The sequence below is a fragment of the Mesorhizobium sp. M0698 genome (assembly GCF_040320455.1).
In the GTDB taxonomy this organism is placed as follows: Bacteria; Pseudomonadota; Alphaproteobacteria; order Rhizobiales; family Rhizobiaceae; genus Mesorhizobium.
Genome location: NZ_JAMYPQ010000018.1, coordinates 1 through 56,851, shown reverse-complemented (window position 1 = coordinate 56,851; position 56,851 = coordinate 1). Strand labels below are relative to the sequence as shown.

The 56,851-nt window shown below is 61.6% G+C and carries 53 protein-coding genes, 1 tRNA gene and 1 pseudogene (1 of these 55 cut by a window edge); 24 read left to right on the top strand and 31 right to left on the bottom strand.

The window, feature by feature from the left end:
• On the bottom strand, positions 1-545 hold the 5' portion of the coding sequence (locus NKI16_RS26885; protein ID WP_352783441.1) for an enoyl-CoA hydratase/isomerase family protein. Its footprint begins 499 nt before the window's first position; 545 of the gene's 1,044 nt are visible here — the first part of the coding sequence; the start codon lies at positions 543-545; its stop codon lies beyond the left edge, outside the window.
• A gap of 145 nt (positions 546-690) precedes the next feature.
• On the opposite strand from NKI16_RS26885, the gene NKI16_RS26880 reads away from it, so the two are divergent.
• The 3 genes from NKI16_RS26880 (at position 691) to NKI16_RS26870 (ending at position 3,683) form a co-directional block, all read left to right on the top strand.
• On the top strand, positions 691-1,515 hold the full coding sequence (locus NKI16_RS26880) for a DUF8605 domain-containing protein (RefSeq protein WP_352783440.1): 825 nt from the start codon (positions 691-693) through the stop codon (positions 1,513-1,515).
• A gap of 87 nt (positions 1,516-1,602) precedes the next feature.
• Positions 1,603-2,634 carry a porphobilinogen synthase gene (gene hemB / locus NKI16_RS26875; protein WP_352692515.1) on the top strand — a complete coding sequence of 344 codons (1,032 nt, stop codon included), beginning with the start codon at positions 1,603-1,605 and terminating at the stop codon, positions 2,632-2,634.
• A 401-nt stretch (positions 2,635-3,035) separates the two neighbouring features.
• Positions 3,036-3,683 carry a dihydrofolate reductase family protein gene (locus NKI16_RS26870; protein WP_352571472.1) on the top strand — a complete coding sequence of 216 codons (648 nt, stop codon included), beginning with the start codon at positions 3,036-3,038 and terminating at the stop codon, positions 3,681-3,683.
• 49 nt (positions 3,684-3,732) lie between these two features.
• Here NKI16_RS26870 and ppk2 read toward each other — a convergent pair whose 3' ends face one another.
• The gene (gene ppk2, locus NKI16_RS26865) at positions 3,733-4,653 is read right to left on the bottom strand and encodes a polyphosphate kinase 2 (protein WP_352783439.1); all 921 of its coding nucleotides are present in this window, start codon (positions 4,651-4,653) and stop codon (positions 3,733-3,735) included.
• Positions 4,654-4,933: 280 nt separating this feature from the next.
• On the opposite strand from ppk2, the gene NKI16_RS26860 reads away from it, so the two are divergent.
• Together NKI16_RS26860 and NKI16_RS26855 are read left to right on the top strand one after the other, a co-directional pair.
• A complete protein-coding gene (locus tag NKI16_RS26860; protein WP_023674479.1) occupies positions 4,934-5,977 on the top strand; it encodes an aldo/keto reductase in 1,044 nt (347 codons plus the stop codon).
• Positions 5,978-6,090: 113 nt separating this feature from the next.
• Positions 6,091-6,249: a hypothetical protein gene (locus tag NKI16_RS26855; protein ID WP_023674478.1), complete on the top strand. Its 159-nt coding sequence runs from the start codon at positions 6,091-6,093 to the stop codon at positions 6,247-6,249.
• A 51-nt stretch (positions 6,250-6,300) separates the two neighbouring features.
• On the opposite strand, the gene NKI16_RS26850 is transcribed toward NKI16_RS26855, so the two are convergent.
• Entirely contained in the window at positions 6,301-6,558 is a 258-nt protein-coding gene (locus tag NKI16_RS26850) for a DUF982 domain-containing protein (RefSeq protein WP_023674477.1), read from the bottom strand.
• Positions 6,559-6,654: 96 nt separating this feature from the next.
• Positions 6,655-7,317 carry a GntR family transcriptional regulator gene (locus NKI16_RS26845; protein WP_352783436.1) on the bottom strand — a complete coding sequence of 221 codons (663 nt, stop codon included), beginning with the start codon at positions 7,315-7,317 and terminating at the stop codon, positions 6,655-6,657.
• A gap of 197 nt (positions 7,318-7,514) precedes the next feature.
• Here NKI16_RS26845 and NKI16_RS26840 point away from each other — a divergent pair, with 197 nt between their 5' ends.
• Together NKI16_RS26840 and NKI16_RS26835 are read left to right on the top strand one after the other, a co-directional pair.
• Positions 7,515-8,774, top strand: a complete 1,260-nt coding sequence (locus NKI16_RS26840) for a multidrug efflux MFS transporter (RefSeq protein ID WP_023674475.1) — start codon at positions 7,515-7,517, stop codon at positions 8,772-8,774.
• A 53-nt stretch (positions 8,775-8,827) separates the two neighbouring features.
• On the top strand, positions 8,828-9,199 hold the full coding sequence (locus tag NKI16_RS26835) for a DUF423 domain-containing protein (protein WP_023674474.1): 372 nt from the start codon (positions 8,828-8,830) through the stop codon (positions 9,197-9,199).
• 69 nt (positions 9,200-9,268) lie between these two features.
• On the opposite strand, the gene NKI16_RS26830 is transcribed toward NKI16_RS26835, so the two are convergent.
• The gene (locus NKI16_RS26830; RefSeq protein WP_023674473.1) at positions 9,269-9,412 is read right to left on the bottom strand and encodes a hypothetical protein; all 144 of its coding nucleotides are present in this window, start codon (positions 9,410-9,412) and stop codon (positions 9,269-9,271) included.
• 371 nt (positions 9,413-9,783) lie between these two features.
• Between NKI16_RS26830 and NKI16_RS26825 the strand changes: the two genes are divergently transcribed.
• Complete coding sequence (locus tag NKI16_RS26825) at positions 9,784-10,863, top strand: LacI family DNA-binding transcriptional regulator (protein WP_352636851.1); 1,080 nt, start codon at positions 9,784-9,786, stop codon at positions 10,861-10,863.
• A 22-nt stretch (positions 10,864-10,885) separates the two neighbouring features.
• On the opposite strand, the gene NKI16_RS26820 is transcribed toward NKI16_RS26825, so the two are convergent.
• A complete protein-coding gene (locus tag NKI16_RS26820; protein ID WP_352636850.1) occupies positions 10,886-12,061 on the bottom strand; it encodes an OpgC family protein in 1,176 nt (391 codons plus the stop codon).
• Positions 12,062-12,276: 215 nt separating this feature from the next.
• On the opposite strand from NKI16_RS26820, the gene NKI16_RS26815 reads away from it, so the two are divergent.
• Positions 12,277-12,933 (top strand): alpha/beta hydrolase, encoded by a 657-nt coding sequence (locus tag NKI16_RS26815; protein ID WP_352783435.1) that lies wholly within the window; start codon positions 12,277-12,279, stop codon positions 12,931-12,933.
• A gap of 46 nt (positions 12,934-12,979) precedes the next feature.
• On the opposite strand, the gene NKI16_RS26810 is transcribed toward NKI16_RS26815, so the two are convergent.
• From NKI16_RS26810 to sthA, 3 genes are all read right to left on the bottom strand, one after another.
• On the bottom strand, positions 12,980-13,357 hold the full coding sequence (locus NKI16_RS26810; protein WP_352621051.1) for a VOC family protein: 378 nt from the start codon (positions 13,355-13,357) through the stop codon (positions 12,980-12,982).
• A 72-nt stretch (positions 13,358-13,429) separates the two neighbouring features.
• Complete coding sequence (locus NKI16_RS26805; protein WP_352796296.1) at positions 13,430-14,638, bottom strand: MFS transporter; 1,209 nt, start codon at positions 14,636-14,638, stop codon at positions 13,430-13,432.
• A gap of 148 nt (positions 14,639-14,786) precedes the next feature.
• Complete coding sequence (gene sthA, locus NKI16_RS26800; RefSeq protein WP_352622833.1) at positions 14,787-16,175, bottom strand: Si-specific NAD(P)(+) transhydrogenase; 1,389 nt, start codon at positions 16,173-16,175, stop codon at positions 14,787-14,789.
• Between the two features lie 209 nt (positions 16,176-16,384).
• On the opposite strand from sthA, the gene NKI16_RS26795 reads away from it, so the two are divergent.
• The 3 genes from NKI16_RS26795 (at position 16,385) to NKI16_RS26785 (ending at position 18,776) form a co-directional block, all read left to right on the top strand.
• Positions 16,385-16,855, top strand: a complete 471-nt coding sequence (locus tag NKI16_RS26795) for an RDD family protein (protein WP_352622834.1) — start codon at positions 16,385-16,387, stop codon at positions 16,853-16,855.
• A gap of 138 nt (positions 16,856-16,993) precedes the next feature.
• The gene (locus NKI16_RS26790; RefSeq protein WP_352456566.1) at positions 16,994-17,758 is read left to right on the top strand and encodes an arginyltransferase; all 765 of its coding nucleotides are present in this window, start codon (positions 16,994-16,996) and stop codon (positions 17,756-17,758) included.
• A gap of 121 nt (positions 17,759-17,879) precedes the next feature.
• Entirely contained in the window at positions 17,880-18,776 is an 897-nt protein-coding gene (locus NKI16_RS26785; RefSeq protein WP_352571480.1) for a DMT family transporter, read from the top strand.
• Here NKI16_RS26785 and NKI16_RS26780 read toward each other — a convergent pair.
• Positions 18,764-19,984: an AI-2E family transporter gene (locus NKI16_RS26780; protein WP_352571482.1), complete on the bottom strand. Its 1,221-nt coding sequence runs from the start codon at positions 19,982-19,984 to the stop codon at positions 18,764-18,766. The genes NKI16_RS26785 and NKI16_RS26780 overlap by 13 nt on opposite strands.
• A gap of 248 nt (positions 19,985-20,232) precedes the next feature.
• The gene (gene parC, locus NKI16_RS26775; RefSeq protein ID WP_352590501.1) at positions 20,233-22,485 is read right to left on the bottom strand and encodes a DNA topoisomerase IV subunit A; all 2,253 of its coding nucleotides are present in this window, start codon (positions 22,483-22,485) and stop codon (positions 20,233-20,235) included.
• A 371-nt stretch (positions 22,486-22,856) separates the two neighbouring features.
• Here parC and NKI16_RS26770 point away from each other — a divergent pair, with 371 nt between their 5' ends.
• Positions 22,857-24,050, top strand: coding sequence for an aq_1923 C-terminal domain (locus NKI16_RS26770; protein ID WP_352590498.1), 1,194 nt, complete (start codon positions 22,857-22,859; stop codon positions 24,048-24,050).
• A gap of 80 nt (positions 24,051-24,130) precedes the next feature.
• On the opposite strand, the gene aspS is transcribed toward NKI16_RS26770, so the two are convergent.
• From aspS to NKI16_RS26750, 4 genes are all read right to left on the bottom strand, one after another.
• Complete coding sequence (gene aspS / locus NKI16_RS26765) at positions 24,131-25,921, bottom strand: aspartate--tRNA ligase (RefSeq protein ID WP_352622840.1); 1,791 nt, start codon at positions 25,919-25,921, stop codon at positions 24,131-24,133.
• A 214-nt stretch (positions 25,922-26,135) separates the two neighbouring features.
• A complete protein-coding gene (locus NKI16_RS26760; protein ID WP_352622835.1) occupies positions 26,136-26,960 on the bottom strand; it encodes a carbohydrate ABC transporter permease in 825 nt (274 codons plus the stop codon).
• A 19-nt stretch (positions 26,961-26,979) separates the two neighbouring features.
• Complete coding sequence (locus tag NKI16_RS26755; protein ID WP_352622841.1) at positions 26,980-27,852, bottom strand: carbohydrate ABC transporter permease; 873 nt, start codon at positions 27,850-27,852, stop codon at positions 26,980-26,982.
• Positions 27,853-27,920: 68 nt separating this feature from the next.
• Complete coding sequence (locus NKI16_RS26750; protein ID WP_352622836.1) at positions 27,921-29,189, bottom strand: ABC transporter substrate-binding protein; 1,269 nt, start codon at positions 29,187-29,189, stop codon at positions 27,921-27,923.
• Between the two features lie 256 nt (positions 29,190-29,445).
• Here NKI16_RS26750 and NKI16_RS26745 point away from each other — a divergent pair, with 256 nt between their 5' ends.
• Positions 29,446-30,693, top strand: coding sequence for an MFS transporter (locus NKI16_RS26745; protein ID WP_352621034.1), 1,248 nt, complete (start codon positions 29,446-29,448; stop codon positions 30,691-30,693).
• Positions 30,694-30,765: 72 nt separating this feature from the next.
• On the top strand, positions 30,766-31,923 hold the full coding sequence (gene rnd, locus NKI16_RS26740) for a ribonuclease D (RefSeq protein ID WP_352622837.1): 1,158 nt from the start codon (positions 30,766-30,768) through the stop codon (positions 31,921-31,923).
• A gap of 5 nt (positions 31,924-31,928) precedes the next feature.
• Here rnd and NKI16_RS26735 read toward each other — a convergent pair whose 3' ends face one another.
• The 3 genes from NKI16_RS26735 to guaB are packed head-to-tail and all read right to left on the bottom strand — an operon-like array spanning position 31,929 to position 34,450.
• Positions 31,929-32,348: an MAPEG family protein gene (locus NKI16_RS26735; protein ID WP_352622838.1), complete on the bottom strand. Its 420-nt coding sequence runs from the start codon at positions 32,346-32,348 to the stop codon at positions 31,929-31,931.
• Between the two features lie 28 nt (positions 32,349-32,376).
• Positions 32,377-32,916, bottom strand: coding sequence for a hypothetical protein (locus NKI16_RS26730; protein WP_352622842.1), 540 nt, complete (start codon positions 32,914-32,916; stop codon positions 32,377-32,379).
• A gap of 31 nt (positions 32,917-32,947) precedes the next feature.
• Complete coding sequence (gene guaB, locus NKI16_RS26725) at positions 32,948-34,450, bottom strand: IMP dehydrogenase (protein ID WP_352458563.1); 1,503 nt, start codon at positions 34,448-34,450, stop codon at positions 32,948-32,950.
• A 295-nt stretch (positions 34,451-34,745) separates the two neighbouring features.
• Here guaB and NKI16_RS26720 point away from each other — a divergent pair, with 295 nt between their 5' ends.
• Entirely contained in the window at positions 34,746-36,167 is a 1,422-nt protein-coding gene (locus NKI16_RS26720) for an MFS transporter (RefSeq protein ID WP_352622839.1), read from the top strand.
• A 225-nt stretch (positions 36,168-36,392) separates the two neighbouring features.
• Here the strand turns inward: NKI16_RS26720 and NKI16_RS26715 are convergent.
• From NKI16_RS26715 to NKI16_RS26705, 3 genes and pseudogenes are all read right to left on the bottom strand, one after another.
• Positions 36,393-37,522: pseudogene (locus NKI16_RS26715) on the bottom strand (IS481 family transposase).
• Between the two features lie 99 nt (positions 37,523-37,621).
• Complete coding sequence (locus NKI16_RS26710) at positions 37,622-38,317, bottom strand: RlmE family RNA methyltransferase (protein ID WP_023674449.1); 696 nt, start codon at positions 38,315-38,317, stop codon at positions 37,622-37,624.
• On the bottom strand, positions 38,314-39,744 hold the full coding sequence (locus NKI16_RS26705; protein WP_352625273.1) for a Ppx/GppA phosphatase family protein: 1,431 nt from the start codon (positions 39,742-39,744) through the stop codon (positions 38,314-38,316). The genes NKI16_RS26710 and NKI16_RS26705 overlap by 4 nt, the downstream gene beginning before the upstream one ends.
• A gap of 324 nt (positions 39,745-40,068) precedes the next feature.
• Between NKI16_RS26705 and NKI16_RS26700 the strand changes: the two genes are divergently transcribed.
• Both NKI16_RS26700 and NKI16_RS26695 read left to right on the top strand, forming a co-directional pair.
• Entirely contained in the window at positions 40,069-41,001 is a 933-nt protein-coding gene (locus NKI16_RS26700; protein WP_352625275.1) for a lysylphosphatidylglycerol synthase domain-containing protein, read from the top strand.
• Between the two features lie 119 nt (positions 41,002-41,120).
• Positions 41,121-41,194 (top strand) — tRNA-Gln (locus tag NKI16_RS26695).
• 388 nt (positions 41,195-41,582) lie between these two features.
• On the opposite strand, the gene NKI16_RS26690 is transcribed toward NKI16_RS26695, so the two are convergent.
• The gene (locus NKI16_RS26690; RefSeq protein WP_352625272.1) at positions 41,583-42,557 is read right to left on the bottom strand and encodes a hypothetical protein; all 975 of its coding nucleotides are present in this window, start codon (positions 42,555-42,557) and stop codon (positions 41,583-41,585) included.
• A 765-nt stretch (positions 42,558-43,322) separates the two neighbouring features.
• Here NKI16_RS26690 and NKI16_RS26685 point away from each other — a divergent pair.
• Positions 43,323-43,745 (top strand): CBS domain-containing protein, encoded by a 423-nt coding sequence (locus NKI16_RS26685; RefSeq protein ID WP_023674444.1) that lies wholly within the window; start codon positions 43,323-43,325, stop codon positions 43,743-43,745.
• 155 nt (positions 43,746-43,900) lie between these two features.
• Here NKI16_RS26685 and NKI16_RS26680 read toward each other — a convergent pair whose 3' ends face one another.
• From NKI16_RS26680 to NKI16_RS26650, 7 genes are all read right to left on the bottom strand, one after another.
• Positions 43,901-44,326 carry a hypothetical protein gene (locus tag NKI16_RS26680; protein ID WP_023674443.1) on the bottom strand — a complete coding sequence of 142 codons (426 nt, stop codon included), beginning with the start codon at positions 44,324-44,326 and terminating at the stop codon, positions 43,901-43,903.
• A 733-nt stretch (positions 44,327-45,059) separates the two neighbouring features.
• Positions 45,060-45,491 (bottom strand): YybH family protein, encoded by a 432-nt coding sequence (locus NKI16_RS26675; protein ID WP_023674442.1) that lies wholly within the window; start codon positions 45,489-45,491, stop codon positions 45,060-45,062.
• A gap of 569 nt (positions 45,492-46,060) precedes the next feature.
• On the bottom strand, positions 46,061-46,705 hold the full coding sequence (locus NKI16_RS26670) for a hypothetical protein (protein WP_352625260.1): 645 nt from the start codon (positions 46,703-46,705) through the stop codon (positions 46,061-46,063).
• Positions 46,706-46,823: 118 nt separating this feature from the next.
• The gene (locus NKI16_RS26665) at positions 46,824-46,985 is read right to left on the bottom strand and encodes a hypothetical protein (RefSeq protein WP_352923896.1); all 162 of its coding nucleotides are present in this window, start codon (positions 46,983-46,985) and stop codon (positions 46,824-46,826) included.
• Between the two features lie 423 nt (positions 46,986-47,408).
• On the bottom strand, positions 47,409-48,872 hold the full coding sequence (locus NKI16_RS26660) for a hypothetical protein (protein WP_352625256.1): 1,464 nt from the start codon (positions 48,870-48,872) through the stop codon (positions 47,409-47,411).
• Between the two features lie 83 nt (positions 48,873-48,955).
• Entirely contained in the window at positions 48,956-49,612 is a 657-nt protein-coding gene (locus NKI16_RS26655; protein WP_352625254.1) for an acyl-homoserine-lactone synthase, read from the bottom strand.
• 83 nt (positions 49,613-49,695) lie between these two features.
• Positions 49,696-50,418: a helix-turn-helix transcriptional regulator gene (locus NKI16_RS26650; RefSeq protein ID WP_352625252.1), complete on the bottom strand. Its 723-nt coding sequence runs from the start codon at positions 50,416-50,418 to the stop codon at positions 49,696-49,698.
• Positions 50,419-50,570: 152 nt separating this feature from the next.
• Between NKI16_RS26650 and NKI16_RS26645 the strand changes: the two genes are divergently transcribed.
• From NKI16_RS26645 to NKI16_RS26635, 3 genes are read left to right on the top strand one after another with little or no spacing between them, the layout of a single operon-like run.
• Complete coding sequence (locus tag NKI16_RS26645) at positions 50,571-51,218, top strand: cysteine hydrolase family protein (RefSeq protein WP_352625250.1); 648 nt, start codon at positions 50,571-50,573, stop codon at positions 51,216-51,218.
• The gene (locus tag NKI16_RS26640; RefSeq protein WP_352625249.1) at positions 51,215-52,528 is read left to right on the top strand and encodes a type I glutamate--ammonia ligase; all 1,314 of its coding nucleotides are present in this window, start codon (positions 51,215-51,217) and stop codon (positions 52,526-52,528) included. Before NKI16_RS26645 ends, NKI16_RS26640 begins: the two co-directional genes overlap by 4 nt.
• The gene (locus tag NKI16_RS26635) at positions 52,528-53,307 is read left to right on the top strand and encodes an N-formylglutamate amidohydrolase (protein ID WP_352625247.1); all 780 of its coding nucleotides are present in this window, start codon (positions 52,528-52,530) and stop codon (positions 53,305-53,307) included. Before NKI16_RS26640 ends, NKI16_RS26635 begins: the two co-directional genes overlap by 1 nt.
• A 57-nt stretch (positions 53,308-53,364) precedes the next feature.
• Here NKI16_RS26635 and NKI16_RS26630 read toward each other — a convergent pair whose 3' ends face one another.
• Positions 53,365-54,150: a hypothetical protein gene (locus tag NKI16_RS26630; protein ID WP_352579802.1), complete on the bottom strand. Its 786-nt coding sequence runs from the start codon at positions 54,148-54,150 to the stop codon at positions 53,365-53,367.
• A gap of 154 nt (positions 54,151-54,304) precedes the next feature.
• Positions 54,305-55,087, bottom strand: coding sequence for a hypothetical protein (locus NKI16_RS26625; RefSeq protein ID WP_352516778.1), 783 nt, complete (start codon positions 55,085-55,087; stop codon positions 54,305-54,307).
• A gap of 144 nt (positions 55,088-55,231) precedes the next feature.
• Between NKI16_RS26625 and NKI16_RS26620 the strand changes: the two genes are divergently transcribed.
• Positions 55,232-55,864, top strand: a complete 633-nt coding sequence (locus NKI16_RS26620; RefSeq protein ID WP_352625245.1) for a DUF4129 domain-containing protein — start codon at positions 55,232-55,234, stop codon at positions 55,862-55,864.
• The coding region (locus tag NKI16_RS26615) for a DUF4350 domain-containing protein (RefSeq protein ID WP_352923893.1) at positions 55,861-56,851 on the top strand (991 nt) is incomplete at its 3' end. The genes NKI16_RS26620 and NKI16_RS26615, both read left to right, overlap by 4 nt.

Here is a 56,851-nt window from a genome sequence, read left to right as displayed (position 1 = left end):
GCGAGGCCCGACCACAAAGCATCGCCATAGCGGATGCGGTTGCCGGTCAGCGCCAGATACATGCCGAAGCTGCCGCCGAGATCCGGCAACAGATGGCTGGCGCCGACATCCGGGAAAAAGCCGATGCCGACCTCGGGCATGGCAAACTGCGCGTTCTCGGTCAGCACTCGCTGCGAGCCATGGAAGGAGATACCTACGCCGCCGCCCATGACGATGCCGTCGATCACCGCGACATAGGGTTTCTTGAAGCGGGCGATGCGGGCATTCAGCCGGTATTCATCGGCGAAGAAATCGACCGGAGGCCTTCCTGCGCGGCCGGCTTCGTAGATGTGGAGGATGTCGCCGCCCGCCGAAAATGCCCTGCCCTCGGCCTTGACGACGACAACGTCGACGCCGTCGTCGCGCTCCCAACTGCGCAGCGCCTTGTCCAGCGCCTTGACCATGCGGTGGGTTACGGCATTGAGCGCCTGCGGCCGCGTCAGCGTGACGACGCCGGCCCTGCCCAATCTTTCGAAGCGAATCTCGTCGCCTCCGCCAAAATCCATCGCCAGAGAATCCCTCCCCGCGCCCGCCGGGAGTGAAGTGCTAAAGCGTGGCGCATGGCCGCGTCAATGGCGGCGGCCAATCCGCTGCATGGTCGTCGGCGTCACCCAGTGCTAATGCTGGCGCTTTGAACCGGAAGGTTGAACCATGCCTTGGTTGCCGCGCCTTGCTGTTGTGGTGGTCGGCCTGATCGCTGCGAACACTCCTCCCGTATCGGCCGAAACCGTCGACGAGCTCTATCAATCGCAGACCATCGTCACCGGCCAGGGCGAGGTCAACAGGCAGATCGGTTTCAAGGCCTGCCTCGATGCGGTGCTGGTTCGTGTGTCCGGCGATCAGCGGCTGCCGAAGAAAACTGAGATGGCGGCGCTGCGCGACAAGGCCGGCAGCTTCGTTGCCGAATTCCGCTATCGCGACCGTCTCGAAGGCATTCCAATCCATGACGAACAAGGCACGCATGACCGGCCGCATGATCTCACTTGTCTGTACAGGCCTGACGTTATCGATCCGGTGCTTGCCACGCTCGGCAGCAAACCATGGCTTGGCGAGCGGCCACGCCTGGCAATTTTCCTGGCGGCGGAGCAAGGCACAAGGCAGTTCGCGCTGACCGCCGACGATGAGCGCGGGGCGGCGATGCGCGAATCCTTCGTCAATGCCACCGGTCCGCTGGTCATGCGGATTGTGTTTCCCGAAGAGTCGCTGCTGTCGGCCTCGAAGCTTGACGACCAGGCCCTGCGCCATGCCGATATCACGACGCTGGACCAGCTTGCCAGGAAGGCCGGAGCCGACCAGGCGCTCGCCGGCAGTATCGTCTGGAGCGACAAGGAACTGGGCTGGATAGCCGACTGGCGGCTTGCCTTGAATGGCAAGAGCTACAATTGGCAAGTGCGCGGCGTCAGCTTCGACGAGGCATTCCGCGTCGCCATGCGGGGTGCTGCGCAGATCCTGTCGGGCAATGGCCAACCAGAATAGCGCCCGACAGGACCGCTGGCACAATCGTGTCGCATTGGTCAGCAGCGCAGGCTCGTGGTAAAAGCCGCCCGATCCGGAGTTTTTGCGATGAACAAATTCACCCCTGCAAAGCCTGCCGGCGCGCGCAGCGTCGACGAGATCACCGGCAGCCGGCGGCTGCGGCGCATGCGCAAGGCCGATTGGTCGCGCCGCCTTGTCCAGGAGAACCGGCTGTCGGTCGACGATCTGATATGGCCGATCTTTGTCGTCGACGGCAGACAATTGCGCGAACCGATCGCCGCCATGCCCGGCGTGTTCCGCCTGTCGCTAGACCTCGCCGTCAAGGAGGCTGAGCGCGCGGCCAAGCTTGGCATTCCGGCGATCGCCACTTTCCCCAATGTGGAGCTCGGCCTGCGCGATCAGACCGGTTCGCACATCCTCGATCCGGAAAACATCATCAACCGCGCCACCCGCGCCATCAAGCACGCAGTGCCGGAGATCGGCATCATCACCGACGCCGCGCTTGACCCGTTCACCTCGCATGGCCATGACGGCATCTTGCGCGAAGGCATTATCGTCAATGATGAAACGGTGGAGCAAGTGACGGCGGCGGCCGTCATCCAGGCGGCGGCGGGGGCCGACATCATTGCCCCCTCGGACATGATGGACGGCCGTATCGGTGCCATCCGCGATGCGCTCGACGCCAATGGGTTTCAGGATGTAGCGATCATGTCCTATGCGACCAAGTTCGCATCCGCTTTTTACGGCCCCTATCGTGAGGCGGTCGGCACCGCCGGCCTGCTCAAGGGCGACAAGAAGACCTATTATATCGATCACGCCAATTCCGACGAAGCGGTGCGCGAGGCCGAGCAGGATCTCGCCGAGGGCGCCGACATGCTGATGGTCAAGCCCGGCCTGCCCTATCTCGACATCATCCGGCGGCTGAAGGACGAGTTGCAGATGCCGACCTTCGCCTATCAGGTCTCGGGCGAATATTCGATGATCAGGGCCGCCGCCGCCAATGGCTGGATCGACGGCGAAAAGGCGATGCTGGAATCGCTGCTCGCCTTCAAGCGCGCCGGCTGCGACGGGATTCTCACCTACTTTGCGCCCGAAGTGGCGGCGATGCTCAAGGGGTGATGCGCCTTTGTAGCGTCTACATCGAGCAGTGTTCGTTCGTTCAAAGCGCGACATGGAACGCCGCAGGACATCGCTTCAAGTTTACGCTGCCCCTCGTTGCCCTGCCGGGCATTTTCTCCCCGTAAAGTGGCAGGGAGAAAGACGCGTTCGTAAAAGATTTCACCAATCTCCAGCGTTGCAAAAACATCGACGTTGCGGCCAGCCCCTTCTCCCCGTCACTATACGGGGAGAAGCTGCCGGCAGGCGGATGACGGGCGGCGCCGACATTGAGATTAGTTATTCCAACATGATTTGGAAGCGATTGCCCCGCCGGCGATTCAAAATACCGCTTGCAAAATGCAATCAGTTAAGCTACCCCGATAACTGCTTGCATCTCACAATTGGTTATCGAGGAGGCTCTCATGTCCAAACTTCGCGTCAGCGCTTTCACCTTGTCGATCGACGGCTTCGGCGCCGGTCCCGACCAAGACCTGAAGAACCCGCTGGGTGTTGGCGGGGAAGCCCTGCACGAATGGATGTTCGGCACCCGCACCTTCCGCAAGATGGTCCTCGGCAAGGATGGCGGGACCACGGACACTGACGAGGCGTTCGCCGCGCGCAGCTTCAAAAATATCGGCGCGTGGATCCTGGGCCGCAACATGTTTGGGCCGATCCGCGGCGAATGGCCGGATGACAGCTGGAAAGGCTGGTGGGGTGACAACCCGCCCTACCATGTGCCGGTCTTCGTGCTCACGCACCATCCACGTGATCCCATTGTCATGGAGGGCGGCACGACCTTCTATTTCGTGACCGACGGCATCCACTCAGCGCTGGAGAAGGCGAAAGCAGTGGTTGACGGCAAGGATGTACGGCTGGGCGGTGGCGTTTCTACGATCCGGCAATATCTCAAGGAAAAGCTCATCGACGAAATGCATCTGGCGATCTCACCGGTCCTGCTAGGCGCCGGCGAGAGCCTTTTTGCCGGCATCGACATGCCCAAGCTCGGCTATCGCTGCAGCGAGCAGGTCGCGACGCCGAAGGCCACGCATGTCATCATCGAGCGCACCTAGCTTGTTGCAGGGCGCCGCCATGGAGGCGCCGCCTTCCTCGCCGCTTTAGTCAGTACTTCTCCGGCACATACAGTTCGCGCGGCAGTACCTGGCGCTCGTATTCGGGATTGAAGACGCGCTCCGGCAGTGTGATCTCTTCGTGCGGCACCTCCTCATAGGGCATCTGCTTGAGGAGATGGTCGATGCAGTTCAGCCGTGCCCGCTTCTTGTCGTTGCCCTCGACGATGAACCACAGGGCTTCCGGGATATTGGTGCGGGCGAACGTTTCTTCCTTGGCCTTGGTGTACTGCTCCCAGCGCACGCGCGACTGGAGGTCCATCGGCGACAGTTTCCATTGCTTCATCGGGTCATGGATGCGCATCAAAAAGCGCATCTGCTGCTCCTCGTCAGTGATCGAAAACCAGTATTTGACAAGCGTAATGCCTGAGCGGACCAGCATGCGTTCGAAATCCGGAACGTCGCGGAAGAACTCCTCGACCTGATCCGGCTGGGCAAAGCCCATTACCCGCTCGACGCCCGAGCGGTTGTACCAGGAGCGGTCGAACAGCACGATCTCGCCGCCGGCCGGCAGATGAGGAACGTAGCGCTGGAAATACCATTGCGACTTCTCGCGCTCGGTCGGCGCCGGAAGTGCTGCGACGCGGCAGATGCGCGGATTAAGCCTCTGGGTGATGCGCTTGATAACACCACCCTTGCCCGCCGAGTCGCGGCCCTCGAAGACCACGACGAGCTTCTTCTTGTGATAGGCGACCCAGGATTGTAGCTTGATCAATTCGGATTGCAGCGTGATGAGATTGCGAAAATACTGCAGGCGGTCGATCGATGGCGGATGCGCATTCTTGTAGATCTTGGCGATCTCCATCGACAGCGCCGGCTCCGAGATTTCCAGCTCATAATCTTCGTCGAGCGTGTCGGCGAGTTCCGCTTCCAGCCAGTCCCTGGCCGGGGAATTCTGTTTTATCTCGGTCATTTGCGCTGCTCCGCTTACAGGCCTTGCCGGCCGCTGTCAGGCGCTCTGCCGCCCGGCCCGGCGGCCGGAAATCGAAGCGCTGGACCGATGTTAGTATAGGCCGGCAATGACGGTTTTATTGCAGCCACTACTGCGCTGGCTATGCGTTCAATCCGCAAGATGTGATCGAGCTTGCCCTGCGGGGCGGGCGACAAGCGGAACGAATTATCCTACAAATGCCCGGTTCACTGAGGGGCTGTCGTTTGCAACGCCCTTTCCCGATAAATCGTGAGGATACGACATGGAATACCGCACTCTCGGCCGTTCCGGGCTGAAGGTTTCGACCCTGACAATGGGCACCATGACATTCGGCGGCGGCGGCGCGTTTTCGGCGGTTGGCAAGACCGACCTCGACGAGGCGCGTCGGATGATCGACCTTTGCATCGATGCCGGCGTCAATGTCATCGACACCGCCAACGTCTATTCGAACGGGGTGTCGGAAGAGATCATCGGCGAGGCGCTCGGCGGCAAGCGCAAGGGCGACGTGTTGATCGCCTCCAAGGCGCGCATGCGGATCGGCAAAGGCCCCAATGATGAAGGCCTGTCGCGCTACCATTTGGTCCGCGAATGCGAAAGGAGCCTTAAGCGGCTCAGGACGGATGTCATCGACATCTATTTCCTGCACGAGTGGGATGGCCTGACACCGCTCGAGGAAACCATCGCCGCGCTCGACACGCTGGTCGCGCAGGGCAAGGTCCGCTATGTCGGCTGTTCCAATTATTCCGGCTGGCAGGTGATGAAGGGGCTTGGCATCAGCGATCATCATCACCAGCCGCGCTTCGTCACCCAGCAGATCCACTACACGCTGGAAGCGCGCGAGGCCGAGTATGAATTGTTGCCGATCTCGGTCGACCAGGGGCTCGGCGTGCTGGTCTGGAGCCCGCTTGCCGGCGGGTTGCTGTCCGGCAAATACCACCGTGACCAGCCGACCGCCCGCCAGCTCAGCGGCTGGTCGGAACCGCCGATCCGCGACGAGGACCGGCTGTGGCGGATCGTCGACGTGCTGATCGATATCGGCAAAAACCACGGCGTGTCGGCAGCGCAGGTGGCGCTTGCCTGGCTACTCGGCCGGCCCGCCGTCAGCTCGTTGGTGATCGGCGGACGAACCGAAGCGCATTTCAAAGACAATATCGCCGCTGCAAGCCTGGTGCTTGGCGATGAGGAGCGCACACGCCTCGATGCGGTCAGCAGGCCGCCCGTGCTCTATCCCTACTGGCACCAGCAGTTCACCGCAAAGGACCGGTTCGGTCCGGCCGATCTCGTCCTCGACCGCGACGGCGCCTGAAAAGCCGGGCTCTCCGGACTGCGCGGAGATATGGAGCCCGATCGTGCCTTGCGCTGTTGTGTTTGCGGTCCAATGCTCCTAGGCAAAGGCCAAGCACAATGAAAGGAAACGATATGGCACGAGCACCGAACTACGGTCAGGAACGCAAGGAACGCGACCGGCAGAAGGCTGCCAAGAAGGCGGAAAAGCAGGCTGCCAAGGTCGCAGCCAAGGAGCGATCGAAGCCCGAGGGCGAGAGAGAGTCCCAAACCAAAACCGAAACGGCCGAGTGATGACGCCCGGCCTGTCAGGCGGTCCGCGCCTCGGTCAAATCCCGCTATGCCTCAGGCGGGCGCCTTGTCGCTGACGAAGACGTTCACTTCACGAGCGGCGGCAATGAAGGCCCGTCTTGCGTTCATGGCCGGCTTGTCGCCGGCCAGCGCATCATGACAGGCTTGCAACGCTTCGCGGTGCTTGGGGCTGCGCTTGCCGGGCCAATTGTTGAGGAGGTAGTCGGAAGCCTCGCGGGCCGTACGCAAGAGCTGATTGCTTCCCGCCGCGCCCTTGACGGTCACGGGTGTGTCAAATCGGTTGTTTTCCATCGCTGCTCTTACGCCATCGGCATTTGCGAAGCGAGACCGAAAGTAGCATTCTTCGCTCATCTGCTCTTTTCGTGATCAATGGCAGCCGATCCTCACTCAAGCGACGACGGCAAATCCCCGGGCGCGCAGGCCGCGCCGGTCGTTGCGCAGCGAGGTCACCAGCCGGTCGCGGCTGCCGATGATATGGGCCGAAAGCAGGCGGGCGGCGCTATCGGCATCGCCGGCCCGCACCGCCGACAGAATGGCATGGTGTTCGGCCCAGGCACGGCCGAGCGCTGCCTCGTCGCGAACCTCGAGCCAGCGGGCGCGCGACAGGCGTGTCATCACGTCGCGAACCGCTCTGAACAGGAACTCGTTGCCGGATAGACGCGCCAACTCGATATGAAAATCCCTGCCGACGCGATGCCATTCCTCGCGCGGCGTCTTGTCGTCGCAAGAATCGAGCATCGCCTCGATGATTTCGACGGCACTTCTGTCCTGCAAGGTGCAAGTTAGTCTGAGTGCCGCGACCTCGACCGCCTCGCGATAGACGGCGATCTGCTCGAGTTCAGCAAGATTGATGGGCGAGACCGTCCAGCCGCGGCCGGCGCGGCAGATCAGGCCTTCAGTCTCGAGCCGCAGCAATGCCGCCCTGACCGGCGTGCGCGATGCACCGAAGCGGCTTTCGACCCAGCGCTCCGTCAGCCGCTCGCCGGGACCGATCTCGAGCCCGAGGATCATCTCGCGAAGCTGCTTTTCGACGTTCTGCATCTGCGACATTGGCGTTCCGTTCAGGTCATTTGTTCCGGCAATCGGGTCACTGGCCGGCGTTGGCCGATCACGCCGGCCTTTGTCGATCATGTTTGAGAGGCCCGCATTGACAGCGACGGGGCTTGCGTTCATGACAGATACCAGTTTGGTATCCCAAATTGGTATCCGTAGCAAGTTTCATGCAAGCTGGCCGGACAGGACATGACATGCCGCAAGACGCCGCCCTCGCCATGCAAGGCACGCACAACGTCCACTGGCGCCGCAATCTCGCCGTGTGTTTTGCCGGCTCGTTCAGCACGCTTGTAGCGATGACGCTGCTGTTGCCCTTCCTGCCGCTTTACGTCGAGCAGCTGGGCGCCGAGGGCCATGCGGCGATCGTGCAGTGGTCGGGCATCGCCTACGGCGCCACCTTCCTTGCTGCCGCGCTGGTCGCGCCCCTGTGGGGGCGGCTAGGCGACCGCTACGGCCGCAAACTGATGCTGGTGCGAGCCAGTTTCGGCATGGCGCTGTGTATGTCGCTGACCGGCATGGTGCAGACCGTCTGGCAATTGGTGCTCTTGCGCCTGCTGATCGGCTTTGCCGGCGGCTATTCTTCGGGCTCGACCATCCTGGTTGCCATGCAGACGCCGAAGGATCGCTCCGGCTGGGCGCTGGGCGTGCTGTCGGCCGGAATCACGGCCGGTGCCCTGGTCGGTCCGCTGCTTGGCGGCGCGCTGCCGCCGCTGATTGGCATCCGCGCCACATTCCTGCTCGCCGGCGGCGTCATTTTCCTGGCTTTTCTGGCAACCACCTTGCTGATCAAGGAGGCCCCTCGCCCGGTTGCCGCCAAGGCCGCGTCAGAAGAAAAAGTGAAAGACGGCTGGTCGCAGATTCCCGACAAGCGCCCCGTCGTCGCCATGCTGGCGACCGGCATGCTGTTGAGTTTCGCCACCATGTCGATCGAGCCGATCATCACCGTCTATGTCCAGCAGCTCATCGAAGATCAGAGCCAGGTCACGCTGGTCTCCGGCATCGTCATGTCCGCGGCAGCGCTAGGCGCCATCCTGTCGGCGTCGCGGCTCGGCAAGCTCGCCGACCGTATCGGCCACTGGAACGTCATCGTTGCCGCACTCGCCGTCTCGGCGCTGCTGCTGATCCCGCAGGCCTTCGTTACCCAGGGCTGGCAGCTCGTCGGCCTGCGTTTCCTGATGGGCCTGGCGCTTGGCGGTCTTTTGCCCTGCATCACCAGCGTCATCCGCCACAATGTGCCCGACGGGGTCGGCGGCAACGTGCTGGGCTTGTCGATCTCGGCGCAATATGTCGGGCAGGTCGCCGGACCGTTGCTCGGCGGCTTCGCCGGCGGCCATTTCGGTATGCGCTCGGTGTTTCTCGGCACATCCATTCTGATGGCGGGCGGAGCGGCCTATAACTGGCTGGTCCAGTCGCGCCGCGAACGCGACATGCTGGCGGAAGCCGGCAAATCCTGACACGGTTCGCGGCACTATCTCAGGCGGTCGCCAGGAATCACGGAGGCGTGGAAATGAGCACGGATGAACACGCGGCAGGCGGCCGCATTCTGGTTCTTGCCGGCGGCCTATGCGGCGCAACCGGCGTGGCGCTTTCGGCGGCGGCGGCACATCTCGGCGGCGCTTTCGTCGGTACGGCCGCATCCTTCCTGCTCTTGCATGCGCCGGTCTTCCTTACCGTCGGGCTGCTCGGTGGCAATAGCATCCTGCGAACCGGAAGCCTCATCCTTCTCGTCGGGCTTCTGCTATTCTCGGGAGATCTTTTGGCCCGCGACTTCCTTGGCTCGCGGCTGTTCCCGATGTCGGCGCCGATCGGCGGCACGTTGCTCATCGGCGGCTGGCTGATGATGGCCGCCTCGGCGCTGGTGCGCCCGCGCCGCCATTGATGCGGCAACCAATGGCCGCCGCTGCTCCTTCGCCAGCCGCCCTCGATCCACGAGCTCTGTCTTGCCAGCTCAGTCTCGCGGACGTTCGGGCCGGACTTGGCCATCGCTGTTGGTCGTCTTGACTACACGCCGCCGCTCCGGCCGTTCGGTGGCCGGCGAGATGCCCCAATAATTGCGATAGATGTCTTCGAACAGATGCTTGATCGGGTGCATGGTTTAATCTCCTCTAGTTTTTTGACTCGATCCAATCAGCGGGCACAAAAATAGGCCACCGATCAGCTCCGCTTGCGTCCTACGAGGAAACCCAGGTCGCGAATCCACGGACCGGTCCTGTCTCGCCGCTTCCGGGCCTCCGCGCTCGAACGGATGCTCCAGTCGTTCCGGTAAATGTCCTCGAACAGATAATTGACGGGGTGCATGGCGCTCTCCTATTGTATCGATCCAATCTGGGGGCGAAAAACGCTCTTGGATCGATTCAAAAAATACGCATCGCACCACAAATGTCAAGCAAAAATTTGAATCGATCCAACGAAGGTGTTAGGTAGTCGGCGATACTGTTGGACCGGAGTCCCGGAGACAAACAAATGGCATCACTCACCGAAGGCAGGAGGCCCATCCGGCTGGCGGACATCGCCAAAGCCGCGGGCGTATCACACGGAACTGCCTCCAATGTCTTCAGCCGTCCCGAAATCGTACGCGAGGAAGTCCGCGAGCGGGTCAAGGCGGCGGCCGACGCGCTGGGCTACGCCGGCCCCGATCCAAAGGGCCGCCTGCTGCGCGCCGGCAAGGTCAATGCGATCGGCGTCGCCACAACCGAGCCGCTGTCCTATTTTTTCGACGACCCCTTTGCGCGCGTGATGATGGCCGGCATCTCGGAGGCATGCGACGCCACCGGCGCGGGAATAGCCCTCGTGTCGGCCGGCAACGAGGAAAAACTTGCCTGGAATATCCAGAGCGCCCTGGTCGACGGCTTCATCCTGTTCTGCATCGAGGGCGGTCCGCGCCTCGTCGAGCTGACGCGCGAACGCAAGCTCCCCTTCGTCGCGCTCGAGCTCGGCTCGCAGGACGCCACGGTCTCCGCGATCGGCGTCGACAATGTTGCCGGCGGCCGGCTCGCGGCGCGCCATCTGGCGGAACTTGGACACCGCCGCTTCGCCGTGCTGTCGCTGGCCTTCGCCGACGACAGCACCGGACTTGTCTCGCCCGAGCAGGTCCGGACCGCAGTCTATACAGGAACCCGTGACCGCCTCCTCGGCTATCTCGAAGAGCTTTCCCGGTTCGGCGTCGATACCGCCAAGGTGCCGGTCTACGAGACTGAAAACGATGAGGCCAGCACAAAGGCTGGTCTCGAAACCCTCTTCGCCTCGGCGGAACCGCCGACCGCCATCCTGGCGATGTCGGACCGGGTCGCGATGGAAGCATTGGAATGGCTCAGCGCGCGGGGCATCGCGGTTCCTCGCGATGTTTCCGTCGTCGGCTTCGACGGCGTGCCTGAAGCCGCAATTTGCGAGCCTCCGCTCACCACCATCGCCCAGCCGATCGCCGAGATCGGCCGCCGGGCAGCGCGAAGAATCCTCGACTTCGACGGCACGGTGCGGCGAGAAACGCTCGATGTCGAACTTATCGTCAGGGCGTCGTCCGGGCCGCCGCCAGGCACAGGTTGACTGGGCAGATCGGCTCCAAATCTTATCGATTGGCCGCCATCGGACCGATGCCAAAGGATGGACGGACCGGTGACGCCTCGTTGCGGACCGGCTTGCCCTTGCCGGACCAGCCGATAGCGGACAGCCATTCCAGATAGAAGGCGAGCGCGAACTGCATGGCGATGCCGGCGGCGAGCAGCAGACTGTCATAGGCAAAGCCGCCCGGGTTGACCAGCTTCATCACCTGCGCCGCCATGGCAATCACCGTGCCGGCAATGAAAACCGGCAGCGAGCGTTTGCCCAATATGGCGAGCGGATTGTCGCGGCCGGTGCGGAACAGGTTCGAGACGAAAGGCAAGGCGACGACCAGATAGCTCATCGCCAGGATGTGCAGCAGCCGCGGCAACGACAGGAACGTCTTGTCGAAACCGGTCAGCACCACCGGCAGGTCGAGCCACGACACATGCCCCCACAGCGGGCTGTGCACCCAGACGAGCGCCGTCAGCACATAGGCGGCGGCCGCGCCGACCAGCCAGCGATTGGCCGGGATGGTGCCGCCGCGCCGCACATGCAACACGCTGGCCATGCCGATATTGAACAGCAATTGCCATGACAGCGGATTGAGGAACCAGAAGCCGGGCTCCGGGTAGTTCGGCGGCGCGATCTGGTAGATTCCGGCAATCAGCCAAAGGGCTGCGGATACTGCGAGCGCCGCCAGTGGCCGGTAGCTGATGAACAGCAGGAAGACCGGAGCCATCAACAGCAGCGCCGCATAGACCGGCAGTATGTTGTTGTAACCGAGCTGATGGCCGAGCGTGACGATGCCGACCAGGACTTGTGGCGGGTTCCTGACGAGCGGCTCGATGTTGATCAGCGTCAGAAGATCCGGCCGTTTCGCAAACACCGCCGCCGCGCAGAAGATAGCCATCACCACCATCGTCGTGACGATGTGGGTGACATAGAGCACACCGGCGCGGCGCCACATTTTCAGCGTTGCAATCAGCCGGTTTCCCGGCTGGAACTTAGTGCCGTAGGCGAGAGCGACGGACATGCCGGAGATCAGCACGAAGGCCTCGGCCGCATCTGAAAACCCGAAATTCTTGTAGGTCAGGGTTTCGAACACGGTGCCCGGCACGTGGTCGACGAATATGGTCAGGAGGGCGAGAGCCCGGAACACATCAATACGCGTATCGCGTTCCGGCGAAACTGGCATGGTCATCGATAAAAGGCCTTAAAGCTGGTTGTTCATGCCCGGCATGCGATCCCTCGGGCGACCACCCGGCGCACACTGCTTCGATCCCCCCGCGGGGATTATATCGGCAAAGAAACGGACTGAAATGCGCCCGGTTCAATCAACTTTCGCGGAGCTTGAAAATATTCCGTTTTGAAGCCGGCAAATTAACGAAAGTAACGCGGAATCAAAAGGATGTGACTATGGCCGAGCAAAGCCTCGAAGACGGTATTTTGCAGGAGAATTCAGGCTTTTTCTACCGGCTCCATCGATCCGCCAATTTACCCGGTGACTGGCTGTTCCTGTTGCATGGATCGGGTGTCGACGAGACGACCTTGCTGCCGCTTGGTCGGCAAATCGCGCCGCATGCGGCGCTGGTTACGGTCCGTGGCCGCATCCCTCAGGAGGACGGTTTCCGCTGGTTCACGCGAATCACCCCGACGCGATTCGAGCAGGCAAGTATCCGCGCGGAGGCAGATGCGTTTGCAGGCTTCGTCGCCGGCGTCGCGAAGCGCCACAGCCCCGATCTCCGCCGCGCGACCTTTCTCGGGTATTCGAACGGCGCCAATCTGGTTTCAAGCGTCATGCTGCTGCATCCGGGCCTCATCGAGCGCGCTGCATTGCTGCGTCCGATGCCGGTGCTCGACGAGGTGCCGCCGGCCGACATGTCGAAGGCGCGGGCTCTGATCGTCGCCGGCGCCGCCGACCTGACCTACGCGCCATTCGCGCCGGTGTTGGCCGCTCTACTGAGCTCGCATGGCGCCAAGGTCGAGACCCACACCATTGCCTCCGGCCATGAAATCGGCGACGCGGATGCTGAAATCGTCAGGCAGTGGCTGGCGGGGTCAGGCAACCGCTGAACGAGCGGATTGAGCGCACGCACAACGCGGGCCCGACCATCGAATGTCAGTGTGCGGCGGGCTGGAATAGCTCGATCACATTGCCGGACGGGTCTTCGAGCAGGGTCTGCGAGCCGCCGACGCCGTTGATGATATCGTTGCGGAAGGCGAGCCCGGCGCCCTTCAGGCGCGCAACCTCTTGCTTCAGATCCGGCACCACCAGCAGGATGCGGTTCCACCCTCCCGGCACCGGCCGGCGGCCATCCGGCATCGCCCGTGCGCCCGAGCTCTCCGGCCCGCTCAGCAGAAGCCGCAGATCGCCGCGCGTGACCGAGCAGAAAGCCGGCCGCGCATCCCGTTCAATGGCAAAGCCCAGATGCTTCACGTAGAAATCGATGGAAGCGGCGACATCGTCGACAATATAGCGAACACTGACGGGCGTCATGACCGGGGACCTTTCAGTTTGAGTAGAACGTTTTATTAAAGGCTGCTCATCATCGGCAACGCCCCGGCAGCACTACGACGCCGCCGACACACTATGACCGTCGGTTCGCCAGGGGATCAGGGCAAGCAGACCAGCACTGCCGACCACGGCGAAGACAGCGCCGTAGATGAACACCGCCTCATGGCTTACACGATCCCAGAGCTGTCCGGCGACAACGCTTGCCGCGAGTTCCAGCAGGCCGACCGTGGTGCTGTACCAGCCGATGCCGCTGGCACGCAGCTCTTGCGGCACGAAGTCCGAGGCGAATGCCTTGCCGACTGAGCGGAAGATGCCTTGATAGAACCCGTAGAAGGCAAAAAGCAGCCCGATCAGATAGATGTTCCGGGTCAAGACGAAGCCGAGATAGGCGATCAGGAAGATGACGAAGGACGACAGTAACACGCCCTTGCGGCCGAAGCGGTCCGATAGAAAGCCGGCCGGGTAGGAAATCAGCGCCGCAACGAGATTGAAGCCTGCGTAGATAAGAATGGTTGCCTCCAAAGAGGCACCGATATCCTGTGTTTGCAGAATCAGAAATGCATTGCTCGAATTGCCGATGCCGAAGAGAGCTGTCACCAAGAGATAGATCCAATAGGCTTTGGGAAACTGCCGCAGATTGACGTCGATCTTGGCCTTTGCGGCTACGGCCAGTGGCTGCTCGTGCACCAACACCACCATGAGGAAGGCGAGGAGACCGGGAATGAGCGCGAGATAGAAGATCCAGCGGATATCGACTTTGAGCGCGATGAGAAGCAGCACCGCGAGCAGTGGCCCCAGAAACGCTCCCAGATTGTCGCCAATGCCTTCTAGGCCGAATGCTTTGCCTCGGTGCTCGTCGGCCACCGACGAAGCAAGGAGCGCGTCGCGCGGAGCGGACCGGAAACCTGCAGCGAGCCGATCCACAAACCGCGCGCCCAGGACCATCGGCCACACTGTGGCCACGCCGATCAGCGGTTTGGCGATAGAGGCCAGAAAATAGCCAATGAGGGCTATCGGTTTCCGCTTCTGAAGCCTGTCCGAGAGCCAGCCCGAAAAACCTTGCACGATGTTCTGCGTCGCCTGGGCGATTCCGTCGACCAGACCGACGACGCTCCCGCTTGCGTGCAGGGTCTGGGTTAGGAAGATCGGCAGGATCGGATAAAGCATCTCGGTCGAAATGTCGGCAAACAGGCTCGCCAGCGCCAGAAGCACCGTGTTTCGGGAAATCCAGGCGAAGGTTTTCCTTGGCGCTGGCCCAGTCATTGCTTTGCCCTGTTCGGCAATCCGTTTGGCTGAAACGCAACGGCTACCATGTCGGTTGCAATGCGCCACTGCTGAGTGTCCTGCCCCATCCCGAAGGTCCGCGCAGCAAAACCGGTGCCCACGCGGTCCTTCGATTCGGGATCATGGTCTACGCCCGCCCCATGCGGTTCCAGGCGTCCAGCCCGGCGATCTTGTAGGCTTCGGCCAGCGTCGGATAGTTGAAGGTGTTGTTGACGAAGAAGTCGACGGTGCCGCCGAGATTGATGACCGCCTGGCCAATGTGGATGAGTTCGGTCGCGCCCTCGCCGACAATATGGGCGCCGAGCAGACGGCGTGTTTCGATCGAGAACAGAAGCTTCAGGAAGCCGGTGTTGACGCCCATGATGTGGCCGCGCGATGTCTCGCGAAACCGCGCCACGCCGACCTCGTAGGCAGCACCGCTCTCGCGCACCTGCTCCTCGGATTGCCCGACGGTGGAGATTTCCGGCACGGCGTAGATGCCGTAGGGAAAGGTTTCGGGCGGCGGCGGCAAGGGCACGCCGAAGGCATGGCAGGCGGCCACCCTGCCCTGCTCCATCGAGGTCGAGGCCAGGCTCGGAAAACCGATGACGTCGCCGGCGGCATAGATGTTGGACGCGCTGGTCTGGAAGGTCTGCGGATCGACCTTGATGCGGCCCCTGGGATCGGCATCAATGCCGACCGTTTCCAAGCCCAGGCTGCCGACATTGCCGGTACGCCCTGCAGCATAAAGCACGATCTCGGAACGTATGGTGCGGCCGTCGGCCAGCATCACCTCGGCATAGTCGGGTTTGGAGGCGATCTCCTTGACGGCGCTGCCCAAGCGGATGGTCATGCCGCGGTCGCGCATCTGATGGATGAAGTCGTCGACGATCTCGCGATCGACGAAATCCAACATCGTATTGCGCGGCTCGACCAGCGTCACCGGCACGTCGAGCGCCGAAAAGATCGTCGCATACTCGACACCGATAACACCGGCGCCGATCACCGTCAGCGTGCGCGGCAGGCGGTCGAGCTCCAGCATCTCATCGCTGTCGAAAATCCGTGTTTTGTCGAACGGCACGTCGTGCGGCCGGTGCGGCCGGGTGCCGACCGCGATCAGCGCATGGGCGAAGCCAACCTCGCTGTAGTCGCCGGTGTCGGTGGTCAGGCTGACCTTGTTGGGGCCGAGGAATTTTACCGCGGCGCGCGCACTCTTGACCGTGTTGCGCATGAACTGGTGCTGCAGCACCTCGACCTCATGGTCGAGCGTCTTGTGCAGGCGCTCGACCAGATCGCCGACCGAAATGTCCTGCTTGACGCGGTAGCCGCGTCCATAAAAGCCGCGCTCACGCCAGCCGGAGAGGTTGAGCACCGTCTCGCGCAACGTCTTCGACGGTATGGTCCCGGTATGCACCGAAACGCCGCCGAGACGCCGGCCTCTGTCGACCACCAGCACCGACTTGCCGAGCTTGGCCGACTGCACCGCGGCGCGGCGCCCGGATGGGCCGCTGCCGATGACCAGCATGTCGTAGTCCATGTCGCCCCGTCCCCTCGGCTCGGCACCTTTTGTTGCGCCGCAGCAAGCTAACGCCATCCGCGCCATGAATTCAACAAGTCAGACGACGCCGGGCACTCCGTCACCATATACGGCGGCGAATGGCTCGATCTTGATTCCGCCGCGAACCTTCACCATTTCATCAACACGCGGCCCGTGCATTAACCCGGGTTCGATTACGAGGAAATGACATGAACGCTCGCGTTCTCGACGGCGATATCATCACCAGCAGGCTCGAAGACGTCCGCGCCTATGAAGGCGTGCGCACGCGGCGCATTCTCGCCTTCGTCATCGATTATTTCATCGTCGCGCTGCTCACCATTCCATTCGCGATCCTGGTGTTCCTGTTCGGGCTGTTGACGCTCGGCCTCGGCTGGATGCTGTTTTCCATTCTCGTGCCGGCCGTCGCCATCCTCTACATCTGGAACACGCTCGGCAGTAAAGACCAGGCCACCACCGGCATGAAGGTGATGGGCATCCGGCTCGACCGGCTCGACGGCAGCCGCATCGACGGGCTGACCGCCGTCGTGCATTCGGTGCTGTTTTGGGCCGGCAATGTCATCCTTTCGCCGCTGGTCCTGCTGGTGAGCCTGTTTTCCGACCGCAAGCGCACGCTGCACGACCTGCTGCTCGGCACCGTCGTCAGCCGCAGCGGCCGCTGAGCAGACTTTTGAAGCGCGGCCGCAGCCTTTGCGCACAAATGTGAAGACGTCCAATCAACCAGGCTTTCACAATCCTGTTGAATTTTTCGGCGTCCGCGCCAAAGGTAGAGCGATTCGCAGGAGTGTTTCCAAGGCTCGATGACGCAGCACCCGACCCAGTCGCCGCAGTTCTTTCTGACCGCGCCCTCGCCATGTCCCTATCTCGAGGGCCAGTTCGAGCGCAAGGTGTTCACACACCTGGTCGGCGACAAGGCCCCCGAGATGAACGATCTGTTGACGCAGGGCGGTTTCAGGCGGTCGCAGAACATCGCCTACAGGCCGGCCTGCGAGACCTGCCGCGCCTGTGTGTCGGTGCGCATCCTGGCGCAGGAATTCACCGCCAGCCGCAACTTGAAACGGGTCATACAGCATAATTCGGATCTGGTCGGCGCCATGCACGACGCCGAACCCTCCACCGAACAGTATTCGCTGTTCCGCAGCTATCTCGACGCCCGCCACCGCCGTGGCGGCATGTCAGACATGACCGTGCTCGACTACGCCATGATGGTCGAGGATACCCATGTCGACACCAAGGTCATCGAATACCGTCGCCGCGGACCTGACAGCTTCATCACCGGCAAGGGCCAGGGCGAGCTGATCGCCGTGGCGCTCACAGACAAGATGGCCGATGGCCTGTCGATGGTCTATTCCTACTTCAACCCGGACTTCGAGGACCGTTCGCTCGGCACCTTCATGATCCTCGACCACATCGCCCGCGCCAGGGCGATGGGCCTGCCCCATGTCTACCTGGGTTACTGGGTCAACGGCTCGCGCAAGATGAATTATAAGATGCGCTTCCAGCCGCAGGAGCATCTCGGCCCGAAAGGCTGGGAACGCTACAATCACGAAGCGGTTTCGCGCTGATCTTCGCTTTCGGTATTCACTCTTAAATTGTTTCGAGGAGGATGCCGCTGGGCTTCCGGCCGATCGGCTGGAAAACCGGGCGGTCAATTTTGCGCCTCCAAGCCTACGCGAGAATTGCCGCATGTCTTCCCACAACGACCACCAGAGAGGCCTTCTGATCACCGCCATCGGCGGGCTGACGCTGACCGTCGACATTCCGCTGATCCGGCTCGCCGACGGCGAGGCGTGGACGATCCTGCTGTTGCGCACCGGCACGACCTTCGTCGCCACGCTTATCATCTGGGCCGCCTGGCGCTCGCTGAGCGCAAAGGCACCGCAGCTTGTGCCGGGCTGGTCAGGGCTCATCGTTGCCGGCCTCTACGGGCTCGGCTCGATCGCCTTCATCACCGGCGTCTACAACACTTCGACCGCCAATCTCGTTTTCATCCTGGCCTTCACCACCATGTTCGCGGCCGTTTTGTCGTGGCTGTTCCTGAAGGAGAGGCCACGGCCGCTGACGCTCGCAGCGCTGGCATTGATGATCGCCGGCGTCGTGATCATCGTCGGCGATTCCGTCGGAACCGGGCATCTCTTCGGCGACCTGATGGCGCTATGCTCGGCTTTCATGATCGCCGCGGCCATCACCATCTCGCGCGCCAGCGGCAAGGATATGGGCTTCACCGCGCTGATCGGAGTCGTCCTGCCGCTGGCCGTCGGCGCCGTGATGGTTTCCAAGGTGGGTTTTCACGTCAACGCACCCTGGTGGATCATCTTCAACGGCGCCGTCATCATGCCGATCTCGTTCTTCTGCCTCGCCAACGGCCCGAAATACATCTCCGGGCCGGAGGTGGCGATGTTCTACCTGCTTGAAACCGTGCTGGCGCCGGTCTGGGTGTGGATGATCTTCGCCGAAACACCGTCGCGCAACAGCCTGATCGGCGGCGCGATCCTAATCATGACCTTGATCGGCCATTCGCTCTGGCAGTTGCACGAGGGGCGCAAGCGCCGCGCCACCTTCGCCGTCAGTCACCCGGCCTGATTCTTTTTCGCGGCGGCGCGTCCGGCGACAATTTCGATCTGCGGCGGTGCGTCATCGTGCTCCGCCGGTTCGGCGGCAGCGAGCTCATCGGTCAGTTCCACTTCGCGCAGCCATTCGCGCCAGATTGCGACCAGCAGCGCCATCAGCACCGGGCCGATGAACAGGCCGAGAAAGCCCATCGTCTTGACGCCGCCAATCAGGCCGAAAAAGGTTGGCAGGAAGGGAAGCTTTATCGGCCCGCCGACCAGCTTCGGGCGCAATGTCTTGTCGACGATGAAGAGTTCGACCGCGCCCCAGATGAACAGTGCCAGCCCGGCCATCGGCGAGCCGCTGGCCGCGAGATAGATCGACACCAGCGTGAAGGACAGCGGTGCGCCGCCGGGGATCAGCGCCATGATGCCGGTCAGCGCGCCGAGCGTCACCGGCGACGGCACGCCGGCCAACCAGTAAGCGATACCCAGCACCAGCCCTTCGCCGATGGCGATAACGGTCATGCCGGTCACCGTCGAGGAGATTGTCGCAGGCACCACGCGTGAGATCCGTTCCCATCTGGCCGGCAGGATGCGTTCGCCGAGGCGATCGACCTGTCCGGCGAAATGCTCGCCGTCGCGATAGGCGAAGAACAGCGCGATCATCATGAATAGCAGCGTCAGCAAAAGGCCGAAGGCGCTGCCGCCGGCGGCAAGCACGCCGCGATAGATGCTGCCGATATTGGCGCCACTGATCAGCTGGATCAGTTCGCCGATACCGCCGGGGTGGCCAACGTTGACCGTCCATTGTTCATTGAGCCATTCGCCCACCACGGGCATGGTGGCGATCCAGTGCGGCGTCGGCGCACCGTAGCGGTTGGTCTCTATCGCCCAGTTGACCCACTCGCGCACCTCATTGATGGCGTAGGTGCCGGCAAGCGCGATCGGCACCACCAGGAAAGTCAGGATGAACAAGATCGCAAGCGTCGCAGCGATGGTGCGGTTGCCGCCGACGCCGGCGAGCAGCCGCCGATAGAGCGGCCAGCTGGCGAAGGCGATAACCAGGGCGGCAAGAACCGGGAACAGGAAGCCGTGGAAGAAATAAACGCCGGCGGCAACGATCAGCACCAGGAGCCAGCGCGCCGCCGACAGCGGCGGAATGACAGCGGCCCTGAGCGGCATCGACAGGCCAAACAGACGCTGCTGCCGCTCCGGCTTCTGGATCCTGACTTCCTTCAAGCGGCTACCTCTCCCTGGCCCATCGTATCGCTTATGCCCTGATATAGTGCAGCAATCGTGACGACATCCCAAATGTTTGGGTGGAGCTGCTAATCTCCCCCCTTGAGGGGGAGATGTCGCCGAAGGCGACAGAGGGGTCGGGACGTCCTGACGCGACCTTACCACGAACAAAGGAGGCTGGCGCTTCATGCGCGGGGACCCCCTCTGGCCTGCCGGCCATCTCCCCCTCAAGGGGGGAGATTACCGCTTCACCCGAACTTGCCAGTCCTCGGGAAACCCTTCGGCACCATGCGGCCGGCCGAGGCGCGGGCGCCAATCCATTCGGCAAGCTCGTCACGCGATTTGGTGAAGGTGCGGTCTGCCGAATCCTGCCAGGACAGGCCGCTTGCGAGCGTGAAGGTCTTGAGGTCGAGGACGCCGCCATCTTTGTATTTCTGCAGGCGCACGCCCTTGCCGCGCCCCATCTCCGGGATCTCGGCCAGCGGGAATACCAGCATCTTGCGATTCTCGCCGACAATGGCGAGATGGTCGCCGGCGACGCTTATGCAGCGCTGGGCTTCGTCGGGCGCCTTGACGTTCATCACCTGCTTGCCCTTGCGGGTGTTGGCGACGACTTCTTCTTCCGGCACGATGAAACCGTTGCCGTCATGCGACACCAGCAGCAGCTTGCGCTTGGGATCATGGACGAAGGCGGTGACGATATCCTGGTCGTTGTCCATGTCGACGATGATGCGGATCGGCTCGCCGTGGCCACGCCCACCAGGCAGCCGGTCGGCGCCGATCGTGTAGAACTTGCCGCCGGTGGTGGAGACCAGCACCTTGTCGGTCGTCTGGGCGTGGAAGGCGAGCTTGAGGCTGTCGCCTTCCTTGAAGGTCAGGGCCGAATGGTCGGTCAGATGACCTTTCATGGCCCTCAGCCAGCCCTTTTCTGAAACGACCACGGTGACCGGCTCGCGCTCGATCATGGCGTGGGCGATATCGGTCAGGTCATGCTCGGGTGCGTCGGCGAACTCGGTGCGGCGCTTGCCGATGTCGGTCTCGGGCCCGTATTTCTGGCGAACATTGGCGACTTCCCACTTGATCGTCGCCCACTGCTTGGCGTCGGACGCAAGCAGTGCCTCGATCTGCTTCTTCTCGCCGGTCAGGCCATTGAATTCCTCGCGAATTTCGAATTCCTCGAGCTTGCGCAGCGCCCTCAGCCGCATGTTGAGGATGGCTTCAGCCTGGGTGTCGGTGAGTGACCAGCGGGCCATCATCACCTGCTTGGGCTCGTCCTCCTCGCGGATGATCCTGATCACCTCGTCGATGTTGAGGTAGGCGATCAAATAGCCGGCGAGGATCTCCAGCCGCCTTTCGATCTCGCCGAGGCGGTGCTTGGAGCGGCGGATCAGGACGTCGCGGCGGTGCTCCAGCCATTCCTTGAGCACACCTTTCAGCGACAGCACGTTCGGCACCTTGCCGCGCGACAACACGTTCATGTTGAGCGGAAAGCGGCTTTCGAGCTCGGTCAGCTTGAACAGCGATTCCATCATGATGCCGGGATCGACCGAGCGGCTTTTCGGCACCAGCACGACGCGGATGTCCTCGGCGCTCTCGTCGCGGATATCCTCGAGCAGCGGCAGCTTGCGTGCCATCAAGAGCTCGGCGATCTTTTCGATCAGCCTGGCCTTCTGGACGCCGTAAGGGATTTCGGTGACGACTATGTTCCAGGTGCCCCTGCCCTGGTCCTCCTGGCTCCATTTCGCCCTGACACGAAAGCCGCCGCGACCCGTTTCGTAGGCTTCGAGGATCGAGGCTCGGCTGTCGACGATGATGCCGCCGGTCGGGAAATCCGGACCTTGCACGAAATCCATCAGCTTGGTGACGGGCGCATCCGGACGATCAATCAGGTGAAGCGCGGCGTCGCAGAGCTCGGCCGCATTGTGCGGCGGGATCGAGGTCGCCATGCCGACGGCGATGCCGGACGAGCCGTTGGCGAGCAGGTTAGGGAAGGCGCCGGGCAGCACGGCCGGCTCCTCGTCTTCCTCGTTGTAGGTCGGGCGGAAATCGACGGCGTCCTCGGTGATGCCTTCCAGCAGCAGCGTCGACACTTCGGTCATGCGCGCTTCGGTGTAGCGCATGGCGGCGGCGTTATCGCCGTCGATATTGCCGAAATTGCCCTGCCCGTCGACCAGCGGGTAGCGCATCGAAAAATCCTGCGCCAACCGCACCAACGCGTCGTAGATCGACTGGTCACCATGCGGATGGAATTTGCCCATCACCTCGCCGACGATGCGGGCGCATTTGGCAAAGCCCTGGTCGGGGTTGAGCCGCAACAGACGCATGGCATGCATGATGCGACGATGCACCGGCTTCAGCCCGTCGCGCACGTCCGGCAGTGCCCGGTGCATGATGGTCGACAGCGCGTAGGCGAGATAGCGCTCTTCCAGCGCCTTCTTCAGATCGACCGGCTCGATATTGTCGCCGCCGCCACTCTCGGGCGGCAAAAGCCTTTTTCCCATGGGCTGGCACTAGCCGAGCGGGTGATTCGCGGCAAGAGGCACCGGTATGCATCCTCCTAAAGCGAGTCGCATTCGACCGGCCCCATGCGACGCTTTAGGTCCTTGTTTTGATACATGCCGTTATCGCAAAACCCGCTGCACACTTTTGCGCGACATCCATTATGCAACAGGAATTGGAAGCGTCACGACGCCGGCCAACATCAACCCGTTACATCCTGCTTCTATCGCAAGGCTGATGGATCGGGTTTGCCTTTGGCCGCGATTTTCGACCATTGTGCCGGGGCCCGCCTTTTTCCGGTCCAGTTCGTCACCGAATGGTGACGACGCGACGATTTGAAAAGAATTTCAGGACACTCTCAGGGGAGCTCTCGATGACGATCAGACACTCGACACTTATTAAAAGACTGGCTTTTTCGACCTTTTTGCTGACGCTGCCGCTGAATGCGGCGTTCGCGCAGGATACCGCGGTCGCCGACCGGCTGAAGGCTGCCCTCGCCGCGCAGGGTGTCGACCTCTCCTGGACCGGAGTAACCGGCGACACCTCCAGCATGGTTCTGCAAGGCGTAGCGGTCAAACCGGCGGCCGAAAAGGAGGCGCTCAAGATCGGCGACGTCAAGCTCGAAGGTGTGACCGAAGCCAATGGCGGCTATCAAATCGCGACCGTATCGACGTCGCCGTTCGAACACAGCGAAGATGGCGTCACGCTCAATCTCAGCCCCTTCGTCATCCACGACATGACGGTTCCGGCCGAAGGCGCAACCGGTCCGCTGGGCTCGCTGATGATGTACAAATCGGCCGAGCTCGACAACATGACAGTCAAAGTGGCTGACAAAACTGCTTTCTCGATGGACGGGCTTGCCATCGCAATCACGCCGCCGGCCGACGGCAAGGCCATGGCGTTTTCCGGCACTACGGAAAAATTCGCTGCCGACCTGACCCTGGTCGAAGATCCGAAGTCCAAGGAAGTCATCAACGCGCTCGGCTACCAGAACATATCAGGCAATCTTGAGATGGAAGGCACCTGGCAGCCTACCGACGGCAGGATGGACTTGTCGAAATACGAAATATCGGTCGACAATGCCGGCACGCTCGGCATGACCTTCGATCTCGGCGGCTACACGCTGGACGTCATCAAATCACTGCAGGAGATGCAGAAGAAGATGGCAGCGCAGCCCGAAGGCGCGGACAATTCGGCGCAAGGCATGGCCATGCTCGGGCTGCTGCAGCAGCTTTCGTTCAACAGCGCCTCGATCCGCTTCGACGACGATTCGCTGACCAAAAAGGTGCTCGATTATGCCGGCAAGCAGCAAGGCATGTCCGGCAAGGACATCGCCAACCAGGCCAAGGCGATCGTGCCCTTCGGCATGGCGCAGCTCAACAATCCGGAACTGACCGCGCAGGTTTCGGCCGCGGTCAACAAATTCCTCGACGACCCGCAAAGCATCGAGGTCTCGGCCGAGCCGCCGGCAGCGGTGCCGTTCGCGCTGATCATGGCGGGCGCCATGTCCAACCCGCTCGACCTGCCGAAAACGCTTGGCGTGACGGTTACAGCAAACGAAGACTGATCGAGACAGGCTTCAAGCAAAAAGCCCGGCAGCGATGCCGGGCTTTTTTATGAATCAACAGCACCGGTTCGGAGCGTTTTCTAAACCTCTTTCTTCGTCGCCACGACGCGCAGCGACAATTCGCGAAGCTGCTGCGGGCTGGCTTCCGACGGCGCGTTCATCAACAGGTCGTAGGCCTGCTGGTTCATCGGGAACATGGTCACTTCGCGCAGGTTCCTGGCGCCGACCAGAAGCATGACGACACGGTCGATGCCGGCCGCCATGCCGCCATGCGGCGGCGCGCCATACTGGAAAGCACGGTAAAGGCCACCGAAGCGTTCCTCGACCGTTGCGCGGTCCAGCCCGACGGTTTCGAACGCCTTGACCATGGTTTCGGGCAGATGGTTGCGGATGCCGCCGGAGGCGATCTCGAAGCCATTGCAGACCATGTCGTACTGGAACGCCTTGATGCCGAGCAGATCCTCGCCGTTAAGCGCATCGATGCCACCTTGCGGCATCGAGAAGGGATTGTGCGCGAAGTCGATCTTCTTCTCGTCCTCGTTCCATTCGAAGAACGGGAAGTCGACGATCCAGCACAATTCGAAGCGGTCGCGGTCGACAAGATTGAGCTCCTCACCGGCGCGGGTGCGCGCCGCACCCGCGAAGGAGACGAATTTCTTTGGGTCGCCGGCGACGAAGAAGGCGGCATCGCCATCGGCAAGGCCGAGTTGTTGTCGGATCGCCTCGGTGCGCTCCTCGCCGATGTTCTTGGCCAGCGGCCCGGCGCCTTCAAGCTTCTCGCCCTCCTTGCGCCAGAAGATGTAGCCGAGGCCGGGCTGGCCCTCGCCTTGCGCCCATGAGTTCATGCGGTCGCAGAAGGCGCGAGACCCGCCGGTCTTGGCCGGAATGGCCCAGACCTCGGCCTTCGGATCGTTGGCAAGGATGTTGGCAAATACCTTGAAGCCAGAGTCGCGAAAATGATCCGAGACGGCCTGCATCTCGATCGGGTTGCGCAGGTCCGGCTTGTCGGTGCCGTATTTGCGCATGGCGACATCATAGGCGATGCGCGGAAACTTCTCCGTCACCGGCTTGCCGGCGGCAAATGTCTCGAACACCCCCCGCATCACCGGCTCCATGGTGGTAAACACATCCTCCTGCTCGACGAAGCTCATCTCCACGTCGAGCTGATAGAATTCACCCGGCAGACGGTCGGCGCGCGGGTCCTCGTCGCGGAAGCAGGGCGCAATCTGGAAGTAGCGGTCGAAGCCGGACACCATGATCAGCTGCTTATATATCTGCGGTGCCTGCGGCAGCGCATAGAAAGTGCCGGGGTGGATGCGCGACGGCACCAGAAAGTCGCGCGCCCCTTCCGGCGACGAGGCGGTCAGGATCGGCGTCGAGAATTCCGTGAAGCCGACCTCGCCCATCAGCTTGCGCATCTCGGCGATGATTTTCGTGCGCGCGACGATATTCTTGTGCAGCGTGTCGCGGCGCAGGTCGAGGAAGCGGTATTTGAGGCGGATGTCCTCCGGATAATCCGGCTCGCCGAAGACCGGCAGCGGCAATTCCCTGGCCGCCGACAGCACCTCGATCTCGCGCGCGAAGATTTCGATCTCGCCGGTCGGCAAATTAGGGTTCACGGTGTCGGCGAGGCGCGCCTTGACCTCGCCGTCGACGCGGACGACCCATTCGCCGCGCAGGGTCTCGGCAATCTTGAAGGCGGGCGAATCCGGATCGGCGACGATCTGCGTCAGGCCGTAATGGTCGCGCAAATCGATGAACAGCAGGCCGCCATGGTCGCGCACGCGATGCACCCAGCCCGACAGGCGTACGGTCGAGCCGACGTCGAGCTTCCTCAATTGGGCACAGGTATGGCTGCGGTAACGATGCATTGTCATTCTTAAAGTCCGGATGTTGGGTTGCGGCCAAGGCATGATGGCTCAGCCTGAAAATTTGCGCGAAAAGCACATGAGAGGGTGCATTTGTCAAGGCAAGCGGCAGCCGGGTCGAGTTCGCGTTCTTCCCGCCCCTATCCCACCGGCATCAATTTATGCTCGAGGCGTCAATCTGAGTTCGCTGCTCTGTGCCGGCAGTTCAACTATGCACTCATCCCTTCACCCCGCCCGCCGTGAGGCCGGAGACGATCTTGCGCTGGAAGATGAGAACGAGGACGACGAGCGGCACGGTGACGATCACCGATGCGGCCATGATGTTGCCCCACGGGATCTCGAATTGAGAGCTGCCGGAGAGCAGGGCGATGGCGACCGGCACGGTTCGCTGCTCGTTGCTGGAGGTAAACGTCAGGGCAAACAGGAACTCGTTCCAAGCACCGATGAAGGCGAGTAGCCCGGTGGTCGCCAGCGCCGGCCACATCAGCGGCAGGAAGACGCGGCTGATGATGATCCAGGGCGTGGCGCCATCGAGGATCGCCGCTTCCTCCAGTTCGATCGGCAGGTCGCGAACGAAGGCGGTGAGCACCCAAACGGTGAACGGCAAGGTGAAGATCATGTAGGACAAGATCAGCGCGAACGGCGAATTGTAGAGGCCGAAGGTGCGGATCAGCTCGAAAAGACCGGCAAGCACCGCCAATTGCGGGAACATCGAAACGGACAGGATAGTGAGGAGCAGAGCCGAGCGGCCGCGGAAGCGGATGCGCGCCAGCGCATAGGCGGCGGTGACGCCGAGGAACAGCGAAATGACAACGACCGCGCTCGAGATGAACAGCGAGTTCACGAGATTGCGCAGGAAGGTCCCCTCGGTGAATACGGTCCTGTAGTTGCTGAAGGTAATCGTCGTCGGCCAATAGTCGACCTGGAAGAGCGCCGTCCCCGATTTCAGGCTGGTGATGGTGGCATAGTAGAACGGGAACACCGCGACGACGACGATAACGGCGACGAGGAGGTAGAAAGCCGTGCGCTTGACGATCCACATGGTCAGTAGTCCCCCATGATCAATAGTCCTTGTCCAGTCTTATCCGGCCGAGCCAAAGAACGAGCATGGTCAGCAGAGCGAGGATAAGGAAGAGAAGCGTCGAGGCGGCGGAACCGGAAGCGAACTTGTCGAACTCAAACAGGCTCTCGCGGGCAAACACCGACATCGACTTGGTGTGTATGTTGTTTGGCGTAAGCACGTAGATCAGATCGAAGATGCGCAGGGCATCGAGACCGCGAAAGATCATGGCCACCATCAACGCCGGTCGGATGAGCGGCAAGGTGATCTTCCAGAAAATTCTCCACGCGCCGACGCCGTCGAGCTTGGCGACCTCGTAGATTTCTTGCGGAAGCATCTGGAGGCCGGCGAGAATGAGAAGCGCCATGAAGGGGGTCGCCTTCCAGATGTCGACAACAAGGACGGCGACCATCGCCGTGTCGGCGCTGGCCGTCCAGGCGATCTTGGTGCTGATCAGGCCGAGCTTGAGCAGGACGTCGTTGATGATGCCGAACTGGTCGTTGAGCATCCACTGCCACATTTTAGCCGAGACGATCGTCGGGATGGCCCAAGGGATGAGAATCGCGGCGCGTACGATGCCGCGGCCGCGAAACTTGGCGTTGAGCACCAGCGCGACGATCATGCCGAGCATCGTCTCGCAGGTCACCGAAATCACCGCGAAGCGCACCGTGTTCCAGACGGCGCGCCACCAGACCGGATCGGCGAGCAGCCCGTCATAAATGACGCGGCCGCTCGGCATTTGCAGGACGGAGAAATAGTTGGCGAAGCCAACCCAGCGGCGGGCTTCGAGGTCGGCGAGCGAGGCATCGGTGAAGCCGAAATAGATCGTGCGCATCAACGGCCAGCCGGCGACGGCGACGAGCACGATGAGCATCGGGGCAAGCAGCAGCCATGCCGAGCGCACACGCTGACGCGCCAGCAGCGAGCCTGAGCGCGGCGAGGTCACCAGGCGGTGCCCTTGAGCCTGGTCAAGGAGAACTCCAGATCGGCAAGGTTGTCGGCGGCCGTGCCCTCGCCGGACATGGTGTTGTGGACGGCGGTCCAGAACTCGCTCGATGCCTCATTGTACCTGGTCTTGGCCTGGGCCGAGGGACGCGGCACCGCGTTGAGGACGACTTCCTTCCAGCGCGGAATCACCGGCTGGGCGCTGGCGATGTCGGCATCGTCATAGAGTGCCTGGATGGTCGGCAGATATGCCCCCTTCAAGGCGCGGTACTTCTGCATCTGAGGCGAGGCGATCCATTTGACCAGCTCGATCGCTGCATCCGGGTTCTTCGAATATTTGGAAACCGCGAGATTCCAGCCGCCAAGCGTTGCTGCCGGGCGCGCGCCCTCACCCGACCCCGGCGGCAGCGTGGTCACCTTGAACTTGCCTTTGATGGGGGAGCTTTCGCTGTTGCCAAGCGCGTAGGCGTAGGGCCAGTTGCGCATGAAGACGGCGTTGCCGGTCTGCCAGACTCCGCGCGACTCTTCTTCCTGGTAGGCCAGAACGCCGGGCGGCGAGATGGTTCCCACCCAGCTCCTCGCCATTTCCAGCGCCGCAGCTGCTTGCGGATTGTTGATGGAGATCGTGCCGTCCGGCTCGATGATCTGGCCGCCGCCGTTCGACTTCACCCATTCGAGTGCATCGCAGGTCAGCCCCTCATAGGCGTTGCCCTGGAAAACGAAACCCCACATGTCCTTGTTGCCGGCCGCGCGCTCCTTGTCCATGACAAGCTTGGCGGTATCGGCAAGTTCAGCCCAGCTGGCCGGGACCCTGGCGCCGTATTTGTCGAGGAGATCCTTGCGGTAGTAGAGCGCCGGAGCGTCGGTGAATATCGGCAAGGCGACGAGCTTGCCGTCCACGGTCTGCGATTTGATGATCGATGGGAAATGGGCGCCAACGACATCCTTGGTCGCTTCGGTCAGGTCGATGAACTGCCTTGCAAGCTGGGGGGCCCAGATGATGTCCGTTTGATAGACGTCGACGTCGCTGCTTCCGGCGGCAAGCCAGAGCCGGTATTGGCCAAACTGGTCCGTCGCCGAGGGAGGCAGCGGAACGACGCTAACCTTGTTGCCGGTCTTCTTCTCGTAATGATCGAGGATCTCGCGAAGGATTCTCTGGCCGTTGCCGGTATCTCCGGACACCATGGCGAGGTCGACAGCCCGCGCCGGCCCGGCCGCCAGAACTGCGGCCACGGCAAATGCCGCAAATGCGGAATGAAATTTCATGATGGCGGACCTCCCTTTGGAGCTTCAGGCCGGGCAGCAGAAACGACCTCGATGCCTGACACCGTCTCCGCACACCGGCAGCTCACAAGACGCGTATTCGCCCACCAGCACTGAACTACAAAGATACGCCTTGGTTCCCAACACGGAGGGTCCGGCGCCACGCGGTAGCCCCCGGCTGGCCTCAACGCCGCCGGGAATTGCCGCTGGCATTGGCGAAGGTGATGGTTCAAGAAGGATCAACGACAGGCTTTCCTTCATGTCCTCCATCCGCCCGCTGATCCCCCTCCTGATCGCCGCCGGCATCCTGCTCGGCGGCAACGGCCTGCAGAGCACGTTGATTGCGCTGCGTGGTGCGCAGGAAGGTTTTCCCGCTTCCTCGATCGGCCTGATGGGCACGTTCTATTTCGCCGGCTTCCTGCTCGGCTGCCTTGCCGTGACCCGCATCATGAAGTCCGTCGGCCATGTGCGCGCCTTTTCGGCACTCGCGGCGATCGCCTCGGCGGGAACGCTGCTTCTGGTGCTGGTCATCGATCCGGTGATGTGGTGCGCCGTGCGCTTTGCCGGCGGGTTCTGCTTTGCCGGCCTGTTCACCATCATGGAAGCCTGGCTGAATTCCGGCGTCACCAACACCGACCGGGCGCGGGTGCTTGCCATCTACCGGATGGTCGACATCGGCTCGGTGACGGGCGCCCAGTTCCTGATCCCGATCTTTGGCGCCGGCGGCTTTGCCATCTTCGCCATCATGTCGATGATGATCACCGTTTCGCTGGTGCCGGTTTCGCTCGGCGACCGCTCCAATCCGACGCCGCCGGAAGACGTCAAGCTCGATTTGGCGCGCGTCTGGCGGATCTCGCCGCTCGGCTGCTTCGGCTGTATCGCCGTCGGCGTCACAAACAGCGCCTTCCGCACCCTGTCGCCGGTCTATGCCGAGCAGATCGGCATGTCGGTCGCCGACGTCGTCACCTTCGTCAGCGTCGGCATTTTCGGCGGCGCCATCATCCAATACCCGCTTGGCTATCTCTCCGACCGCTGGGACCGGCGCTCGGTGCTGCTGATGACGACGTGCTGTGCGATGGTGGCGGCACTGGCGCTGGCATTCGTGGCAGGCGGCAGCCCGTTTCTCAACTTCCTGCTCGTCTTCATCTTCGGCTGCTTCGCCATGCCGCTCTATTCGTTGTCAGCGGCGCATTCCAACGACCGCGCCGACAAGGGCGAGTTCGTGCTGATCAACGCTGCCTTGATGCTGTTTTATTCCTTCGGCGCCATCGGCGGGCCGTTCGCAGCCTCGACGGTGATGCAATTTTTCGGGCCGAGCGCGCTGTTCGTGTTCAGCGCCACCGTCTATGCGATCTTCGTGGCCGTCATCCTTTACCGGATGCGGGCGCGCTCCGCCGTGCCGGCCACCCATCGCAGCCGTTTTACGGCGCTGTTGCGCACCTCGACGGTTTTTGCCCGGTTGGCGAAGCGGAATGCCGATCCCGATGAACCCGCAAAGCCTGGATAGAGGTGCTTGCGCTTGACGAAAGCGCGCGCGGCTGAAATTGAAAGAGACCCTTCCCTTGCCAAAAGCGATTTGATGCACGTCATCACCACCCAGAAAGAACTCGAGACCGCTATTGCCGCTTTCGAAAAGGCGGAATTCGTCACCGTCGATACCGAATTCATTCGCGAAACGACCTTCTGGCCGATCCTGTGCCTGATCCAGATGGCAGCGCCCGGGGTGACCGCGCTGATCGATCCGCTGTCGCCCGACATCGACCTGAAACCGTTCTTCAGGCTGATGGCCAACGAGGCGATCGTCAAAGTCTTCCATGCGGCGCGCCAGGACATCGAAATCATCGTGCATCTCGGCGATCTGGTGCCGCATCCGGTGTTCGACACCCAGGTCGCGGCAATGGTCTGCGGCTTCGGCGACAGCGTCTCCTACGACCAGCTGGTGCAGCGCATCACCGGAGCGCGGCTCGACAAGTCCTCGCGCTTCACCGACTGGCGCCACCGTCCGCTGTCCGAAAAGCAGCTCGACTACGCGCTCGCCGACGTCACCCACCTGATCGAGGTCTACAAGCATCTCAGCGCCGAGCTGGTGCGGGAAAACCGCGCTCACTGGCTGAACGAGGAGATGGACGTGCTGACCTCGCGCGAGACCTACGATCCGCATCCCGAGGATGCCTGGAAGCGGCTCAAGATGCGGCTGCGCAAGCCGCAGGAACTGGCGATCGTGCAGGCGGTGGCCGCCTGGCGCGAACGCGAAGCGCGCGAGCGCGACGTGCCGCGCGGCCGGGTGCTCAAGGACGATGCGATCTATGAAGTGGCGCAGCAGGCGCCGCGCGACGCTGCGGCGCTGAGCAAGCTGCGTACCACGCCGAAGGGCTGGGAGCGCTCGTCGACGGCGACGGCACTGCTTGGCGCGGTAAACGCTGCCCTTGCCCTGCCCAGGGAAGAGATGCCGAAGCTGCCGAAGAGCTTCCAGCCGCCGGAGGGGTCGAGCGCTGCGGCGGAGTTGCTGAAGGTGCTGCTGCGGATCGTTGCCGAAAAGGAGGGCGTCGCATCCAAGGTACTCGCCTCCAGTGACGACATCGACCGCATCGCTGCCGAGGGCGACGAAGCCGACGTGCCGGCATTGCAAGGCTGGCGGCGCGCCGTCTTCGGCGAGGCCGCGCTCAAGCTGGTGCGCGGCGAACTCGCCATCAAATTCGACAAGCGCAAGATCGCGGTGTTCGACGTGCAGCCTTGATCTGCTCAGACCAAGCCGAGCAGATGCAGCGCCAGCCATATCCAGCCAAGTGCGAGAACGACCGCGCCCAGATAGAATGCCCTGCTGCGCAGGATTAGCCGATTGCTGGTCAAGTGGACCGATGCGTGAAGATAGCGGGAGACGACAAAGATCCACATCAGCGCCAAGGTCAGATAATTGACGCCATTGGTCACGTGCAGCGTCAAGCATAAGACGTAGAAAAGCACCGGCAGTTCGAACTGGTTGCTCAGATTGTTGGCGACGGTGATGCTGGAACCAGGCTCCGTCGAGCGCGTCTTGAACTGGCCGGTCTTGGCTTCGCCCGACCTGACCGCACCATAGCGGCGCCGGCCCATTACGATATAGACGATATAGACCAGCAGCACCTGCGCCAGCATCGGCCAGAAGATCGCGGTCTGGTTCAAGACGCCCCCTGTCGTTGTCACCCAGCCTTCAAGGCCGTTTCTGAGCCATCAGAGTGAAAGCCGCAGTGACGGTCACTGGCATCGCCAGTAGGGCGAATTTGGTGACGATCAGCGCCGAGGCGAAGGATAGCGAATCCGGATTGGCCGACAGAAAATCGGACAAAAGACGAGCCACGGCGATATTCTGGGCATAGTCGGTAAGCAGGTAGGGCAGCACCAGCACAACCGCGAATATCGACTGGGTTTGCGCAGGCAGTGCACGGAAATTCTTCAGCCGCCGGCCCGTGGCCAGGATCAGGCTGACCATCGTCAGCGATAGCAGCGCCGGAAAAAGCAGGTCGAAGGTCAGGTAATGCCAGACGAGAATAATTTCGCTGCCGCGCCGGCCGAGGGCTGTTAGCCAGGCCATGCCCTCAGCCGGGGTGAAACCGGTATAGCGCATGTCGAGCGACGGCAGACCGCCGCTCAATCGGCGAAAATAGAGGAACTCCATCGCCGTCATGATGATGAAAACCGCCACGGTGGCGGTACAGAGTGCGGCCGCGTGGCGCGACAGCCGCAGGATCATTGCCGCCAGATTGCGCCAAAGCGCATGGCGATCAGGCTCCGCCAGGATAATTCGGGCTTTCGCGGGTAATCGTGACGTCATGGGCGTGGCTTTCACGAAGTCCGGCATTGGATATCCGCACAAAAGTGGCGCGCTCGCGGAAATCGGCAAGGTCGCGGCCACCGACATAACCCATAGCGGCTTTCAGGCCGCCTGCAAGCTGGTGCAGCACGCCAGACACAGGTCCTTTGTACGGCACCTGCCCTTCGATGCCTTCCGGGACCAGTTTCAGCGTGTCGCGCACCTCGGCCTGGAAGTAACGATCGGCGGAGCCGCGTGCCATGGCGCCGACCGAGCCCATGCCGCGATAGGCTTTGAAGGAGCGGCCCTGGTGCAGATAGACCTCGCCCGGGCTCTCGTCCGTGCCGGCCAGCAGCGAGCCGATCATCGCAGCACTTGCGCCGGCGGCCAGTGCCTTGGCGAGATCGCCCGAATATTTGATGCCGCCATCGGCGATGACCGAAACGCCGGATTTCTGCGCCGTCTCGACCGCCGACATGATCGCCGAGAGCTGCGGCACGCCGACGCCGGCGACGATGCGGGTGGTGCAGATGGAGCCTGGTCCGATGCCGACCTTGACCGCGTCGGCGCCGGCATCGATCAGCGCCAAGGTGCCTTCCGCGGTGGCGACGTTGCCGGCCAGAATACGAACCGAGTTGGACAGCTTCTTGGCCCGCGTCACCGCATCCAGAACGCGCTGCGAATGACCGTGCGCGGTGTCGATCACCAGAAGGTCGACACCGGCATCGATGAGGCGCTCGGCCCGCTCGAAGCCGTCATCGCCGACGCTGGTGGCGGCAGCGGCGCGCAAGCGTCCCTGCGCATCCTTGGTGGCGTGCGGGTTGAGCTGCGACTTCTCGATGTCCTTGACCGTGATCAGCCCGACGCAATTGCCGTCCCGGTCGACCACAACCAGCTTCTCGATGCGGTGCTGGTGGAGCAGCCGCTTGGCCTCGTCCTGATCGACGTTCTCCTTGACCGTGATCAGGTTCTCGCGGGTCATCAGCTCATAGACCTTTTGCGCCGGATCGGACGCGAAGCGGACGTCGCGGTTGGTCAGGATGCCGACGAGCCGGCCGACCGTATGGCCGCCGGTGCCGCCGTTCTCGACCACCGGAATGCCCGAAATGCTGTAGGTGCGCATCAGACCCAGCGCATCGGCAAGCGTCGCCTCGGGACCGATGGTGACCGGGTTGACCACCATGCCGGACTCGAACTTCTTCACCTGCCGCACCTGCTCGGCCTGTTCGGCCGGCGAGAAATTGCGGTGGATCACGCCAATGCCGCCGGCCTGGGCCATGGCGATGGCGAGCCGCGCCTCTGTGACCGTGTCCATGGCGGCCGACAGGATCGGCACGTTGAGGTCGATGTCGCCAGCGATGCGGGTGCGGATGTCGGTCTCGCCGGGCATGACCTCGGAATGACCCGGCTGCAGCAGCACGTCGTCAAAGGTCAGCGCCAATGCGCCGGTGGACGTCTCGATGATTTTTGCCATGGCCAGCCCTCGGAATGCAGGAAAGGCGCTCGCCCTGGATGGACAGCGCCGACTCGTCTTCTTCCCTTTCAGGATTGGCGCTGGCTCGTAACACGTCCCGTCGCCGTTGAAAAGCCGATGGTTGTGTAGTGGCGAAGCTGCATTTTGCCCTAGGGGCTGCGAGACTTACGGTCGCACAAACGTGACAGCAAATTAATGCGACATCCGGGCCAAGCCATGATAACCGCCCTACCTGTCGGTTTGGCCCCCAGGGCCGGCAAGCAATCGCGACGCACATTTCAAGGCCGGATCCATCGTGAACCGCACCATTCCGCTTATCCTGGCGGTCGCTCTATTCATGGAAAACATGGATTCGACCGTCATTGCGACATCGTTGCCGGCGATCGCCATCGACATCCACACCAGCCCGATCGCGCTCAAGCTGGCGTTGACCGCCTATCTGGTATCGCTGGCGATTTTCATTCCGATAAGCGGCTGGATGGCCGACCGCTTCGGCGCCAAGAACGTGTTTCGCGCCGCAATCGCCGTCTTCATCGTCGGTTCGATCGCTTGTGCGTTTTCCAATTCGCTGCCGGCCTTCGTGGTGTCGCGCTTCCTGCAAGGCATTGGCGGCGCCATGATGACGCCTGTGGGACGCCTGGTGCTGGTGCGCGCCACGCCGAAGAGCGAACTCGTCGCCGCGATGTCCTGGCTGACCGTGCCGGCGCTGGTCGGGCCTCTCGTCGGGCCGCCGGTCGGCGGCTTCATCACCACCTATTTCACCTGGCACTGGATCTTCCTGATCAACGTGCCGATCGGCCTGCTGGGCATCTGGCTCGCCACCCGCTTCCTGCCGGAGACGGAATCGATGGAGACGCCGCCGCTTGATTTCATTGGTTTCGTACTGAGCGGGCTGGCCGCCTCCGGCGTCGTCTTCGGCCTGTCGGTCGTCAGCCTGCCCTATCTGCCACCTGCAACCGGCCTCATTACCGTGGCGGTCGGGCTGGTTTCGGGCGCGCTTTATCTCCTGCATGCGCGCCGGGCACAGAATCCGTTGCTGGCGCTGGAACTGTTCCGCAACCAGGTGTTCCGCTCCTCGGTGCTCGGCGGCTCGCTGTTTCGCGTCGGCATCGGCGCGGTGCCGTTTTTGCTCCCGCTGATGTTCCAGATCGGCTTCGGGCTGACGCCGTTCCAGTCCGGCATGATCACCTTCGTCTCGGCGATCGGCGCCATTGGCATGAAGTTCGTCACCGCGCTGATCTTCCGGCTCGCCGGGTTCCGCCGGGTGCTGATTTCGGGCTCGCTGATCGCGGCCGGGTCGATCGCCATCTACGGCCTCTTCACCCCGGAAACGCCCTACGGGCTGATCCTCGCCATGCTGCTCGCCGGGGGCTTCATCCGCTCAATGTTCTTCACCGGCATCAATGCGCTTGCCTACGCCGAGATTTCGGCCGCCGACACCAGCAAGGCCACGCCGATCACGGCGGTGTTCCAGCAGTTGGCGATCGCACTCGGCGTGGCACTGGCCGGCGGCATCCTGGAAGTGTCGACCAATATCCATGGCGGCCCGCTGACGCTGAGCGACTTCCACACCGCCTTCTTCATTGTAGCGGCGGTGTCGGCGGCAGCCTCGCTGTCGTTCATGCGGCTGGCGCCGGAGGCCGGCAATGCCGTGTCTGGACATGGCCGGCTGACGCCGCCGAAGACGCTGGAGCCGGTGAGCCCGTCGGGGAGTTGAGGACCCCTTCCCTTCTCCCCTTGTGGGAGAAGGTGGATAGGCGCGCAGCGCCGAGACGGTTGAGGGGTGTTGGAAGAAATGAGGCGATGATAACTGCAAGCGTGTTGCCAAGCTGGAACACCCCTCATCCGACCTCGCTTCGTGAGGCCACCTTCTCCCACAAGGGTGTTTGGACTGGGGACATCGCGAACAGATGTGCGAGGACATCGCGAACAGTTTTGCATGCTATCGCGCCAGGACATTGAGGTCGATGGTTTCTATTTTCTGATGTCTGAACCAGGCGTCGAAGACACCGTCTGTGGCGGTGGGCCTGAAAGCGACGGATTTTCCTGTGAAGGCCCTGCACAAACGCATGGTGCGGCCAAGAATGGAGACGAAGCCATGCTGCTGTACGCGGCGGATGAGATCGCCCTTGGCGTATTCGAACGGCTCGACCGTTTCGCGATAAGGGCGCAGCGATGCCCAGTAGCGATCGAGCGGCACGCCGCCGTCCAGCGCATCGTGGGGACGCTGGGCGTTGTAGACATGGCGCCACTGGTCGAATGCGTCCTGGGCCTTGGCGAGATCGGCGAAGGGCTCTCTGCAGCGCCTCGGCCTTGAGCGAGCGATGGAAGCGCTCGTTCCTTGCCGAGGGTCTGGGGATGGCAAGGCCTGGAGTGGCTGACGGCGATGCCGGTTTCGATCAGCCAGACGGTGAGCAGCGTGAAGTCGTTGCGGCCGCCATCGCCCCAGGGCGGGCCATTATCGGTGGCGATGCGCCACGGCAAGCCATAGCGGCGGAAGGCGGTGACCAGCCGGGCTTTTACGGTTGCGGTGGTCTGGTCGGCGCAGGCCGACAGCGCGACCGAGAAGCGCGAATGGTCATCAAGCACGGTGAGCGGATGCAGGCGGCCGCAACGCAAGGCGACGTGACCCTTGAAGTCCATCTGCCACAGATCGTTGGGGGCGGCATGCTCGAAGCGGATGAAGGGCTGCGCTCCACCGCCCGACGTTCCCAACTCAATGCCGTTGCGACGCAGGATGCCGGTTACCGTCGAGGCCGCCGGCGTGCCGATGCCCTCGCGGACAAGCACACGCGCGATCTTGCGTCCACCCCAAGCCGGATGCGCCATACGCACAGCAAGGGCCGCCGCTTCCACCTCCGGCGCGCTGCGCGCCGGGCTCGATCGTGGCCGCCGCGACTGTTCGACCAGCCCAGCCTCCCCCTCGATCCGATAGCGCGAAAGCAGCTTGTGGCCACAGGTCCGGCCGATACCGAAGCGCTGGCACAGCACGCTTACATTCGCGCCTTTCGCCGACGCCAGCCTTACAAACTCCAGCTTCTGCTTCATCACGCTTCTGTCCTCGAATGGCATCCCGAACCCCCTCGCGCAAAAGCGCAAAACTGTTCGCGATGTCCTCGCACATCTGTTCGCGATGTCCCCAGTCCAAACAAAGGGGAGAAGGAAAGGGCGCTACCCCTTAAAATCCTTCGCCAGCAAATACAGCTCCACCGATTCGTCGCGTGAGGCTGGCGGCTTGACGTGATGGACCGAGCGGAAATTCCGCTTCAGCCTGGCCAGCAATTCGTTTTCGGCGCCGCCCTGAAACGTCTTGGCGAGGAAATGTCCGCCAGGCTTCAATACCGACAGCGCGAAATCGGCCGCCACCTCGCAAAGATGCATGGTGCGGATGTGGTCGGTCCGTTTGTGGCCGGTGGTCGGTGCGGCCATGTCGGAGAGCACGATGTCGGGCTGGCCGCCCAGCGTCTCGGCCAGCTTTTCGGGTGCCTGCGGATCGAGGAAATCCATCAGCAGCACCGGCGCGCCCGGCACGGCGTCCATCTCGAGATAGTCGATGCCGACGACGTTAGGGTGTTCCGCGGTCGACTTGGTACGCGCGGCGGCGACCTGGCACCAGCCGCCGGGTGCCGCGCCAAGGTCTATCACCTTCATGCCGGGCTTGAGCAAATGGTGCTTGTCGTCGATCTCGATCAGCTTGTAGGCGGCGCGCGAGCGATAGCCGTCGGCCTTCGAGCGCTGGACATAGGGATCGTTGATGTGGCGCTGCAACCAGCGGCGCGACGATTCCTTCAAGCCGCTTTTCTTCTTGATCTTCGTCTTCAGCACGCGAATGCCGGCGGAGCTCGGTCTTTCCGGTTTTTTGGTCATTGCCGGCCCCGCCCGCTGTTGCGCCAGACGCCGTCATCGGCCATCAATTCGCTCAGTATGCCCTCGCGCAGGCCACGGTCGGCGACACGCAGCCGCTCCGACGGCCAGACGGCACGGATCGCCTCCAATATGGCGCAGCCGGCCAGAACCAGGTCGGCGCGGTCGGCGCCGATGCAGGGATTGGCGACGCGCTGCTGGAAATCCCAGCCGACCAGCTTTTCGACCATGCGGTCAACGCTGTCGCGATCCATCCACAGCCCGTCGACGCGGCGGCGGTCGTAGCGTTCGAGATCGAGGTGGACGCCGGCCAGCGTCGTCACTGTGCCCGAGGTGCCGAGCAAATGGAATTTCGGGCTGGACAGGAGGTGGCTCAGCCGGTCGCGCCCGTCGAAGGCGCGCAGCCGTATTGCGACATCCTCGACCATGTCGCCAAAGATCTCACGCGTCACCGTGCGGCCGCCAAAACGCTCGGCCAGCGAGACGACGCCGACCGGCAGCGAGGTCCACGAGACGATGTGGTTGGCGAGCCTTGGCGAGCGGTGGCCGGTGAGGTCGATCAGCGCGATTTCGGACGAGCCGCCGCCGATGTCGAACAGCACGACGCCTTGCGTGTCGCGCTCGACCAGCGAACCGCAGCCCGACACCGCCAGCCGCGCTTCGGTCTGGCGGTCGATGATCTCGAGCTTCAGGCCGGCCTCGCGCTCGACGCGCTCGAGGAACTCGACGCCGTTGGCGGCGGTGCGGCAGGCCTCGGTGGCGATCAGCCTGGCCTTCCTGACCTTGCGGTTGCGCAACTTGTCACCGCAGATCTTCAGCGCCTCGACCGCGCGATCCATTGCGGCGTCGCCAAGCCGGCCATTGGCGGTAAGGCCCTCGCCCAGCCTGACGATGCGCGAGAACGCATCGATGACGCGGAACTGGCCATGACGCGTCGGCACCGCGACCAGCAGACGGCAATTGTTGGTGCCGAGATCGAGCGCGGCAAAGACCGGTAATTCCTGCAGCGGCGGCGGTGTGCGGGCACCTTGCCCCGGCCTTGGCGAGGCTGGAGGCAATTGCGTGATCGAAGCCGATTGCGCGATCGAGGACTGGGGCGCGATCGAAGCCGCTGGCTGGGGCGGGCGAGCGGCCGGGGCCTCGCCGGCGGCGGGCAGCGAAGTGCCGGCAGCCACGGGACGAGCCTCGTCGCGTGCGAAAACCTTGCGCCCGCGCCGGCGCTTGCGCCGCTTCTTGGGTTTGCCGTTCTGATGCGGGCCGTTCTGACCCTTGTGATCGTGGGACGTGTCGCCAGCCTGTAAATTGCCGGACCGGGGCTGCACCTGACGGCCGTAGCGTCCGGCGGATGGGCTTGCCTGGCCGGACGGCGTCGGCGAACCCCTGGACACGCCCACTTCCGGCGCGCCAGCGCCGGCGTCGTGGTCTTCCACTGTCGTTCCTTCCGGCGCCGCGCGAACCGAGACCGGACGCAGCAGGCGCTTTTACATGTTCAAGTTGCCGCCAGACTATCAGCGCACGGCCGGATCACCAAGAGTGCTCGCGGCGAATTTTGCCGGCGGCATGAAAGCCGGCGACGTCGGTGAGCCCTTGTCCCCTGGGGAGAAGGGAAGGCGCGAGCGCCACAACAAGCCTTCGCGGTTGAATAGCCGGCTTCAATGAGGCATTTCTGAAATGGAGGGGTAAATCATTCGGGAACCGCGGCCATGCTGCGAACCGGAAAACGGGTACGGGCTGCAACGCATGATCGTCAGGCCATGAACTGGAGGCGTTATTTCTGGCCCGTGATCGGCATCGCCGCTGTGGTGTTCTCGCTGTGGCTGCTGCTGCACGAATTGCGCGGCATCTCGCTCGACGATGTCTGGGCCGGCATAATCGCCATCCCGGCGCGCGGCTGGGTGCTGGCGGCGCTGAGCTCGGTCGTCGCCTATGCCTCGCTCGCCGGCTACGACCACATCGCGCTGCTGCACATCGGCAAGAAAGTATCGTGGCTGTTCGTCACCTTCTGCTCGTTCACCACCTACGCACTGTCGCACAATATCGGCGGCTCGGTATTTTCCGGTGCGGTGATCCGCTACCGCGCTTACGGCACCAAGGGCCTGACCGGGCAGGACGTCGGCATTCTGGTGGCGATCTGCTGGATCACCTTCGTGCTGTCGACGCTGTTCGTCTCAAGCATCGTCCTGCTGCTCGAGCCCGAGGTGATCGACCGGTTTTCCGGCACGCCGCATCACAAGCTGTCGCAAGCCGCAGGGCTCGCCATGCTGCTCGTGGTGGCGGCCTATGTCTTCGGCAGCTGGCTGCATCTGAGGCCGCTGAGGATCGGCAGCTTTCAGCTGCACTACCCGGCGCTGCCGATCGTGGCGCGGCAATTGCTGGTCGGCCCGATCGAGCTCCTGGCGGCGGCGGCGATCATCTTCTTCGCCCTGCCCGCATCAGGCAATCCCGGCTATTTCGTCGTGCTCGGCGTCTTCCTGGTGTCGTTCTCGATCGCGCAGATTTCACATGCGCCGGGCGGGCTCGGCGTATTCGAGGTGGTGTTCCTCGCCGGCTTGTCGCACATGGACCAGGTCGGCGTACTGGCGGCGCTGCTGGTGTTCCGGCTGTTCTACCTGATCATCCCGCTGCTGATCGCACTCGGCGTGGTGCTGTTCTTCGAGCACTCGCAATATAGCCGCAGCGAGAGTTGAAGCGCCAGAAGCCGACGATTGAACCCCAACACAGGGTTGACTATTTTCCGGCGGCGGCTACAAGGCACGCGCGGCGACATCGTCGCCCTGCCCGTGTGGTTTTCAACAGCCGCGCCTGCTGGGGAATAGGTTAACGGTAGACCCACGGACTCTGACTCCGTTAGTCCTGGTTCGAATCCAGGTTCCCCAGCCAACAAGCCAAATCAGAGACTTATGGCGATCGGGATTTTTCGTTTCCTGCAATTTCGTGCCGCGACACGCCACACTGTTAGCCGCTATCCAATTTGAACGACGGCAGCGGGCTGGTCCGCATCCGCTGCGGCTACTGCAAGAGCTCTACAATTATTTCCCCGATGATCTGATCCAGATTTTTGGCGATGTGGACATCGACTCGCTGGCTTACCGAATGAAAATGCGAAGACGGCAAGGATCACGGCAGGCTGGAAGTGGAGCCATTTTCCGCGACCAAGCGCGAGGCTGTCGGCCTTCGTATCCGCCGGCTGGGAATCAATCGTATTCCGGTATGGAGTGACGGATCGTAGGCAGGCTCTTGTGGCAAGACGGGGCCGCCCCGCTCGTATTCAAGCTCCTTCTGGCAGCTTGTAAGGCTTGATGTATCCTCGACATTCTAAATCGGCCCGGTCCTCGATTTTGGCCCCGTAAAGCTGTTGTCGAAGGTCCGATGCCTGATCCGGCCATAGTTGTTCTGCAATTTGCATCTTGTGGAGCACCGAATAATCTCGGTATGGAGAAGGAAACCTGGTTAGCAATAGAAACATTGCGCCAAAAATACCGCAAATAAAGACATAGACAACGATTATCTTACTGTAAACTCCAAGAGATGACGCGATCCATATTTCCTTCATCAGAAGCATATTTATTGCGTACACGCATGCTATTACTACAATCAACAACATCAAATAAAAATATACGAAATATTTGGAAGCAGCCGAATGAAAACCTGTAAAAACCAGATGTGGTATATTCGATGGAAAGTATTTCCCGATGGCAGTCTCTGGAATCAAAGCTAACTGCATAACATTGAGTATACCCCGAGGAAAAATCCGCTTGAGAAGGTGGGCTATAGCCCCGTCGACGATTGCTATGTTGGCCTGGAGGGTGGCCGCGTATATTCCGAGCGTGCTTGATATAGCGAGAAGAGATTCCGCAACACCTGGAGAGCTTTTAATAGAAATTCCATAGACGCTAACATCGGTTCCTAGGTGAAAGTAGTTCGCAACCAAAAAGGTAAAAAGTGATATATTTAAAATGGTGAATTTCCCACTTGACGACTTAAGATGATCCCTTCTGGCAACAAGCAAATCCAGCAACGATCGATCCAGCTTGCCGACATCATCATCGTCTACAAGTTCGAGGTCGTGGTCAATGATCTGGGCAGGACTCAGCCAGCGTCGCGGGAACATCGCATTGTAGCGCTTGCGTTCCCGAAGCCAAAAACCGAGGCGAGCAAAAGGAAAGCTGCACCAGAACCGAATTCGGTTCCAGGTTCGCGTCAGGACGGCTCGCCCTTTCGCTGCGCTGCTCGATAGGTTCACGGTGTCCCCCCGGGCCTTCTGGTCAGGATGCAGCGCCGGCGTCACCCCCGCAAGGGCGGCCTCGCGATTCCCACGGTTTATATCAATTCCTGCTTCGGCAGTGAATTACGGTGACAGTGCACTTTTTACCATGTCGCCGCCGCCTCACGTGCACCTTGCCCACGTTCCCGGTCTGCCGCATCCCCCGGCACCGTACGAGCGAGCCGAAGTGTTTTCACGTCCGGAGACTGTAAGTTCCACAAGAACTGCTCATCGAGCATTGCCGCGTCGCCGATGTTGCGGTTTTTCGATGCACCCGTGGGCCGAGAGCATCGCCGGACAAATCGGCAAAGCCGCGAAACCCGGAAACGAGCCAGGCGGCGAAAAGAAAATAGTGCACCGGAATTACGGTGACAGTGCACTTTTTACCCATGTCGCTCCCGCCGCATGGTGCACCTTGCCCGCGTTCCCGGTCTGCCGCATCCCCCAGCATCGATAACCGCAACATCGGCGACGCGGCAATATTCGATGAGCGGTCCTTGTGGAACGCATAGTCTTCGGACGTGAAAACACTTTGGCTCGCCTGTACGGTGCTGCGGCAGACCGGGAACGCGGGCAAGGTGCACCATGCGGCGGGGCGAACATGGTAAAAAGTGCACCGTCACCGTAATTCCGCATGACAACCACCGCAAAATGCGGGTCTGGATGATGACCTCTGGCAGCCAAACCCCGTCCGCGTTAGAATGGGACAGGGGACATTCACCAACCCAGCAAGGGAGGTCCGCCATGAAAGTCAAAGACGCAATGCATAAGGGTGTCGACTGGGTCAGCCCCGAAACCGCTGTCACCGAACTGGCGAAAATGATGCGAGCCCAGGATATCGGGTCGATTCCCATTGGAGAGAACGACCGACTGATCGGAATGGTGACCGACCGCGATATTGTCTGCAACGGACTGGCAGAAGATGGTTTCGACGGCCGCATCGCAACGGCGCGCGATGTTATGACGGCCGGCATTCACTGCTGCCGCGAAGACGACGATCTGGCCAAGGCCGTACGGCACATGGAAGAACTGAAAATCCGCAGGTTGCCGGTGATCAACAAGAATATGCGGATGGTCGGCATCCTTAGCGTCGGCGACGTCAGTCAGTCGGCACCGAGGGAACTGGTGTCCGAATACGTCAAGAGCGTTTCCGCCCACCACCACTGAAGGGCGGCTCGCCCGTGCGCTAAGGCCTCAGTCTGCCGCCGCGCTGGCCACAGCGCGCCGGCAGAAATGTCCGGTCATCGAGGCCGTGGCGCACCGGAAAAGCCCGCCGGCCGAAGCCGGCTGGAGCGTCTGCAGTCGCCAGAGTGTGGGTAACTTTATGCAGCCTTCAGGTTAATCACCCGCATCACTGCGACCGCTGTTCCGTTGTTCGTAGCAGCCTCCTTCGTGCTACCCTTGCCGCAGCTCCATACGTCACCCTCCTTGGCCGTGAACTGCATGTCTCCGGCCGTGACCTGCAGCTCGCCTTCAGTGACCGTGCAGACCATATCGTCGGCCATGACATCCCCGAGCGGGCTAGTTGCCTTTGGCTGGTAGACGACGTCTTCCATGGCAATTTTCTTGTACCCCTTGATATGGGAGTCTCGTGTTCCCAGTTCGACGAGCCGAACGCCGGGAAAAATCTCTTTGCCATCAGTCGGACCGTAGGTCTTGGCCGCTACCGGAATGGGCTTTGCGACCAATAGCGGGGCCGCCAACGAGGTGGCACCAAGGGCGAGAGCATTACGTCGATTCATCTTCATAACATCCTCCCTGAGTTAGTTCGCCCGACCGGGCGAACCTGATGTTTTACGCGCCCGTTCAGCCAAATAGTCAAAACACAATTGGGCAAGCCAACGCCTGGCCTGCGCGCGTTCTGGCGTGCCGCTGTCCTACACCGCCGAAGTGCTTCGCGCGTCTTGGCGGCTCGCTGCGGCTGGCTGCGCATGGCCTGCCTGCCACACCTCTTGACTGTCCGAGCGGGTTAGATACTTTTTGCTGCGTGCCTTGAGAAAAGCGGTGCCGGGCACCTTGGTCAGCCGCGTGATAACCGACGAATGGGTGAGCCCTCACGTCGAAGAGAAAGAAGAAACAGCACCAGCTCTTGCTGGCCGCGCTGCCTAAAGCGAAACCGAAAATGACCTAGATTGTTGATGCGACGCGGGAAATTGGCCGCTAAGGATGAATTACGGTGACAGTGCACTTTTACCATGTCGCCTCCGCCGCATTGTGCACCTTGCCCGCGTTCCCGGTCTGCGGCATCCCCCAGCACCGTACCGGCGAGCCAAAGTGTTTTCACGTCCGAAGACTATGTGTTCCACAAGAACTGCTCATCGAATATTGCCGCGTCGCCGATGTCGCGGTTTTCGATGCACCCGTGGGCCGAGAGCATCGCCGGGCAAATCGGCAAAGCCGTGAGAACCCGGAACGAGGCGCGCGGCGAAAAGAAAATAGCGGACTGTCACCGTAATTCCTAAAACCTCTCCGGCAACCCTTCTACTCCCCGACAATGGACGTCGGCGGGCGTGCCGAGGTTATCGGATCGGCATGACGAAGGACGATCCTCCACGCGCCTTCCTCGCGCCGGAATATGGTGGTGACTCGAAGCGCAATCGGCACCAGTTTGTTGCCACCACCGACCTTGGATTGGAACCGCTCGACCTCGATGATGTATCCTAAGTCGGCTGTCGCATACTCCGAGATGCGCTCAAAGCCGATGGCCTTGCCGTGCCGGTAATTGGTGGCGGCCCGTTCCATGGTCTCAGCGGCCTTTCTCCATCCCTTCGCCGGCGGGCCAAAGGGATTGGCAATAATGACGTCGTCCTGTCGCGAGTAGAGGTTTTTCAGGGGCTCAGGATCGCCCTTTACGAAGGCATCCAGAGCCAGATGATCCTGCTCGATAAATTTCGTCAGGTCGGAGGCTAACATCTTAACATCGCCCCATGACTAAAAGAGAGCTCTATCAAGCGCTTCATCCGCCCTTCGCCTTGCCGTAGGCGTTCGGGCTGGTGTCCGGAGTATAGATCAGAATTACGGTGAGTGCACTTTTTACCATGTCGCCCCCGTCGCGTGGTGCACCTTGCCGGCGTTCCCGGTCTGCCGCATCCCCGGCACCGTACGGGCGAGCCAAAGTGTTTTCACGTCGGAAGACTATGTGTTCCACAAGAACTGCTCATCGAGTATTGCCCCGTCGCCGATGTCGCGGTTATCGATGCACCGGTGGGCCGAGAGCGTCGCCGGGCAAATCGGCAAAGCCGTGAGAACCCGGAAAACGAGGCACACGGCGAAAAGAAATTAGTGCACTGTCACCGTAATTCGTTAGATCGGGGAACGGCCGGCCACCCCCAACGCCCCGCGCTTCGAGGCGCGAGAGATTGGATGCCGTCGTTCGGGATGTAGGTGTTCATACGGTTGAGTTGGGAGTTATCGAACGGAAGCCGATGATTTCAATATAGCAGACTTTGAGCCGGGACGCTAAGGAATATGGGTAAATATTCCTAATTCGGCATCGGAGCGCCGATGGCGTCTAGCTCGTCTGATAGATCGAACAAAAAAGCGAACATATCGCTCACAGTGAAATGTGCACCGAGGATCGGCTTTCCGTTATCCGCTGGCGAATATGAATACGTATGCCATGTCACAGGGGGATAATTCGGGTTTGTAAAATTAAGGTGGCCCCCGTGATGAGCAACTCCGTTTCGGATGAGCCATGCAAACTGAAAAATCTGTGGCCAGCCTTTCGTGTCTGTCCCGAAAACTGACTGAATATGCGGGCGATGAAATTCAAAGAATTGAAGGAACACAGCATAAATCATGCGGTTATAAATTTGAGTAAATTCCTCTATTATATGATCTCCGGGAACTGGCGTTTTGCCTTTAGCCTTTATCTCCAAAATTATTTCGTCAATCTTAGTATTGGCAACCGTTAATTTCATTGGGTGAATAATGGGAAATAGTATCTCAAGCGGCAGCGAACTACATATAATACACATCGCTTGCTTATCATTTGTAAGGTCGATTTTGCCGCGCATAACCAATCCGGTGATAGCAAGCGCATCTGTCAGGTGCATGGCGAGCCACACCGTGCTGAATAGGCGCGACTTTCCACGTGTGAAGTGTTTGTCGCCGACGGTGACCAGCATGACGATTGAACCCCATGAGGCGCTGCAGGAACCTACCACGCCTCGCCTAATTCTCTCTTGCGCGCGGTTAGAGTCAACGGTTCAACGTTCGCCTTCGGCTCACCGCGCTTGGCTAAAACTAAGCGCGATGACTAATGACAATGATATTGGGAGAAAATGAAAAATTATCGATTCCGCGATCATCGTAGTCCACCCGCAGGCGATATACTCCAATATCGTGCGCTTGGAAGATGACATTGATTTGTGAAAATCCGTCCGGACCAGTTGCGGCGGCTGACAAATTGATCTCCCTCTGAGGACCAGAAAATCCAAAAGAGTCCACAATGGAAAACTTTAGTCTGCGGCCAGACACAGGGGTCAATATGTTGTCGTTAAATACTAGGCGCACGTAAAAAGTAAGAGGGGTATCAGGGCCAGTGATGATCGGTACTTGCGCAGGCAAGAAGCACTCTGGCCGGGGCTCGCTTCTAATTATTATCGCGTATGCGATCGTATCGGCTATCGGCTCAAGCGAGTGCGCAATCTCTTTGCAAGTTGGCGGCGGAGGTGGAGGCGGAGGTTTTGGGCAATTGCAGGGGTTAGGCGCGATAGGAGCAGCAAGCAAAGGTGGCGACACCTGTACAGGTGCCGGCAACCGAGCACATCCGGCAGCGTTTAGGCCGCAAATCGCTCCGAAAAGAAGCCAGAAGGGCTGGTGCCGCATCTATTGAATCGCGTGAGCTTCTAGCTCTTGAAGGCGCTCCCCGCTCAGCCCAAACTGAAGTGCCGGCATTTTAGGATCCACCAAGTCTGCGCCAGCTTCATTTTGAACCCGGTAAGTCACGAAGCCGTCCACAAATTCGGATAAGCTAAGCCTATCATACAACGCCTTTAGCGCAGTATATTGTTCTTGAGTTATTTGCGGAGGATTTGCGCTCAGCTTTGCCACTAGCTCCTCATATTTCTTTAGCTTTGCAGCACCTTCTCGACGGAGCCTCTCGCGCAGCAGGTCCGCCTTTTCCTGGGTCACACACGATTCCTTCGCGTCACCAAGATCTTGGAAAAATTGCTTGGTTTCAGGCCCGCAATTCACCGCTAACGTCGTTCCGAAAGCCACTTCCGATTCAAAGCGTCCCGTATAGGAAACAGTCTCATTCCATTCTTTTGATTGCTTAAAATAAGCCGAGCTATACCCACCGCTTACGGAAACGGAAAAGCCAAATAGGCCAACACCACCGCCGCCGCTTGGAATTGCTTCCGCCTGAGGATAGTTGGTGTCGAATTTGAAAAACCCAGTACCCTCGGTTGCTTGTTGATTAATGGCCTCGAAAATCTTCTTTGTCATATCCATGACTTGCCGTCCGTAAGTCGCAGTATCGAGACTACCTTCGTCCATTTTAAACGTACACGCACCACTGTCTTTGAGTTCTTGTGCAACATTAGAATAGGTAGCCGATCCCAACCGAAACCAACCGACACTCGCCGAAACAGATGCCTTCGACCGCACCTGACTCCATACTTTAGACAAATCGCAATGAATCTTCGCTATCCAAGGATCTCCAACAAATTCAGCCTTGCCAACAACGTTAAATCCGAAATGAGGATTGGCGGTAATATCTGAACCTACCTGCTGCGCAGCAACAATGTGGCCAAAGCCAGAGTTCAGACTACCAATTGAATAGTTGAGATCAGCCCCGAATTGTATCGTGGGAGGCAGATTCTGCTCCAGTCCTTCCCCAAACGATAGCGTCTGATCCAGTGCGGTCGACGTGATTTTTGGTGATCGCAGCACCATGGGCAATAACTTAGGACTTTCAATAGCGAAGTCTTTCTTGATTTGCGCAATCAGCTCTTCTCTTTGTTTATCGGAAAGATCAACGTTGATAACACCCGAGAGAATTGCGCCAACACGGCTGGTGATCTCGCCGGAGGCGCTTTGAACAAAGTAGGAACGGCCTATGCCGAAATGCGTGACCTTAAAGGATTTTAGCCGCTCGCCCAGCAAGACGTCAGCGCTCAGGGGAAGGTAGTAAAATTGGCTGGGCACGTCCGCATCCTGATAAGCGATGGCGCCCTTAATCGATGTTCCCTTGCTAAATTTGGGCGCGGAGAGAGCATCTGTTGTCGTTAGGAGCGCAGTCGCAGTCAAGCAGGTGAATGTCGCAAGAAGTTGACGGGTCGATATCATGTGAGATCCTCCCATATTATAGATTTACAATAGAACTAGTTGAGATTCCATCGAATAGAGAGATGAGGCGGCCGGGATTAGCACTACAAAGGGACGACGCGCCAACTCGAAATGTCGACGAACGGCACCTGCATCCCCCGCCGAACCAGCAACGAATGCTCAATCCCCAGTATCTTCCGCACACTCGCCAGCGCCGCCTCGTTCACCTCGATATACGCGACGATGTACCATTCACCGTTTTCTTCCCTGGCCATGCCCATCGGCTCGGCCCGCCATTTGAGCGCGCCATGGTGCGGCATGAAGTAGGTTTCCTGGATGCCGCCGACGGCGGTTAGTCCTTCGTCGAGCGCGTATTCCATCACCGCGCAGCACAGCTGCGTCAGCGTGCCCCTCAGTCCGGCAGTGCGTTTGTCGGGGACGACGAATGTGCGCGTCCATTCGGCCCAATCGGGTCGTCTCGGGACGCCCGATTTTTCACACATGTGAGAAAAAACCTCCGAGACCATGTGCGGCTCGCTCGTTGGGATCAATCGAGCCGAAGTCACTACGCGATCGTCTTCAATGCCCAGCAGGTATGTCGCCGCGTCTGTATCGAATTGATCCAGTTCGCGACCATCCGGGCTCGGAGGGCGCCAATGCTTCTGGTGCACGAAGAAGTCGTGCCGCCGGCGCAGAAACTCGTCGAATTCGTTTTCATAGAGATGCTTGTTATGCGCATTGACTACGTGGGCCGTTATCATGGCGCGATCCCCCGATCGTTCTCAAAGGGATACTCGCAGTCGCGCTAATATACGTCACCTGTCCGATGGGACAGTTGACGCGATTAGGGATGGATCAGACGGCGGCGCACTGCCTCGACGACCGCTTGCGTGGTCGTGGCGACGCCAAAAGCCTCGCGGGCCCGCGTCGAATGCCATTTGACCGTGCGCTCGGTAAGGCCAAGGATCTGCGAGGTTTCAGATGATGTCTTGCCGGCCGCGGCCCACAAGAGCACTTCTTTTTCGCGGTCGGTCAGCACGCCCTCATCATCACCATCGTCATTCGCCAAGGCCTGGATCGACATGCCCGCGTATACCGCCATCGTCACCAGTTGCACTTGATGGCGCGGCGACAGGGCGCAGGCCTTCGCGGAAGAGGCAAACGACAGCACGGATTGCCAATGATGAACGCTGAGCATCGGTACGGCGAAGCCGCTACAGATGCCGAACTCAGTCGCCTCGCCGGCAACGCGTCGTGAGCCCTCCGTATCCGACCATTTTGCCGGAACTTCCGACCAAAGGAACGGCTTCAAGGTCTTTGCCGAGTAAATGCAAACACCATCAGCCGCGGCATGCTCGGCCTCGACATAGCGTTCGAACCAGCCGGCCGGCCAGCCATTCAGTTCGACCATCGGTGCAAGCTTCTGCCCACCGAGCGGCACGCCGCTCAGGATCAGGTGCTCGAAGCCGAGATTTCGCACGGTTTCGAGCAGGTCGCCCAGAAGCGGCCCGGTAGCTGTGTGTTTCCTGCAGCGTTCGACAAAGTCGAACACGTCTGAATCGATCATGACAGAGACCCCCCGTCTCCACGCCCGAAAACAAAGCTTACCTTAAATTAGAGACTTCGAATACTCCCAATAAGTGTGTCCGCCACGCAGGACGCGTGGACCAAAATCAGCTAAATCAGCCACACGTGATCAGCGAAGCAGGACCACCAAGCATGGCGCCATCATTGCCGAAACGAAACGAGCCGTTCCGGGCCGGCGAAACCGCGCTGCTGCTGGTCGACATGCAGCGCGTCTGGCTGGAGCCGGGTGCTGATCCGGCGCATCCGGAGCGCGGTCCCGACCACTATCTCTACCGGCAGACCGCGTCGCAAACGATCCCTAACCAGGAGCGCCTGCTGGCGGCGGCGCGGGCCAACGGCGTCGAGGTGATCCACACCATCATCCAGAGCCTGACCGAGGACGGCCGCGACCGCTCGCTCGACCACAAGCTGACGCCGATCCATATCGCGCCGAGCCGGCCGGACGGCCTGCCGGTGCCGTCGCTGGCGCCGGTCGGCGACGAGATCATGCTGCCGAAGACATCGTCGGGTGTCTTCAATTCAACCAACATCGACTATGTCTTGAAAAACCTCGGCGTGCGTTATCTGATCGTCGCCGGCATCATGACCGACCAGTGCGTCGACATGGCGGTGCGCGATGCCGCCGATCGCGGCTATCTCGTCACCTGCGTATCCGATGCTTGCGCCGCCGCCTCACAGGAGCGTCATGACGGCGCGCTAAAAGCCTTCGGTGGCTATTGCTGGGTCACTGATACCGCCACCGTTACGGGCCGTTTCGAAGCCTTGGGAAAAGCTGCATGACCGTCGAACCGCTCGTTGCCGTCGTCACCACCGACCTGTCGGCGATCACGCGCGGCCGCTCGGTGGTCGAAAGCAAGCTGCAGAAGATCGCCGCGACCGGCGTCGGCTGGCTGCAGGCCAATCTGTCGCTGACGCCGTTCAACTCGATCGTCGATCCCAATCCCTGGGGCTCGTCAGGCGATGTGCGGCTCGTTCCCGATCTCAACGCGCGGTTCCGCACGGCGCTGACCGGATCGGCGACGCCTTTCGACATGGTCGCCGGCAACATCGTCGAACTCGACGGCAGCCCGTGGGTCGGCTGTACGCGGACCATGCTCAAGGATGCGCTGGCGGAGTTGAAGACAGCGGCCGGGCTTTCCGTCATCGCCGCCTTCGAGCATGAATTCCATATCGAGGGCGACTTTGGCCCGGCTCATTCGATGTCGCTGGCAGCACTGCGCCGCACCGACCCGTTTGCCGCCAATCTGATGGCGGCGCTGGCGGAAGCCGGCGTCGCGCCCGAAGTGGTGATCGCCGAGTTCGGCACCGACCAGTTCGAGGTGACATGCGAGCCGGCCGATGCGCTCGCCGCGGCCGATCGCGCCGTCGCCATTCGCGAGATCACGCGCGAAGTCGCGCGATGTGCCGGCTGGCAGGCGAGCTTCGCACCCAAGATCGCGCCGGATGCCGTCGGCAACGGCGTCCACATCCATTTCAGTTTCGTCGACGAGGCCGGCAAGCCGGCGACCTACGATCCGGCCCAGCCTGGCGGCCTTTCCAGCCGTGCCGCTTCGTTCTGTGCCGGCGTGCTGCGCCACCTGCCCGCGGTCACCGCCATGACGGCGGCGAGTGTGTCGTCCTACTACCGGCTGAAGCCGCATAGCTGGAGCTCGTCCTACACCTGGCTTGCCGATCGCGACCGCGAGGCGAGCCTGCGCATCTGCCCGACGGTGACGATCGGCGGGCGCGATCCGGCGCGGCAGCACAACATCGAGTACCGGGCAGCCGACGCCACCGGCAATCCCTATTTGTCGCTGGCGGCGATCGTGCGCGCCGGGCTGGAGGGGCTGAAAGCCAAGCTGCCGGCGCCGCCGCTGGTCTCGGGCGACCCGACACAGATGAGCGTTGCCGAGCGCAAGAAGCTTGGCCTCGTGCGGCTGCCGGAAACGCTGCCGACGGCACTCGACGCGCTTCTCGCCGACAAGACCGTCACCGAATGGTTCGCGCCGGTGTTCGTCGAGACCTTTGTCGGCCTCAAGCGGCATGAGACCGAGCGCCTCGCCGGTCTCGATCCTGTGGCTGTCTGCGATCTCTACCGGACGCTGTATTGATGGCTGAGCCGCTTGCCAGCGCCATCCTACCGGAAGGTTGGCTTCCAGCGGTCGAAGCAATCAACGAAACGGGGCGTTCCGATATCGTTCTGATATGCGAGCACGCGTCCAATCACATCCCGGCCGAGTATGCGCGGCTCGGTCTCGACAGCAGCCATTTGCAGCGCCATATCGCCTGGGACATCGGCGCCGCCGAAGTGACCCGCGCTCTGTCGAAGCTGCTCGATGCTCCGGCTTTCCTCAGCTCCTATTCGCGGCTTTTGATCGATCTCAACCGGCCGCTTGGTTCCAGCGGCAGCATTCCGGCGCTATCGGAGGACACCGGCATCCCCGGCAATGTCGGCCTCGATCCGGAGGAGCGAAGCCGGCGTGCCGAAATCATGTTCGCGCCGTTTCATGACCGCGTGGCCGCCCATCTCGACGACCGGGCGAAGCAGGGCAGACCGACGCGGATCGCGACGGTCCACTCCTTCACGCCGGTCTTCCTCGGCATTGCGCGGCCCTGGCACGCCGGCGTGCTTTACGATCGGGCAGTCGATTTCGGCCAGGCAGTGCTTGCCGGCCTGCGCGCCGACAGCGGGCTCAACGCCGCGGCAAACGAGCCCTACGTGATCAGCCGCGACGGCGACTATGCCATACCCGTCCATGGCGACGATCGCGGCATTCCCGCGGTCCTCATCGAGATCAGGCAGGACCTGCTGGCGGGCCGCTCGGGCATCGAGGAATGGGCGAAGCGGCTGGCGGCCGTCTTGCCGGCACAGCTGACTAAGGAGTCGTGAAAGAGCTCGGCCGAGTGAGCGCAAAGCGAGAGCCTACGGTCGGCCTGGCCACCGTCCTCAGGAGAAGATTTGCGACAGTTCTTCGACGCTGGTGCCTTCCTTGACCTGACGCAGCTCGACATAGCTGACCGCGGTGGCAATCGACGTCACCATTGACGATATCGTCGACACCAAAGTCGCCACTACAGCTCGCACTATGCCGCCCAACGGTTCGACAGCACTTTCAAGTGCCAACTGAATGGCCACCGAGGCCACGATCAGAACGAAGAACAGGCCGAACAGTGCCCAGCGGCTGCCTTTGGTAAGTTCACCGCTGCGCGCCATGGAGCCAGACACGCCGACCCGTTCCTGTACCAGAACCGGCACCGCTACCAGCCACCGGAGCCACAATATGATTCCGGGAATGACGAGCAGGATCAAGCCCAATCCTGCGCCCAGGACGACCAGCAGCCCGACGCCGAGCGTTGGCAGAAAACAGCCGATCGCTATCTTGATGCAGTCGGCAATGGATGGCTGCTTGCCGTTCAGATCCTCGATAGTCGCCCGGACCAGCGCAGACTGAAGCAACAGATCCAGGACAAAGGACATCAACACGACGCCGAACGTAATCAGAGAATCACGAGACATCATGCGGAGGCCGCCGAGGGCGGCATCAGGATCCCCTCGGGCGACGCCGGCCTGCGGCACCTGCATCCAAAGCTCATAAACAAGGGTCGGGAAACCCGAAAACAGCAATGCAAGTCCGAGGCAAAGCATGGGGTTGCGGCCGATGACCGCAAAACTGGCGCCGAAAACCCTGCCGATGCGAAATTTGTTGGGCTGGTCCAGCGTTATTGACGCCACGATATACCTCTACCTGTTTTGACCGGTCCGTCATTGCGACCCGGTGTTGGCCGACATTGACCCGCCGGCGGCAGCATGGCGAACGGCTGTCGCGGCTCGCCGGGCCCGCCTGATGTTCAGGCCGGTCCCGACGTGGTGCAGCCGCGCGACTTTGCTACGAGAAGATTTGCGACAGTTCTTCGACGCTGGTGCCTTCCTTGACCTGACGCAGCTCGACATAGCTGACCGCCGTGGCGACCGACAGCACCATCGACAGTACGGTCGACACCAAGGCTGCCGCCACATCGGCAATGATCCCGCCAAACATGACGATGACTGCCAGCATCACCCACTGGATGACCATCGCGATGACCATCAGGATCAAGAAGAGGCCAAATAGCGGCCAGCGGTTGCCCTTGGTCAGGACACGGCTACGCGACATCGAACCGAACACGCCAAGCCGCTCCTGGATCAGAACCGGCACCGCCACGCACCATCCGAGCCATAAGATGATGCCGGGAACCAGCAAAGCTATCGACGCCAGGCCCGCACCCAGGCCGACGAGCAGGCCAATACCGAGGGTCGGCAGCAAATTGCGGATGGCTATCTGAATGCAGTCGCCAAAGGTCGGTCGCTTGCCGTTCAAGTCCTCGATCGTCGCCCGCACCAGCGCCGACTGGAGCAGCAGCGCGAAAACGAAGGATAGCAATCCCGCAATAATCGTAAACCATGAATTCCGAAACATCATCGAGGGATCGGCCGCGGCGCCGGGGTCGCCCTGCAGAACCGCATCTATTTGCGGTTGGCTCCACAGCCGAAGAATAATCGCCGGCAAGCCTGAAAACAGCAGCGCGAGCCCAAGGCACAAGCCGATGTTGCGGCCGATCACGGCGAAGCTGTTGTTGAACACCCTGCCGATCTCGAATTTCTCAGGCCGTTCCAGTGTCGTTGAAGCCATGATTTCCCCCCGTGTTTCGCCGTAACAGTATCACGGCGCCCTAATAGTAATTCTGCCAAGATTAACGGTGGGCGTCCAGCCCACTTGCAATTCTTGTTCTGCATTGTCAGTGTCGGCAGGGAACCACAGGTTGCAGGGGAGCGGGTGGCGTTGGCACAGCCAGGCACAGCGGAAGCCGAACGGCTGACCAATCTGCACAAGCAGCTGATCGCCGATGAGTCGATCCAGTTCGACCTGCCGGCCTATGTGCCGCCGAAGCCGCCCGAGTGGCTGAAACCGCTGCAGGATTTTTTGTCGTGGCTCGGTCCCTACATGATCTATCTGTTCTGGGGGGCGGTGATATCGGGCGCAGCAATCATCCTGCTTCTGGTCTTCCTCGAGGTGAAAGGCATCGCCTGGCGGCTGCCGTGGCAGCGCGCTCGACCCGAAGTCGAAGACGAAGAAGCCTGGCGCCCCGACGCCGGCGCCGCGCAGATCCTGTTGTCGCAAGCGGATGCGCTGGCCGCACGCGGCGACTATGACGAGGCGGTTCACCTTTTGCTTCGGCGCAGCGTCGCCGATATTGCCGGCCGGCTGCCGGACTTCCTGCGCCCGTCGCTCACCGCGCGCGACATCGCCAATGCCTCTTCCCTGCCGGGAAGGGCGCGCCATGCGTTTACCGAGATCGCCCGCATTGTCGAGGCGGCGCTGTTCGCGCGCCGGCCGGTCGGCGCGGAAGGCTGGCGGCAGGCGCGCGGCGCCTATGAACGTTTCGCCTTCCGGGATGCCTGGACGTGAGTGCACCGGCGGTCGAGGCACAGGAGCCGTTCAATCGAAAGACACTGTTTTGGGGGATTTTCGCCAGCCTCCTTGCGGCAGCCGGTTTCTTCCTGCTGTCCACCTATGCTCCCGATTTCCGGCAACCCGGCAATGGCGGCGCCACGCCGCTGTCGAAAAGCGGTGTGGGCTACGCCGGCCTGGCGGAATGGCTGCGGCTCACCGGCGAAGCGCCCTTGATGGCGCGGACCGAAGACGATCTTGCCAGAGATATACTGCTGATCGTCACCATCTCGCCCGACAGCGATCCGGAGGCGCTCGACCACATCCTCAATCTTCGCCAGGACCAGAACACGCTCTTCGTGCTGCCCAAATGGCAGATCCTGCCGCTGCAGGGGCATGAAAGCTGGAACATGAAATTCGGGCGATTGCCCGGTTCGGTGGTGAACGAATGGCTTGGCCGCATCGCCGATGCGACGATCGGTGCCGGCCAGAGCACGGCAAAGCAACTCGACATCGAAGGCAACATGGTTGCCGCACCCGAAGAATTGCAGTGGGTGGCCGACAAGTACCCTCTCATCGCAGCCGGCAATGACAAGGCTGTGCTTACCGAACTGGACGACAAGCCGTTCTATATCCTGACTGACCCCGACCTGATCAACAACGCCGCCCTCAAGGATCCCGAAAAGGCAGCAGCCGCGCTCGGGCTGATTGCCTTGCTCCAGCCCGACGACGGCCCGGTGATGTTCGATCTGACGCTGCACGGCGCGGGGCGGAAGTATGATCTGGCCAAGCTTCTGGTCGAGCCGCCGTTCCTGGCGCTGACACTGACGATCCTGATCGCTGCGGCGCTGGCGTTCCTGCATGGCCTTGGCCGGTTCGGCCCGCCGCGGTTAGCCCCCCGCGGCGCACGCGGAGGGACCCGGGGGCGGGGGGGGTCGCCGCGCGGGGGGCGGGCGGGGGGCGGGCCGCGGGGGCGGGGGGGGGGGCCCGAGGGGCGGCGGGTTG

Bases quoted from the DNA above. Each gene is read 5' to 3' on its own strand.
- NKI16_RS26795 (WP_352622834.1), top strand. From the start codon at position 16,385: ATGAACGCTCGCGTTCTCGACGGCGATATCATCACCAGCAGGCTCGAA.
- NKI16_RS26845 (WP_352783436.1), bottom strand. From the start codon at position 7,317: ATGTCGCAGATGCAGAACGTCGAAAAGCAGCTTCGCGAGATGATCCTC.
- NKI16_RS26790 (WP_352456566.1), top strand. From the start codon at position 16,994: ATGACGCAGCACCCGACCCAGTCGCCGCAGTTCTTTCTGACCGCGCCC.
- NKI16_RS26745 (WP_352621034.1), top strand. From the start codon at position 29,446: ATGTCCTCCATCCGCCCGCTGATCCCCCTCCTGATCGCCGCCGGCATC.
- NKI16_RS26880 (WP_352783440.1), top strand. From the start codon at position 691: ATGCCTTGGTTGCCGCGCCTTGCTGTTGTGGTGGTCGGCCTGATCGCT.
- NKI16_RS26785 (WP_352571480.1), top strand. From the start codon at position 17,880: ATGTCTTCCCACAACGACCACCAGAGAGGCCTTCTGATCACCGCCATC.
- NKI16_RS26755 (WP_352622841.1), bottom strand. From the start codon at position 27,852: ATGCTCATCGTGCTCGTCGCCGTCGCCGGCTGGCCGTTGATGCGCACG.
- aspS (WP_352622840.1), bottom strand. From the start codon at position 25,921: ATGCATCGTTACCGCAGCCATACCTGTGCCCAATTGAGGAAGCTCGAC.
- NKI16_RS26645 (WP_352625250.1), top strand. From the start codon at position 50,571: ATGGCGCCATCATTGCCGAAACGAAACGAGCCGTTCCGGGCCGGCGAA.
- guaB (WP_352458563.1), bottom strand. From the start codon at position 34,450: ATGGCAAAAATCATCGAGACGTCCACCGGCGCATTGGCGCTGACCTTT.
- NKI16_RS26670 (WP_352625260.1), bottom strand. From the start codon at position 46,705: ATGCTGGTCACCGTCGGCGACAAACACTTCACACGTGGAAAGTCGCGC.
- NKI16_RS26730 (WP_352622842.1), bottom strand. From the start codon at position 32,916: ATGATCCTGCGGCTGTCGCGCCACGCGGCCGCACTCTGTACCGCCACC.
- NKI16_RS26675 (WP_023674442.1), bottom strand. From the start codon at position 45,491: ATGTTAGCCTCCGACCTGACGAAATTTATCGAGCAGGATCATCTGGCT.
- NKI16_RS26820 (WP_352636850.1), bottom strand. From the start codon at position 12,061: ATGACCATGCCAGTTTCGCCGGAACGCGATACGCGTATTGATGTGTTC.
- NKI16_RS26840 (WP_023674475.1), top strand. From the start codon at position 7,515: ATGCCGCAAGACGCCGCCCTCGCCATGCAAGGCACGCACAACGTCCAC.
- NKI16_RS26655 (WP_352625254.1), bottom strand. From the start codon at position 49,612: ATGATAACGGCCCACGTAGTCAATGCGCATAACAAGCATCTCTATGAA.
- NKI16_RS26680 (WP_023674443.1), bottom strand. From the start codon at position 44,326: ATGAAGATGAATCGACGTAATGCTCTCGCCCTTGGTGCCACCTCGTTG.
- NKI16_RS26750 (WP_352622836.1), bottom strand. From the start codon at position 29,189: ATGAAATTTCATTCCGCATTTGCGGCATTTGCCGTGGCCGCAGTTCTG.
- ppk2 (WP_352783439.1), bottom strand. From the start codon at position 4,653: ATGACCGAGATAAAACAGAATTCCCCGGCCAGGGACTGGCTGGAAGCG.
- parC (WP_352590501.1), bottom strand. From the start codon at position 22,485: ATGGGAAAAAGGCTTTTGCCGCCCGAGAGTGGCGGCGGCGACAATATC.
- NKI16_RS26770 (WP_352590498.1), top strand. From the start codon at position 22,857: ATGACGATCAGACACTCGACACTTATTAAAAGACTGGCTTTTTCGACC.
- NKI16_RS26635 (WP_352625247.1), top strand. From the start codon at position 52,528: ATGGCTGAGCCGCTTGCCAGCGCCATCCTACCGGAAGGTTGGCTTCCA.
- NKI16_RS26650 (WP_352625252.1), bottom strand. From the start codon at position 50,418: ATGATCGATTCAGACGTGTTCGACTTTGTCGAACGCTGCAGGAAACAC.
- NKI16_RS26810 (WP_352621051.1), bottom strand. From the start codon at position 13,357: ATGACGCCCGTCAGTGTTCGCTATATTGTCGACGATGTCGCCGCTTCC.
- sthA (WP_352622833.1), bottom strand. From the start codon at position 16,175: ATGGACTACGACATGCTGGTCATCGGCAGCGGCCCATCCGGGCGCCGC.
- NKI16_RS26640 (WP_352625249.1), top strand. From the start codon at position 51,215: ATGACCGTCGAACCGCTCGTTGCCGTCGTCACCACCGACCTGTCGGCG.
- rnd (WP_352622837.1), top strand. From the start codon at position 30,766: ATGCACGTCATCACCACCCAGAAAGAACTCGAGACCGCTATTGCCGCT.
- NKI16_RS26625 (WP_352516778.1), bottom strand. From the start codon at position 55,087: ATGGCTTCAACGACACTGGAACGGCCTGAGAAATTCGAGATCGGCAGG.
- NKI16_RS26870 (WP_352571472.1), top strand. From the start codon at position 3,036: ATGTCCAAACTTCGCGTCAGCGCTTTCACCTTGTCGATCGACGGCTTC.
- NKI16_RS26825 (WP_352636851.1), top strand. From the start codon at position 9,784: ATGGCATCACTCACCGAAGGCAGGAGGCCCATCCGGCTGGCGGACATC.
- NKI16_RS26710 (WP_023674449.1), bottom strand. From the start codon at position 38,317: ATGACCAAAAAACCGGAAAGACCGAGCTCCGCCGGCATTCGCGTGCTG.
- NKI16_RS26815 (WP_352783435.1), top strand. From the start codon at position 12,277: ATGGCCGAGCAAAGCCTCGAAGACGGTATTTTGCAGGAGAATTCAGGC.
- NKI16_RS26805 (WP_352796296.1), bottom strand. From the start codon at position 14,638: ATGACTGGGCCAGCGCCAAGGAAAACCTTCGCCTGGATTTCCCGAAAC.
- NKI16_RS26660 (WP_352625256.1), bottom strand. From the start codon at position 48,872: ATGATATCGACCCGTCAACTTCTTGCGACATTCACCTGCTTGACTGCG.
- NKI16_RS26860 (WP_023674479.1), top strand. From the start codon at position 4,934: ATGGAATACCGCACTCTCGGCCGTTCCGGGCTGAAGGTTTCGACCCTG.
- NKI16_RS26700 (WP_352625275.1), top strand. From the start codon at position 40,069: ATGAACTGGAGGCGTTATTTCTGGCCCGTGATCGGCATCGCCGCTGTG.
- NKI16_RS26685 (WP_023674444.1), top strand. From the start codon at position 43,323: ATGAAAGTCAAAGACGCAATGCATAAGGGTGTCGACTGGGTCAGCCCC.
- NKI16_RS26855 (WP_023674478.1), top strand. From the start codon at position 6,091: ATGGCACGAGCACCGAACTACGGTCAGGAACGCAAGGAACGCGACCGG.
- NKI16_RS26835 (WP_023674474.1), top strand. From the start codon at position 8,828: ATGAGCACGGATGAACACGCGGCAGGCGGCCGCATTCTGGTTCTTGCC.
- NKI16_RS26760 (WP_352622835.1), bottom strand. From the start codon at position 26,960: ATGTGGATCGTCAAGCGCACGGCTTTCTACCTCCTCGTCGCCGTTATC.
- NKI16_RS26850 (WP_023674477.1), bottom strand. From the start codon at position 6,558: ATGGAAAACAACCGATTTGACACACCCGTGACCGTCAAGGGCGCGGCG.
- NKI16_RS26830 (WP_023674473.1), bottom strand. From the start codon at position 9,412: ATGCACCCGATCAAGCATCTGTTCGAAGACATCTATCGCAATTATTGG.
- hemB (WP_352692515.1), top strand. From the start codon at position 1,603: ATGAACAAATTCACCCCTGCAAAGCCTGCCGGCGCGCGCAGCGTCGAC.